Annotated in this window: 42 protein-coding genes and 1 pseudogene; 22 read left to right on the plus strand and 21 right to left on the minus strand. The window is 60.2% G+C overall.

The window, feature by feature from the left end; translation table 11 throughout:
- The 8 genes from ccsA to Q0M35_RS02895 all read right to left on the minus strand — a co-directional run.
- Positions 1-600: cytochrome c biogenesis protein CcsA (gene ccsA, locus Q0M35_RS02860; protein WP_295311985.1), on the minus strand; the 600-nt coding region annotated here is incomplete at its 3' end.
- Between the two features lie 59 nt (positions 601-659).
- Positions 660-1,250, minus strand: coding sequence for a holin family protein (locus Q0M35_RS02865; RefSeq protein ID WP_295311987.1), 591 nt, complete (start codon positions 1,248-1,250; stop codon positions 660-662).
- Complete coding sequence (locus tag Q0M35_RS02870; RefSeq protein ID WP_295311989.1) at positions 1,241-1,852, minus strand: holin-associated N-acetylmuramidase; 612 nt, start codon at positions 1,850-1,852, stop codon at positions 1,241-1,243. Before Q0M35_RS02870 ends, Q0M35_RS02865 begins: the two co-directional genes overlap by 10 nt.
- An 80-nt stretch (positions 1,853-1,932) precedes the next feature.
- Positions 1,933-2,388, minus strand: a complete 456-nt coding sequence (ccmE, locus tag Q0M35_RS02875; protein WP_295311991.1) for a cytochrome c maturation protein CcmE — start codon at positions 2,386-2,388, stop codon at positions 1,933-1,935.
- A 6-nt stretch (positions 2,389-2,394) separates the two neighbouring features.
- Positions 2,395-3,423 (minus strand): N-acetyl-gamma-glutamyl-phosphate reductase, encoded by a 1,029-nt coding sequence (gene argC / locus Q0M35_RS02880; protein ID WP_295311993.1) that lies wholly within the window; start codon positions 3,421-3,423, stop codon positions 2,395-2,397.
- Between the two features lie 34 nt (positions 3,424-3,457).
- The gene (locus Q0M35_RS02885; protein WP_295311995.1) at positions 3,458-4,267 is read right to left on the minus strand and encodes an aspartate/glutamate racemase family protein; all 810 of its coding nucleotides are present in this window, start codon (positions 4,265-4,267) and stop codon (positions 3,458-3,460) included.
- A 24-nt stretch (positions 4,268-4,291) separates the two neighbouring features.
- A complete protein-coding gene (locus Q0M35_RS02890; RefSeq protein WP_295311996.1) occupies positions 4,292-5,164 on the minus strand; it encodes a lysophospholipid acyltransferase family protein in 873 nt (290 codons plus the stop codon).
- Between the two features lie 85 nt (positions 5,165-5,249).
- Positions 5,250-8,648 carry an indolepyruvate ferredoxin oxidoreductase family protein gene (locus tag Q0M35_RS02895; protein WP_295311998.1) on the minus strand — a complete coding sequence of 1,133 codons (3,399 nt, stop codon included), beginning with the start codon at positions 8,646-8,648 and terminating at the stop codon, positions 5,250-5,252.
- Between the two features lie 175 nt (positions 8,649-8,823).
- Between Q0M35_RS02895 and Q0M35_RS02900 the strand changes: the two genes are divergently transcribed.
- The 3 genes from Q0M35_RS02900 (at position 8,824) to purL (ending at position 13,155) form a co-directional block, all read left to right on the plus strand.
- Positions 8,824-9,732, plus strand: a complete 909-nt coding sequence (locus Q0M35_RS02900; RefSeq protein ID WP_295312000.1) for a LysR family transcriptional regulator — start codon at positions 8,824-8,826, stop codon at positions 9,730-9,732.
- A 472-nt stretch (positions 9,733-10,204) separates the two neighbouring features.
- Positions 10,205-10,753, plus strand: coding sequence for a hypothetical protein (locus tag Q0M35_RS02905; RefSeq protein WP_295312002.1), 549 nt, complete (start codon positions 10,205-10,207; stop codon positions 10,751-10,753).
- A gap of 242 nt (positions 10,754-10,995) precedes the next feature.
- Entirely contained in the window at positions 10,996-13,155 is a 2,160-nt protein-coding gene (gene purL / locus Q0M35_RS02910) for a phosphoribosylformylglycinamidine synthase subunit PurL (protein WP_295312004.1), read from the plus strand.
- Positions 13,156-13,204: 49 nt separating this feature from the next.
- On the opposite strand, the gene Q0M35_RS02915 is transcribed toward purL, so the two are convergent.
- Both Q0M35_RS02915 and Q0M35_RS02920 read right to left on the minus strand, forming a co-directional pair.
- The gene (locus Q0M35_RS02915) at positions 13,205-14,470 is read right to left on the minus strand and encodes a VWA domain-containing protein (RefSeq protein WP_295312006.1); all 1,266 of its coding nucleotides are present in this window, start codon (positions 14,468-14,470) and stop codon (positions 13,205-13,207) included.
- Positions 14,471-14,533: 63 nt separating this feature from the next.
- Positions 14,534-15,442, minus strand: a complete 909-nt coding sequence (locus tag Q0M35_RS02920) for a MoxR family ATPase (protein WP_295312008.1) — start codon at positions 15,440-15,442, stop codon at positions 14,534-14,536.
- A 282-nt stretch (positions 15,443-15,724) separates the two neighbouring features.
- Between Q0M35_RS02920 and Q0M35_RS02925 the strand changes: the two genes are divergently transcribed.
- From Q0M35_RS02925 to Q0M35_RS02940, 4 genes are all read left to right on the plus strand, one after another.
- Positions 15,725-16,654 carry a phosphoadenosine phosphosulfate reductase gene (locus Q0M35_RS02925; protein ID WP_295312009.1) on the plus strand — a complete coding sequence of 310 codons (930 nt, stop codon included), beginning with the start codon at positions 15,725-15,727 and terminating at the stop codon, positions 16,652-16,654.
- 38 nt (positions 16,655-16,692) lie between these two features.
- Positions 16,693-17,727 carry a dihydroorotase gene (pyrC, locus tag Q0M35_RS02930; protein ID WP_295312011.1) on the plus strand — a complete coding sequence of 345 codons (1,035 nt, stop codon included), beginning with the start codon at positions 16,693-16,695 and terminating at the stop codon, positions 17,725-17,727.
- 68 nt (positions 17,728-17,795) lie between these two features.
- Entirely contained in the window at positions 17,796-18,473 is a 678-nt protein-coding gene (locus Q0M35_RS02935; RefSeq protein ID WP_295312013.1) for an orotate phosphoribosyltransferase, read from the plus strand.
- Positions 18,474-18,724: 251 nt separating this feature from the next.
- Positions 18,725-20,218, plus strand: coding sequence for a replicative DNA helicase (locus tag Q0M35_RS02940; protein WP_295312015.1), 1,494 nt, complete (start codon positions 18,725-18,727; stop codon positions 20,216-20,218).
- A gap of 317 nt (positions 20,219-20,535) precedes the next feature.
- Here the strand turns inward: Q0M35_RS02940 and Q0M35_RS02945 are convergent, their stop codons facing one another.
- Entirely contained in the window at positions 20,536-21,207 is a 672-nt protein-coding gene (locus Q0M35_RS02945) for a hypothetical protein (protein WP_295312017.1), read from the minus strand.
- A 125-nt stretch (positions 21,208-21,332) separates the two neighbouring features.
- On the opposite strand from Q0M35_RS02945, the gene Q0M35_RS02950 reads away from it, so the two are divergent.
- The 13 genes from Q0M35_RS02950 to Q0M35_RS03010 all read left to right on the plus strand — a co-directional run bounded on the left by Q0M35_RS02950 (position 21,333) and on the right by Q0M35_RS03010 (position 34,445).
- Positions 21,333-22,124: a DUF1194 domain-containing protein gene (locus tag Q0M35_RS02950; RefSeq protein ID WP_295312019.1), complete on the plus strand. Its 792-nt coding sequence runs from the start codon at positions 21,333-21,335 to the stop codon at positions 22,122-22,124.
- 90 nt (positions 22,125-22,214) lie between these two features.
- Complete coding sequence (alr, locus tag Q0M35_RS02955) at positions 22,215-23,249, plus strand: alanine racemase (RefSeq protein ID WP_295312021.1); 1,035 nt, start codon at positions 22,215-22,217, stop codon at positions 23,247-23,249.
- Complete coding sequence (locus Q0M35_RS02960; RefSeq protein ID WP_295312023.1) at positions 23,246-24,019, plus strand: ABC transporter permease; 774 nt, start codon at positions 23,246-23,248, stop codon at positions 24,017-24,019. Before alr ends, Q0M35_RS02960 begins: the two co-directional genes overlap by 4 nt.
- Entirely contained in the window at positions 24,016-24,765 is a 750-nt protein-coding gene (locus Q0M35_RS02965) for an ATP-binding cassette domain-containing protein (RefSeq protein ID WP_295312025.1), read from the plus strand. Before Q0M35_RS02960 ends, Q0M35_RS02965 begins: the two co-directional genes overlap by 4 nt.
- Positions 24,766-24,908: 143 nt before the next feature.
- The gene (locus tag Q0M35_RS02970; RefSeq protein ID WP_295312027.1) at positions 24,909-25,703 is read left to right on the plus strand and encodes a response regulator; all 795 of its coding nucleotides are present in this window, start codon (positions 24,909-24,911) and stop codon (positions 25,701-25,703) included.
- 255 nt (positions 25,704-25,958) lie between these two features.
- Positions 25,959-27,320: a DNA repair protein RadA gene (gene radA, locus Q0M35_RS02975; RefSeq protein WP_295312029.1), complete on the plus strand. Its 1,362-nt coding sequence runs from the start codon at positions 25,959-25,961 to the stop codon at positions 27,318-27,320.
- A gap of 27 nt (positions 27,321-27,347) precedes the next feature.
- Positions 27,348-27,902, plus strand: coding sequence for a CvpA family protein (locus Q0M35_RS02980; RefSeq protein ID WP_295312031.1), 555 nt, complete (start codon positions 27,348-27,350; stop codon positions 27,900-27,902).
- A 246-nt stretch (positions 27,903-28,148) separates the two neighbouring features.
- Positions 28,149-29,633, plus strand: a complete 1,485-nt coding sequence (gene purF, locus Q0M35_RS02985) for an amidophosphoribosyltransferase (protein WP_169640110.1) — start codon at positions 28,149-28,151, stop codon at positions 29,631-29,633.
- A gap of 100 nt (positions 29,634-29,733) precedes the next feature.
- A complete protein-coding gene (locus Q0M35_RS02990; protein ID WP_295312033.1) occupies positions 29,734-30,411 on the plus strand; it encodes an SDR family NAD(P)-dependent oxidoreductase in 678 nt (225 codons plus the stop codon).
- A gap of 140 nt (positions 30,412-30,551) precedes the next feature.
- The gene (surE, locus tag Q0M35_RS02995; RefSeq protein ID WP_295312035.1) at positions 30,552-31,337 is read left to right on the plus strand and encodes a 5'/3'-nucleotidase SurE; all 786 of its coding nucleotides are present in this window, start codon (positions 30,552-30,554) and stop codon (positions 31,335-31,337) included.
- Between the two features lie 11 nt (positions 31,338-31,348).
- The gene (locus Q0M35_RS03000; protein WP_295312059.1) at positions 31,349-31,978 is read left to right on the plus strand and encodes a protein-L-isoaspartate(D-aspartate) O-methyltransferase; all 630 of its coding nucleotides are present in this window, start codon (positions 31,349-31,351) and stop codon (positions 31,976-31,978) included.
- A 71-nt stretch (positions 31,979-32,049) separates the two neighbouring features.
- Positions 32,050-33,255: a LysM peptidoglycan-binding domain-containing protein gene (locus tag Q0M35_RS03005; protein WP_295312037.1), complete on the plus strand. Its 1,206-nt coding sequence runs from the start codon at positions 32,050-32,052 to the stop codon at positions 33,253-33,255.
- Positions 33,256-33,404: 149 nt separating this feature from the next.
- Positions 33,405-34,445, plus strand: coding sequence for a Hint domain-containing protein (locus tag Q0M35_RS03010; protein WP_295312039.1), 1,041 nt, complete (start codon positions 33,405-33,407; stop codon positions 34,443-34,445).
- Positions 34,446-34,598: 153 nt separating this feature from the next.
- Here the strand turns inward: Q0M35_RS03010 and Q0M35_RS03015 are convergent, their stop codons facing one another.
- Genes Q0M35_RS03015 through tatA form a run of 4 tightly spaced genes read right to left on the minus strand, consistent with a single transcriptional unit; the run spans position 34,599 to position 36,991 of the window.
- Positions 34,599-35,444, minus strand: a complete 846-nt coding sequence (locus Q0M35_RS03015; RefSeq protein ID WP_295312041.1) for an ATP-binding protein — start codon at positions 35,442-35,444, stop codon at positions 34,599-34,601.
- A complete protein-coding gene (tatC, locus tag Q0M35_RS03020; RefSeq protein WP_295312042.1) occupies positions 35,441-36,289 on the minus strand; it encodes a twin-arginine translocase subunit TatC in 849 nt (282 codons plus the stop codon). The genes Q0M35_RS03015 and tatC overlap by 4 nt, the downstream gene beginning before the upstream one ends.
- The gene (gene tatB, locus Q0M35_RS03025; RefSeq protein WP_295312044.1) at positions 36,286-36,732 is read right to left on the minus strand and encodes a Sec-independent protein translocase protein TatB; all 447 of its coding nucleotides are present in this window, start codon (positions 36,730-36,732) and stop codon (positions 36,286-36,288) included. The genes tatC and tatB overlap by 4 nt, the downstream gene beginning before the upstream one ends.
- Positions 36,733-36,736: 4 nt before the next feature.
- A complete protein-coding gene (tatA, locus tag Q0M35_RS03030; protein WP_295312045.1) occupies positions 36,737-36,991 on the minus strand; it encodes a twin-arginine translocase TatA/TatE family subunit in 255 nt (84 codons plus the stop codon).
- A 304-nt stretch (positions 36,992-37,295) separates the two neighbouring features.
- Between tatA and Q0M35_RS03035 the strand changes: the two genes are divergently transcribed.
- Complete coding sequence (locus Q0M35_RS03035; protein ID WP_295312047.1) at positions 37,296-37,577, plus strand: hypothetical protein; 282 nt, start codon at positions 37,296-37,298, stop codon at positions 37,575-37,577.
- A gap of 1 nt (position 37,578) precedes the next feature.
- Entirely contained in the window at positions 37,579-38,244 is a 666-nt protein-coding gene (locus tag Q0M35_RS03040; RefSeq protein WP_295312049.1) for a YafY family protein, read from the plus strand.
- A 60-nt stretch (positions 38,245-38,304) separates the two neighbouring features.
- On the opposite strand, the gene Q0M35_RS03045 is transcribed toward Q0M35_RS03040, so the two are convergent.
- From Q0M35_RS03045 to Q0M35_RS03070, 6 genes and pseudogenes are all read right to left on the minus strand, one after another.
- Positions 38,305-39,249, minus strand: a complete 945-nt coding sequence (locus tag Q0M35_RS03045; protein ID WP_295312050.1) for a glutathione S-transferase family protein — start codon at positions 39,247-39,249, stop codon at positions 38,305-38,307.
- 182 nt (positions 39,250-39,431) lie between these two features.
- Positions 39,432-39,665 (minus strand): glycine zipper 2TM domain-containing protein, encoded by a 234-nt coding sequence (locus tag Q0M35_RS03050; RefSeq protein ID WP_295312052.1) that lies wholly within the window; start codon positions 39,663-39,665, stop codon positions 39,432-39,434.
- 132 nt (positions 39,666-39,797) lie between these two features.
- Entirely contained in the window at positions 39,798-40,160 is a 363-nt protein-coding gene (locus Q0M35_RS03055) for a Lin0512 family protein (protein ID WP_295312054.1), read from the minus strand.
- Positions 40,153-40,503 (minus strand): Lin0512 family protein, encoded by a 351-nt coding sequence (locus tag Q0M35_RS03060; protein WP_295312056.1) that lies wholly within the window; start codon positions 40,501-40,503, stop codon positions 40,153-40,155. Before Q0M35_RS03060 ends, Q0M35_RS03055 begins: the two co-directional genes overlap by 8 nt.
- A 13-nt stretch (positions 40,504-40,516) precedes the next feature.
- The gene (locus Q0M35_RS03065; RefSeq protein ID WP_295312058.1) at positions 40,517-41,599 is read right to left on the minus strand and encodes an ABC transporter ATP-binding protein; all 1,083 of its coding nucleotides are present in this window, start codon (positions 41,597-41,599) and stop codon (positions 40,517-40,519) included.
- Positions 41,600-41,831: 232 nt separating this feature from the next.
- A pseudogene (locus Q0M35_RS03070) lies at positions 41,832-42,281 on the minus strand (hypothetical protein); the annotation flags it as partial.

Genomic DNA, 42,281 nt, shown 5'->3' on the forward strand with positions numbered 1-42,281 from the left:
ATCGACCCGGCCCTCTATCAGGGCGGCGACGGCAAAACTGAACGCCATGCTCAGGCCGACATAGCCGAGGTAGAGAAACGGCGGGTGAAAGGCGAGGCCCGGATCCTGCAGCAGCGGGTTCAGGTCCTGCCCGTCAAAGGGCGGTACGGCCATGCGCAGAAACGGGTTGGACGTAAAAAGAATAAACGCAAAAAACGCCACGCCGATCGACGCCTGAACGCCCAGAACGCGCGCCCGCAGCGTTGGCGGCAGGTTGCCCCCGAACCACGCGGCCATGGCGCCGAACAGAGTCACGATCAGCACCCAGAGCAGCATCGAGCCTTCGTGATTGCCCCAGGTGCCGCTGATCTTGTAAAGCATCGGTTTGGCGGAATGGCTGTTCAGAACCACCAGTTGCAGACTGAAATCAGACGTCACAAAGGCCCACATCAGCGCGGCAAAAGCAGCTGCCGTCAGCAGAAACTGCACATTGGCGGCAGGTTCGGCGACAGCCATCCAGGCCGGCCACCGTTTATGCGCGCCGACAAGCGGTACGACCGTCTGGAGGATCGCCACAAGAAAGGCGAGGACAAGAGCGAAATGACCGAATTCTGTAATCATGAGCGGGACTATAAGCCCGCATCGGGCGCCGTCCAATGACAAAGCGCCCGCTTACCGGATCACTTTGTCGCGGGGGCTGTGCGGCGGCTTTGCCAGGCCTCGAGCGCAGGGTTGGTGTCAGGTTCGACCGACACCGCAGAAAGCCGTGCATCGGTGCCCGTGTCTGCAAGGCCGGGAGTGTCAGAACGCAGCGCCTGCAGTGCTGCGATGTTTTCTATCACCCGCGGAGCACGGGCCATGGTCTGCGCGACAGAACGCTGAAATTGCTGGCTTTTTACCTGATGCCGCGCACCGAAATAAAATGACACGATGACACCGAGCAACCACCAGAGCGGCTCCGGCACCAGGGCGATGCCCTGCATCCGCGCGGCAAACCAGACGGGATCCACCATCGCGGCAATGAAAAGAGCCAGCGTCCCGAGCGCCAGCGCAGGACGTGGAATGCGGTTTACACCATCCATGATCCGGTCAAACAGCCCGTCGCGTTTGGATTCAAACTCACGGGCGTATTGCTTGAGCGACTCGATGCGCAATTCCTGATCGCGGACAGCATCGCCTTCGGCATTCTCGCGAAACACCTCAGCTGTCTCGCGTAACACATTACGCCCGCCACCAAAAATTGCTGTGAGTATTCCTGTGATCAGGCCCATGACACTACCCTTTGCTGAAACTGAAGATCGCTGAGATGATACTGCGGAGAGATGAATTCCTCAGCCCGTCTGATCCAACCACCCTTGCCGCCAGCCCGTGTACGCGCGAATTTCCGGCTCGCCGGACGCTTGTCCGCGATGCGAAAATAATAGTTACGGCGTGCAATACCGTAAGCATCCACGAAGTGATCGGGCGCACTGGCCCATGCCTCCCGCGTCGCAGCGATGGTGCGGGGCCCGAGTGCGCCGTCGATGGCCAGCGGATACTCCATGTCCCTGAGCAGACGCTGCAGAATTTTCACGGCGTTGCCACCCGCATTCACATACATATCGAAAACGGAAGCCTGCAGCGGCTCCGGCAACTGTTCAATCAGGGGCTTTCGAAAGTAATGTTTCTCAAATATTTCAATGGCATCGTGACGGGTAAGCGCCCGGACGTCGGCAATTGTAATGGTACCGTCCTGATTTTTGTCGAGCCCCAGTCGGCGCAGGGTGTGGATCGTAACGCCGTGATTGGTTGCACCGCCCGGATCGTCAGGATCGTTCACAAACCCGCCCTCGCGGGCCACTATGTCGCTGGCAATATCTCTGACCGTTTGCATGGCTGTCCCCTCTGCGCTCGTATCACGGGCGGCAGAATGATCAGCAAATGGTTAAAACAGATTGAGACAAGCGTACGCTGTCAGCCTTCTGAGTCCCTGGCCGGGTCCTGATAAACACCCTGTTCCTTCAGGGCATCGACCACTTCCTTGGGCATATATGTTTCGTCGTGTTTTGCAAGTATTTCAGTAGCTTCAAAGACGCCGCTGATGTATCTTCCCGTACCCACCATCCCCTGATTTTCTTCGAACAGATCTGGCAGAACCCCGGTATAGGTGACCGGCACAACTGCGCCGCCGTCAGTCACGCTGAAACTGATCGTCTCGCCTTCACCACGGCGGATCGACCCTTCCGTCACGAGGCCGCCGATGCGGAAGACCTCATCGGGCCCCGGTGGCTCGGCGATAACCTGGCTCGGCGCACGAAAGAAATTAATGCCGTCGCGCATCGCATAGCCTATCAGTACCGTGGACAGCGCAAGGGCCACAACGGCAACGGCAATAACCTGGATACGGCGCTGTTTTTTCAGACTTTTCATGTCACCTCAAGGAAACAAAGGGGCCATCATCAACCCTTCGGTTTCATCAATACCTAACATCAGATTGGCATTTTGCAACGCCTGCCCGCTGGAGCCTTTGGTCAGATTGTCCAAAGCTGCGACGATGATTGTACGACCGGGCAAACGATCGCTGGTCACCCCGATATGACAGAAATTTGAGCCGCGTATATGCCGCGTACTGGGGGCTTCTCCAAAAGGCAGAACCTCAATAAACGTCTCTGATATATAAGCACTTTCAAGAGCACTATTAATGGCTTCCGCGTCACCCTTAACGTAGACTGTCGCAAGAATACCGCGGTTGGCCGGGACAAGATGAGGCGTGAACTGAACCTGCACCGGCCTTCCGGCAAGTTTTGAAAACTCCTGATCGAACTCACCGAGATGACGATGCGTACCGCCAATGGAGTACGCGTGATACCCTTCCGACAGTTCAGCGTGCAGCAGGTTCTCCTTCAGACTGCGTCCTGCCCCTGAGACCGCGCACTTCAGATCGAGAATGATATCGTCCAGATCGATCAGACCGCCGGTGATCAGGGGACGCAGAGCGAATTGTCCGGTGGCGGCGTTGCACCCGGTGCCCGCCACGAGCCGCGCAGAGCGGATTTCATCGCGGTAGAACTCGGTCAGCCCGTAGACCGCCTCCTCCTGTTGCGCGAGGGCCGCGTGATCATTGCCGTACCATTTCTTGTAGGCTTCAGGATCGCGCAGCCGGAAATCGGCACTCAGATCAACGATTTTCAAGTCCGCAGGCAGGCGTGCGATGACCTCCTGACTGGTTTTATGAGGCAGCGCACAAAAACAGAGGTCAATATTTGCAAAGTCAATATCATCGATTTGCAAAAGTGGCGGAAGGTCCAGATGACGCAGATGCGGGAATACCTGTGAAATGCTTTGTCCCGCTTTGGAGTTCGCCCCCAGAGCGGTGATTTTCATTGTGGGATGGCCGGCAATCAGCCGGATGAGTTCAGCGCCGGTGTAACCGGAAGCACCCAGAATCGCGATGGAATGTGTCATGTGTCATGTGTCTTGTCCGTAAAGCGGAAATAATTCAGGCGGCGGTGAAAACGATCTGTCGTCGCAGAAACTGCGTCGCCCGGTCACTCACGCGGCCCGGGTCTCCGGTCGTCAGAAAAGCACTTTCTCCGGCTCCCTGCATCTCCGGATGCCGCTCAAGATAGTCCGCCAGGCTTTCAGCCACCAGTGACGCCTGGCTGAAAACCCTGACCTCCGTTCCGAGCGCCGTCTGAAAATTGTCCTGCATCAGCGGATAATGCGTGCATCCAAGGATCGCCGCGTCCGGTTGCGGCATTTTACGCAGCAACGCATCGACGTGACTGCGCACCAGCGCTTCTGCAAGGATCATATCCCCGTCTTCGATCGCGTCTACCACGCCACCACAGGCCTGTGCTTCGACATCAACCCCGATGGCACGAAAGGCAAGCTCGCGCTGGAACGCCCGGCTCGACACAGTTGCGGGGGTTGCAAAAAGTGCCACATGTTTGATGCCCACCTCGCGCGGGGGCGAGTTGTCCCCCCACTGCCGTTCGGTCAGAGCCTCAATGAGCGGGACAAACACGCCCAGCACCCGCTTGTCCCGCGGCACCCAGGATTCCTGCATCCGCCGGAGCGCCGCCGCCGATGCCGTGTTGCAGGCAAGGATCACCAGATTGCAGCCCGCGTCGAAAAGGCGCTCGACCGAACTGCAGGTCAGCTCAAAAATATCATCCGATGTCCGCACGCCATAAGGCGCATGGGCGCTGTCCGCGAGATAGACAAAAGGCACACCCGGCAACCTTTGCGTCACCGCATCAAGAACGGTCAATCCGCCCAACCCGCTGTCAAAAATACCTACTGCCATGCTCCGGCCCCTGCAGGCCCCGGATCAGTGCCGGTGCCGTTCTTCAAACTCATACCCCAGATCAAATCGTTTTTCGGGGTCTGGTGAAAGCTCATACGTGGCTTTTCGGAGGAAATCCATCATCGCTTTACTGTCGCGCGACAGCGGATCGAGAACAGAACGTTCGATGGGCCGGCCGATCGACACCCGAACCGGGGTATCGACGCGTTTGCCGAATTCTTTGATCAGCAGCCCCATCCGCAAAGTGTTATGCGTATGGCTGGCGATCTGAAACAGCCTGCTGGTGTGCCCGTCGAAAAACATCGGCACCACTGTGGCGTTTGATTTGGCGATCGTACGGGCGGTGAAATTGCGCCACCCCGGATCCATAGGTCGCGAAAACGGCCGCATCGCCGTGCTGACCGTGCCGCCCGGGAAAATCCCGATAGCGCCGTTGTTTTTCAGATAATCCAGAGCCACTTTACGCGTAGCGATATTGAGCGCCACGGCCTCTTTCGTCTCGTCAAAACTGATGGGCAGAATGACACGGTCGAGCTCCGTGGCCTTGCGGAACACCGAATTGGCCAGCAGCCTGAAATCACCCCGCGTGCGCGTCAGGATATGGCCCATCATCAGCCCGTCGAGGATCCCGTAGGGGTGATTGGCCACCAGGATCAGCGGGCCGTCTCGCGGAATACTGGCAAGCGTGCCATGGGCGATATCAAGGCTCAGACCATAGCGTTCGACCATAACGTCAAAAAACTCACGCCCGGCAGCTACTTCGTTTTCATATCCTGCCGCGCGCCTGATCAGGCGCAGGCGTCCAGTGGAATTTTCCATCAGCCGTATAAGCGCACGACCTCCACGGGTTGCCGCTGAATAAGAATAGCTGATGTCACGTGCAATATTCTGGTGCATCGTGCTGCGCGCGTCCCCGGTCTGATGCGGTTGTCATAACAGGTCTGCGCTGGTCTTACTCTAAAATTGTAACGGTCCGGTAAATCTATTCGGCAGCCTGTGCCTGAGACGCGCCACCCGAACGGATCACAGCCAGCAACTCTTCTCGCCGTTTTGCCGCTTTTTGCTCGGCTGCCAGCTTGACCGGACCGAAACCCCGGATGTCCTGCGGCAGGGCCGCAAGCGCGATGATGGCGGGCCGCGTCGCATCCGTCAGGAGCGGCAGGACCTCCTTCATATCCCTTTCATACTGGCGAATGAGCGCACGCTCCATCCGGCGCTCAGCCGTATAACCAAACACATCAAGAGGCGTGCCGCGCAGTACTTTCAGACCCGCGAGGATCCGCAGAGGGCGATGCAGCCAGGGCCCGAATTCGCGTTTGGCAGGTCGTCCGTCAGGACCGGTTTTCGACAGCATCGGAGGCGCAAGGTTAAAGGTCATCGTGAAGTCTCCCGCAAACTCGGCCTGCGCCTTTTCACGGGAGCTCAGCAGCAGACGGGCAACCTCATATTCATCCTTATAGGCCAGCAGCTTGTGATAGCTCTTTAATGCTTCGGCGCGGATTTCCCTGTCGTCGATCTCATTGATAAACCGACGATACCGGCGGGCAAGGCGGCGGCCCTGATAGGCCATAAGATGATTTTCGCGGAAGGTGATCTTTTCCGCCTCGGTGCGCGGCAGTGCTATCACTTTGGGCTGGGAAATGTCACGGGCTTCCTGCGGGTAAAGCACGGCCCAGCGACCGATCTCAAATGCGCGCAGGTTGCGCTCAACGGCTGCACCGTTCAGCGTCACCGCCTCGCGGATTGCCTCGAGCGACAGCGGCAGATACCCGCGCTGCCAGGCTGCGCCAAAGATCATCATATTTGAAAAAATTGAGTCCCCCAGTAGAGCCTTTGCGAGATCTGAGGCATCGAAAAGATCGACCCGGTCGCGCAACCGCGCTTCAAGTGCCAGAGTAAGCCGCTCTGAGGGCAGCCGGAATTCTGTATCGCGGGTAAAATCGCCGGTGATAATCTCATGGCTGTTTACCACCGCTCCGGTGCGCCCGCTGCGCGTCAGCCCAAGCGTCGACGCCCCGGCAGACACCACCAGATCGCCTCCGATCAGCGCATCCGCTTCTCCGGTAGCTACACGTATGGCACTGATGTCATGCGGGTTTTCGGCAATTCTGCAATGGATATGTACGGCACCGCCCTTTTGCGCGAGCCCTGCCATTTCCATCATGCCCGCGCCCTTACCATCCAGGTGGGCGGCCTGTGCCATCACCGCGCCGATGGTGACGACGCCGGTGCCGCCAACCCCGGTGATGACAACATTGAACGTGCCCTTTATCGCCGGCAATTCAGGCTCCGGCAGGTCGGGAATGTCCAGTTTCGTCGTGGCCTCTTTGCGGATTTCCGCGCCCTCGAGCGTGATAAAGGACGGGCAGAATCCTTTAAGGCAGCTGAAGTCCTTGTTGCAGCTCGACTGATCAATCGCCCGCTTGCGCCCCAGCTCAGTTTCCTCTGGCACGATGGATACGCAGTTAGACTGCACACCGCAGTCGCCACAGCCCTCGCAGACATCCGTGTTAATGAAGACACGTTTGTCCGGGTCGGGGAATAGTCCGCGTTTGCGGCGGCGGCGTTTTTCAGCGGCGCAGGTCTGGATATACACGATTGCGGAAACGCCCGGTGTTTTTGCAAACTTCTTCTGAACAGTTTGCAAATGTGCGCGCTCGTGGATCTCCACGCCCTTGAGCGCATCAAAATCCACGTCTTCCTTCTCGTCGTAAACAACGGCGAGGGCCTTTACCCCCATCGCCTGCAACTCTCGTACGATGCGCGGCGCACTCAGATCACCGTCGTTGGCCTGCCCGCCGGTCATTGCGACGGCGTCATTGTAGAGGATCTTATAGGTAATGTTTGTTCCACTGCTCAGCGCTGCGCGAATGGCCTGAACCCCCGAGTGGTTGTAGGTCCCGTCACCGAGGTTCTGGAAAACATGCGCGCGTTTTGAAAACGGTGCCTCCCCGATCCAGTTTGCCCCTTCGCCGCCCATATGCGTGAACCCTGAGGTTTCGCGGTCCATCCAGAGCGCCATAAAGTGACACCCGATACCAGCATAGGCACGGCTGCCCTCGGGAACTTTCGTCGAGGTATTATGCGGGCACCCCGAACAGAAATAGGGCAGACGCGCCGCGATGTCCTCGGCATTGTCCGACCGCCGGGCCTCATCCAGGCTGGCAAGCCCCGCTTCGATGCCATCAGTCCTGCGGCCTTCTTCGATCAGCGCTTCACCGAGTTTCTGCGCGATAACAACCGGGTTCAGCGCCCATTTCGCGGTAAAGAACTCCTTGCCGTCTTTGCGCCCGCCCCAGACGCGGCGTCCGTCGCGGTCATCGAAAATCGCCTCTTTGATCTGCACCTCAATAAGCTTGCGCTTTTCCTCGACAACGATAATCAGGTCGAGCCCCTCGGCCCAGTCGTGAAAGCCTTTCATGTCCAGCGGCCAGGTCTGTCCGACTTTGTATGTTGTGATGCCAAGCCGCTCTGCTTCGGCCTCGTCCACATTCAGCAGGCTCAGTGCATGCACCAGATCGAGCCAGTTCTTGCCCGCCGCCACCAGACCGATCTTCGCCCCCGGTTTACCCCAGACGCGTTTGTCCATCTTATTGGCGTTGGAAAAAGCCTCCGCCGCATAGCGCTTGTAGTCAATCAGCCGGGCTTCCTGCCCGATCCGCTCGTCGTTAAGCCGTATGTTCAGCCCGCCTTCCGGCATCTCAAATTCAGGGTCCACAAAGGACATCCGGTCCGGGCGCCCGTCCACGACGGAAGTCACTTCGACGGTATCCTTCATGGTCTTCAGACCGACCCAGACACCGGCAAACCGTGACAGCGCATAGCCGTAAAGACCGTAATCAAGGATCTCCTGCACACCTGCGGGGCTGACCACCGGCATATAGGTGTCCACCATCGCAAATTCCGACTGGTGCAGCACGGTCGAAGATTCGCCGGTGTGATCGTCGCCCATGGCCATAAGCACGCCGCCGTATTTCGATGAGCCCGCCATATTCGCATGACGCATCACGTCGCCCGACCGGTCCACACCCGGCCCCTTACCGTACCACAGACCGAAAACGCCGTCGTACTTTCCTTCGCCACGCAGTTCCGCCTGCTGGCTGCCCCAGAGCGCCGTGGCCGCAAGGTCTTCGTTCAGACCTGGCTGAAAGGTCACATCATGGGCCGCAAGCTGTTTCAGCGCCCGCTGCATCTGCAGGTCGACAGCGCCGAGTGGTGAGCCGCGATAGCCGGTGACCAGCCCCGCGGTATTGAGCCCCGCCGCCCGGTCGCGGGCCTTTTGCATGAGCACAAGCCTCACCAGTGCCTGGGTGCCGTTCAGCAGCACCGGGCTTTTGTCGAGGTCATAGCGGTCGTTCAGGGTAATCTTCTGCGTGCTCATCTGTGGCCCTCCCCGGCGCTACGTCAGTCTTGCACATTCTGTAACCGATAATAGGTCACAAAAGCTGACCTGCATAGACTGAATCGGTCAGATTTACGTGTTTGACGGTGAACGGGCTCTGTCTTTTGCTCCGGGATACCGCTAACAAACCATAACGAATGACGGGGCACGCGGGATGGACTGGGACAAGCTGAGAATATTTCATGCGGTTGCGGACGCAGGATCACTGACCCATGCGGGTGACAAGCTGAACCTGTCGCAGTCCGCTGTCAGCCGGCAGATCCGCGGGCTTGAAGAATCACTCAATGCCACGCTCTTCCACCGTCATGCGCGCGGGCTCATTCTGACCGAACAGGGCGAACTGCTGTTTGACGCGACCTCCGCCATGTCGCGACGCCTCGACACCGCATCCGCACGCATCCGCGACAGCGAGGAAGAAGTCTTTGGCGAACTGCGTGTCACGACGACCACAGGTTTTGGCACGCTCTGGCTCGCTCCGCGCCTGCCAAAGCTCTATGAACAGTACCCGGATCTCAAGGTCGATCTGATGCTGGAGGAACGCGTGCTTGACCTGCCAATGCGCGAGGCCGATGTCGCCATCCGCATGAAAGAACCCAGCCAGGCCGATCTCATCCGCAAAAAGCTGATGATGATCCGGATGTGCCTTTATGCGTCCCCGGATTACCTGGCCGATCACGCACAGCCGCGCGAGATCGAGGACATCGCCGATCACCGGCTGATCTGTCAGAGCACCAACAGCGATCAGGTGGGCGCAGGGCGCAACCTGGTTCAGCACCTGATGACTTATGATATCCGGTCACTGCTCAAAGTGAATAATTACTTCGGTGTGCTCCAGGGCGTGCTCAACAATCTCGGCATCGGTGTTTTGCCCGACTATGTTACGCAGGACTTTCCTGATCTGGTGCAGGTGCTGCCTGATCTGGAATCAGCGGATGTACCGGTCTTTCTGGCCTACCCGGAAGAGTTGCGGCATTCCAAGCGGGTCTCGGCGTTCAAAGACTTTGTCCAGGAAGAGATTATCAGTTATCGCAAGCAGCTCCGGATGAACGTCAAAGCCGGCTGACCGAAGAGCCATGCAGAAACTGCATAACGGCCATGAGGGCGCGCGTTCAGAATCTGCCTTGATTGCAGGCAAAGCGCACCCTATTTCACCACTTGAAGACGGCAGAGTTAGCGCTTTGCTCTTCAACCTCCCTGTTGGACTTGGCCGGGCCGCGCGCCCGGCCTTTTTTTGGCGATGCGGCCAGATGCGGGCGAGGACCCGGACGCCTCCTGCACTGCAACCTCAGCAACGTTCAGGCGTCCGCCAGGCAGGTTGCACAACACAACCGAACCGCGACCCCCGTCACCTGCATTATCTTTTTACGTGCGCGCGCGATCGCACTGAGGGTGCGACCGGTTCCCGTGCTGCGACGGTTTTATCCGGTTTTTGTGCTCACAATCTGGTGACGAAGAAAATGCATCTTTCCCAGGAACATGTGACCGGTTGGCGTGTTGTATTTCCGAACCCAATGAGAAACAAAAGGAGAGTTCACATGACACTCAAGACACTCATGACAACAACCGCCGCAGCCGCCATCATCAGCACATCCGCTTTCGCCGCGAGCGACAGCGTAGAGCAGGCAGCGGAGAACGAAGAAATCGTAAAAACCGAAGAGGGCACAACCTTTGACGGTGAAGTAGTTGTCGACACTGACGCTGAACTGCAGAACGCAGAGACAACCAACCGTCAGAATCCTCAGGCCATTGACCCTGTGTTTGACAAAGACGTAAGTGCTGAAACTCTGGCCACATTCCAGGCCATCAAGGGCACAAGCGGATCCGACGTGATGCTGGTAGACGGCCTGAAGCTGGGTACTCTGCTTGAAATGGACATCGACAACGCCGGTAAAGGCGAAATGACGATCGACATTTCTGACAGCGACAAAATCCTCGGTAAAGAGCTTACCGTAACCACCGGTCCGGAAAACGTAATGATCTCCGACGGCGTGATTTTCATCGACGTTGACGCTGACGAACTTGCAAATCTGGCAGGTGGCGTCCAGGGCGCTGATAACGGACGTCAGACCGTATATCTGAACTAAGCACATAGCGCGTTCAGCCTGTCGCAGGCTGACACGATCACAGCCGCCTTCCCTTGGGAGGGCGGCTTTTTTTACGGCGGTGCCGCGAACGCCTGTGGCCACCGCGCAGAACACAAAACAGCGAGTGAACTTTCATCAGCTTGTGGCACCCGGAACATTGCCCGACACTCGCCCCTTCCCTGCAGGCGGTCACACCTGTAAGAGGTGCGCATCATCTGCCAGCCCGGGGGACATTTCGGCACATGCAAGAGCCAGCCATCACACCTGACCTGATCGCCAGCCACGGGCTCAGCCCGGACGAATACCAGCGCATTCTGGAGATCACAGGGCGCGAACCCACCTTTACGGAGCTCGGTATTTTCTCGGCCATGTGGAACGAGCACTGCTCCTATAAGTCGTCTAAAAAGTGGCTGCGCACCCTGCCGACTTCAGGCCCCCAGGTGATATGCGGTCCCGGCGAGAACGCGGGCGTCGTGGACATCGGTGACGGTCAGGCCGTGGTTTTCAAGATGGAGAGCCACAATCATCCTAGTTATATCGAGCCCTATCAGGGTGCAGCCACCGGCGTTGGTGGCATTCTTCGCGACGTTTTCACAATGGGCGCACGCCCGGTTGCCGCGATGAATTCGCTCAGTTTCGGCGCCCCCTCGCATCCCAAAACCAGATCACTCGTGAACGGCGTGGTCGAAGGCATCGGCGGCTATGGCAACTGTTTCGGCGTTCCCACGGTGGGCGGTGAGGTTCGGTTCGACCCGGCCTACAATGGCAACTGCCTGGTTAATGCTTTCGCCGCAGGTCTCGCGGATGCGGATAAGATCTTTTATTCTGCCGCCTCGGGCGTTGGCATGCCGGTGGTTTATCTCGGCGCCAAAACAGGGCGCGACGGTGTCGGCGGCGCTACCATGGCCTCGGCCGAATTCGATGACACCATCGAAGAAAAGCGCCCTACCGTTCAGGTCGGTGATCCCTTCACCGAAAAGCGTCTGATGGAGGCCACGCTGGAGCTTATGCAGACCGGTGCGGTGATCTCCATCCAGGACATGGGCGCTGCCGGTCTGACCTGCTCTGCGGTCGAGATGGGCGACAAGGGCAATCTCGGCGTGCGGCTCGATCTTGAAAAAGTGCCGGTGCGCGAAGAGGCTATGACCGCCTATGAGATGATGCTCTCCGAAAGCCAGGAACGCATGCTGATGGTGCTGCGCCCGGAACTTGAGGAAGCCGCCCGCGCGGTGTTTGACAAATGGGATCTCGACTTTGCCATTGTCGGCGAGACCATCGCGGAGGACCGCTTTCTGATCATGCACAACGGCGAGGTCAAAGCTGATCTGCCACTGAAAACCCTCGCCGGAACAGCGCCCGAATATGACCGCCCGTGGGAAGAAACCCCTGCACCGGCCCCCCTCGGAGACGTGACTTACGGCGATCCGGTTGAGGCCCTGAAAACCCTGATCTCCAGCCCGAATTACGCGGCCAAAGAATGGGTGTATTCGCAATACGACACTATGGTCATGGCCGATACGATCCGTATCCCGGGCATCGGTGCGGGGATCATCCGCGTGCATGGCACTGACAAGGCACTGGCCTTCACTTCAGACGTAACCCCAAGATATGTAATGGCAAACCCGTTCGAGGGCGGTAAGCAGGCGGTAGCTGAAGCTTACCGCAATCTGAGCGCCACAGGGGCAAAACCGCTGGCCACAACAGATAACATGAACTTCGGAAATCCCGAGAAGCCACAGATCATGGGCCAGTTCGTTGGCGCGATCAAAGGCATCGGCGCCGCGGTAGAAGCGCTCGATATGCCGATCGTTTCGGGCAACGTGTCGCTCTATAACGAAACCGATGGAAAGGGCATTCCGCCGACGCCGACTATCGGTGCCGTCGGGCTGATTGCGCATTCCGATGACATCATCGGGTTTGATGTCGCGGAGGGGCATGTGGCACTCGTTCTGGGGACGACATCAGGGCATCTTGGCCAGTCGGCCTGGCTTGCAGAAGTATGTGGTCGCGCCGAAGGCGACGCGCCACCTGTCGATCTGGCACGCGAGGCCGCGCATGGCGACTTCATCCGCGCCAACCGCGCACAGATCAGCGCCTGCACGGATTTATCGGACGGGGGGCTGGCGCTGGCCGCCTTTGAGATGGCCGAGACGGCGGGGATTGGCGTGACCCTTGACGCGGAGGACATCCCCGCACTTTTTGGCGAAGACCAGGCACGGTATTTACTGGCCTGCACACCGGCCGGGGCCGCAGCACTGAAAGAGGCAGCTGAAAACGCCGGACTGCATCTTGAGGAAGCGGGGCGGTTTGGCGGCGATGACATCCGGTTTGGCAGCACATACGCGCCGTTGAGCGGGCTGTCCGGCATCTACCGCTCCGCGTTCCGGAAAGCAGTTTCCTGAGTTTGCATAGAGCCGCGCACAGCTTTGCAAATGTGATTTGCAGTGCATGCTACGCCATCAGCATCTTCATCAGGCGGTCTTTCTCGCCGTGATCATCAGGCCGGGAGATTGCCAGCGCGAGATCTTCGAGGGACGCGATCGAATGGCCCGCGCGAAAGCTGTCCACATGTGGCAGCATGGCCGCGATACCCTTTGCCTTTGGCGCGAAACCCTCCCATCTTAACAACGGATTGACCCAGATCAGGCGACGGGAAGAGAGATGCAGCCGTTCCATCTGACGCGCCAGATGGTCCGGATCATCCCGGTCCAGTCCGTCCGTGATCACCAGCGTCACCGCCCCCTGCCCCATGACCCGTCGCGACCAGTCGCGGTTGAACTGTGCCAGACAGTCACCGATGCGTGTGCCACCTTCCCAGTCCTGCGCCTCAGCGCCCGCAGCGGCCAGGGCGGCATCCACATCCCGGTGCCTGAGATGCCGGGTAATGTTTGTCAGCCGCGTGCCAAATGTGAAGGCATGTATCTTTGCCCATCCATCACCTCGCGCATTGGAAACCGCGTGCAGAAAATGCAGTACGATGCGGCTGTACTGGCTCATGGATCCGGAGATATCGCAGAGCACCACAAGATCAGGCCATCTCGGGCGCGGACGTTGCAGCGCGATTTTGTGCATGTCGCCCCCCTGCCGCATGGCCAGACGCAGCGTGCGGGCGGCATCGACCTTTGTGCCGCGAAGGCTCGCCAGCGCGCGCCGCGACTGAACAGGTTTCACCGGAAGGTTCAGCTGCGCAATCATGCGTTTGGCCTGCGCAATCTCTGCGGTGCTCATCTGCTCGAAATCCAGACTGCGCAGCCGCTCCTGACCGGACATGGTCTGGCTTGCGTCGATCTGGATTTCGACTTCTTCCTCGTCAGGGTCAGCGTCGGGCAGATCACGCTCCGGCGCCTCGGCCCCGTCGAGCAATGCCTCTGCCGCACGCTTTTCGGCAGATTGCGCGGATCGGTCCTCCTGCACCCCCCGCACCGCCGGGATCATCATCGACATCATATGTTCCAGATAGCGCGGGTCACGCCAGTAGAGCCGGAATATCTGCGCAAATACGATCCGGTGCTCAGGCCGGTTCACAAAACAGGCGTGCAGGGTCCAGTAAAAGTCACGCTTGTCCGTAAATCCGGCGGCCTCAACCGCGCGGATGGCATCAATGACCCGTCCCGGCCCGATAGCAATGCCGGCGCGACGCAACGCACGTGCGAAATGGGTGATGTTACCGGCAAGTTTCGGATCATCCGGCAGCTCAAGCGGCAGGTATTCAGGCATCTGCCCCACCAGAGCGCCAGGCCTTCCCGCGCCACCCCGATGTATAGTCCGAAGGAAACCGCATCAGACAGGCTCAAGCGTCGCTTTGACATTATCGAGGATACGTTTGGCCTCCGAACCCTGCAGCTTCTGGATATCGTCCTGGTATTTCAGGATGGCGCCCAGCGTGTCGGCGATCACCTCCGGGCTCAGGTTGATCACATCAAGGGCGAGCAGGCATTTGGCCCAGTCGATGGTTTCGGCCACCCCGGGCTTTTTGAAAAGATCCTCGGTGCGCAGTTGCTGAACAAAGGCCACCACCTCACGGCTGAGGTTTTCGGACGCTTCGGGTGCCCGGGCACGCAGGATCTCCATCTCGCGCTCAAAACCGGGGTAATCCACCCAATGATAAAGGCAGCGGCGTTTGAGCGCATCGTGCACCTCGCGGGTACGGTTAGACGTCAGGATGACGATCGGCGGCTCGGGGGCAACGATGGTCCCAAGCTCCGGGATCGTGACCTGGAAATCGCTGAGCGCTTCGAGAAGAAAGGCCTCAAAGGGTTCATCCGTCCGGTCAAGCTCATCGATGAGAAGCACAGGCGCGCCTGCTGCATCAGGCCGCATCGCCTGCAACAGCGGACGTTCAATCAGATATTCATCGCTGAAGAGTTCCTCCTGCAGCCCGGTGCGGGTGCTGCCGCCGGCGGCTTCGGCGGTACGGATCGCCACCATCTGGGCAGCAAAATTCCACTCGTAAACGGCACTGGAAGCATCGAGCCCCTCATAGCACTGCAACCGGATCAGGCGGCGGCCCAGACCGGTCGCAAGGGCACGCGCGATCTCGGTTTTGCCGACCCCCGCCTCGCCCTCCAGAAACAGCGGCCGGCCAAGGCTGAGCGACAAAAACACCACCGTACCCAGCGCACGGTCGCAGATATATCCCTGCTCAGACAGCATTTGCTGTACGGCGTCGATAGATGCGGGTCGGGTCATGCCGGCTCCTCCTGAGGTCACGCGATTAACTGCACTGCTGTGCCGGCGCGTCAAGTTCTGATCCGCAACGGCGGCCTGCTTGGGTCCCCGACCAGCACCCTCTGGGCATACGCCGCACAAAGATGTAATGTACCTGCTGCGAATGGCGCAGGCACAGGTACCGGCGTGGAGACAATAGGCGCACAACTGCGTTTTTGTTTCCGCAATTTTGCCTTAAAAGGCCTTTATCGATGCGCCAGACGGTTTGAAGGCCGGAAATTCCGGTCCTGAAAGGATTCGGTGATGCCGGATGCGGCGACAGATTTCGGACCCTCTCTGAGGGATCTCAGTAAACCGGAATGGATTGCTGAGGTTGGCGATATTGTCGATACCCGTGGCTGGATCAGGCCCCTGGGGGCGCGGCATCTGGCAACCTTTATCGAAGACAACAGCACACTTCTGGTGACCTTTGAGACGCTTCAGGGCATTCAGGCGCTCTCACCGCTGGGCCATCCGCTGGGCTGGGATCTGGTGCGCGATCAGCGCTGGTCGCATCTTGCCGTGATCAGCGACGGGGACACATGGTTTCGCGACACAAAGGTATATGAGCTCTTCGACAGGCTTGTAGATGAGGGCTTTTTCGACGGCTTCGACCGCGTGCTCTTCTTCGGCGCGGGCCCCGGCGGTTATGCCGCGGCAGCCTTTTCGGTGGCCGCCCCGGGTGCGCGGGTTCTCGCCATTCAGCCCCAGGCGACACTCGATCCTGCGATGACCGAATGGGACAACCGGTTCACTCATATGCGCCGCACCAGTTTCACAGACCGCTACGGCTATGCGCCCGATATGATCGACGCCTGCGAGCGGGCTTTCATCATCTTTGATCCGCGCGTGGCTGAGGACGCCATGCATGCCGCACTTTTCTCAGGACCATCGGTAACCAAACTCCGCTTGCCCAATATGGGGACTGCCCTGCAAACCGATCTGCTGCACATGGGGCTGCTGACCGATCTTATCGAGCTTGCCGGCAAGGGCATGCTGACCCCGCGGGTCTTTTACGCGATGGCGCGTGCGCGGCGCAGCCACCTGCCCTATCTGCGTCGTCTGCTCAGCCGGCTTGACGCTGACGACCGGGAACCGCTCGCCCGCCGGCTCTGTGCCAATGTGGCGGCCCGCCTGCATGCGCCGCGTTTTGCGCGCCGCCTTGAGGCCCTGCACGACCCGGCAGCGGAGTGAAGCTGGCGCTGCCTGCGCACCTGTGCTAGCGGAAGGCCATGACACGTACACTGACGATCCGCCGCCCCGACGACTGGCACCTTCATCTGCGCGACGGCGCTATGCTGCGCGCCGTCCTGCCGGAAACCGCCCGCCATTTCGCCCGCGCCATCATCATGCCCAATCTGGTGCCTCCGGTGGTCACTGGCGCCCAGGCCAAAGCCTACCGCGACAGGATTATGGCAGCATTGCCGGAGGGCTCGGACTTCACGCCCCTGATGACGCTTTATCTGACAGAAAACACCGACCCCGATGACGTGGCCGCGGCGCACCAGGCAGGTCTCGTGCATGCGGTCAAGCTTTACCCGGCCGGCGCCACGACAAATTCAGCCAGCGGTGTGAGCAATTTCGACAATGTCCGCCCGGTACTCGAACGCATGGCGGAAACCGGGCTGCCACTCTGCGTGCACGGCGAGGTCACCGATCCCGATATCGATATCTTCGACCGGGAGGCCGTTTTCATCGAACGTGTCCTCGACCCGATCCGACGGGCAACCCCCGGCCTGCGCGTCGTGATGGAGCATATCACCACCTCTGACGCCGTGGCCTATGCGCGCGCCCAGGGCGCGGATCTCGCCGCGACGATCACCACCCATCACCTGGTAATTAACCGCAACCACATTCTTGCGGGCGGTATCCGGCCACATTACTACTGCCTGCCCGTGGCCAAACGCGAAACCCACAGGCTTGCCCTGCGCGAAGCTGCCACTTCCGGTGAGACGCGCTTCTTTCTGGGCACCGACAGCGCCCCGCACACGGACGCCAACAAGCTGCTGCCCTGTGGCTGCGCGGGCTGTTTTACCGCCACCAACACAATGTCCGTCCTGGCCCAGGTCTTTGAGGAAGACGGCACCCTCAGCAACCTTGAGGCTTTTACCTCACTCAACGGCCCCGCCTTTTACCGCTTGCCAGTGAATGATAAAACACTGACGCTGGAGAAATCCGCGCCCGACTACCCCGGCCATATCGATACCGACGACGGCCCGGTAACTGTCTTTGATCCCGGCACACCGCTCACCTGGTCTGTGACCTGACCTTCTCTGGCTCTTAAATATCCCCGCCGGAGGCATAAAACCCTTTATCCACCTGCAAGGAGCACCGCATGATCCCCTCCGGCTACCCCGATGCCTCCGAAATGGCCCGCCTCACTGCACGCATGCTGCTCGAGATCAAAGCGGTCCATTTCAACACCGCAGAACCCTTCACGCTGGCCTCCGGTCTGCCCAGCCCGACCTATATCGATTGCCGCAAGCTGATCAGCTATCCGCGTATCCGGTCCACCCTGATGGATTTCCTGACCGTGACTGTGATGCGCAACACCGGCTTTGAAGCCTTTGATAATATCGCCGGCGGTGAGACAGCCGGCATCCCCTTTGCGGCCCTCGTCGCCGAACGCATGGCCCTGCCGATGACCTATGTGCGCAAGAAACCCAAAGGATACGGCCGCAACGCCCGCATCGAAGGAGACATGCACGAAGGACAACGCGTGCTGCTTGTCGAAGACCTGACGACCGACGGTGGCTCCAAACTGTCTTTTGTAGACGCAATCCGCGACACCGGCGCGACCTGCGCGCATACTGCCGTTATTTTCTACTACGATATCTTCCCGGAAACCGAGAAAACCCTCGGCGGTCACGGCGTTCAGCTGCACGCGCTCTGCACATGGTGGGACGTGCTCGCGGAAGCGCAGACACAGGCGCTTTTCGATGACGCCACACTCGCCGAGGTAGAGAATTTCCTGCATGATCCGCGTAAGTGGCAAGAGGCAAACAAGAATTAAAAACTTTCCCACAGCCGCCCCGCGCCGGCCAACGCAGAATCGTTGCGCAAAACCAGATATTGCGGCATTTTTCTGCTGTGCTACACTATATCGACGGCACATTGGGCGAAATTGGTTATACACAGATTTGTCCCGCGTCTTTTCCCCGGATATTTCCAGATAGGGGCGCGCGCCGGTTTTCTGTATGACTAACCGGACCGGCGACGCAGACGCGCCGGATCAGAGCAGCAGTTGCGCAGGCAGGGACAGACATGAACGAAATAACGGCCTTCAATCCGACCGGGACAGATGTGCAGTCTCCGGACACCATGCCCCATTCGATTGAGGCAGAGCAGCAGTTGCTCGGCGCGATCCTGACCAATAACGATATTTATGACCGGGTCGCAGCCCTGATCGGTCCTCAGCACTTTTACGAACCTGTACATGCGCGCATTTTCGAGATCGCCGCCGCGCGTATCGCCAAAAACAACCTCGCCTCCCCGGTGACGCTCAAGGCGTTTATGGAAGACGACGAGGGCCTCAGGGAGCTCGGTGGCCCCGCCTATCTCGCGCGTCTGGCCGGGGCTGCGGTCTCGGCCTTTGCGGTGCGCGATTACGCAAAGATGATCTATGATCTCTCCGTGCGCCGCGATCTCATTCAGCTCGGCCGCGAGATCTCCGACAAGGCCGCAAAAATCGACGTGGCTTCCGAGCCGCGCGAGCAGATCGTCGAGGCCGAACAGGCTCTTTACGGACTTGCCGAACAGGGCCAGACCGAGAGCGGGTTTCAAAGCTTCCTGCGCGCCGTCACCGATGCGGTTAACGTTGCCAATGCCGCCTATCAGCGTGACGGCGGGCTCGCAGGCCTATCCACCGGCCTGATTGACATGGACAAAAAACTGGGGGGGTTGCACCGTTCAGACCTTCTTATTCTCGCGGGTCGGCCTTCGATGGGCAAGACCTCGCTGGCCACCAACATCGCGTTTAACATCGCCAAAGCCTACAAACGCGGGGCCCTGCCCGACGGCAGCGAAGGCGCTGTCGACGGCGGTGTCGTAGGGTTTTATTCTCTTGAGATGAGTGCCGAGCAGCTCGCCGCGCGGATTCTGTCAGAAGCATCAGAAGTGCCATCAGAACAGATCCGTCGCGGCGATATGACCGAGGCCGAATTCCGCCGTTTCGTGGATGCGGCCAAGGCGCTCGAGGCCTGTCCGCTCTATATTGACGACACCCCCGCGCTGCCCATAGCACAGCTTGCCGCCCGCGCGCGCCGGCTGAAACGGACCCACGGGCTTGATGTGCTGATGGTTGACTACCTGCAGCTGGTCCGCGGCACCGGGCGGTCGGAAAACCGGGTCAACGAAATCTCCGAGATTACCATGGGGCTGAAAGCCATCGCCAAAGAGCTCGACATCCCGGTGGTTGCCCTCAGCCAGCTCTCCCGTCAGGTCGAAAACCGGGAGGACAAACGTCCGCAGCTCAGCGATCTGCGCGAATCCGGCTCGATTGAGCAGGACGCCGATGTGGTGATGTTTGTGTTCCGCGAAGAATACTACAAAGAGCGTGAGAAACCCGGCGACCATGATCTTGAAGCCATGGCTAAATGGCAGGAAGAGATGGAGCGTCTGCACGGCCGCGCCGAAGTTGTCATCGGCAAACAGCGTCACGGTCCCATCGGCACCGTCGACCTCAGCTTTGAGGGCCGCTTTACCCGTTTCGGTAATCTGGTGCAGCCCTGGCAGCAGGGGTCTGACACCGAATTCTGACTGCGGCCATCTGCGATCCCCAACGCTCTCCCGCCCCGGCCTTCACTTGATTTTAAGGGCTCAGACCGCTATATATCGTGCAGGCAGAACCCTTTCGGATAAGACGGGGCTGTCTGAAGAGCAGCAGACCCGTGAAACAGACTGTTTGCAGAACGTGCGGTGATTTGAGATTGCCGCCTGCGCTGGACAGCCTATAATCTGAGCATCGGCATTGCCGGGCAATGAGAGGTGAATATGACAGGACCCGATCCGATCATCATCTGATGAATGATATCTGACACTCCGAAAACCTGAAGCGCCCACCCTCCCGGTGGGCGTCAGTTTTTAGTACCGGACACAGCGGCACTTTCCCCGGACACCGCCTCCGGGTCCGCGAACTTACCCGCCCGGATTTCAATCCGGCTGGGCTGGCTGCCATCGTCGCCGCGGTCGAACCGGCTGAGCGACAGCGCCGGAAAATCCTGCTCCATCTGGCTCAGGAGCTCCGAGCCATAGCGATGCGCCATGCGCGATGTACGCACGATGACCATCACACCGTTCAGCCTGCCTTCGACGCTCAGCGTCTGATAACTGGGGTAATTAACGCCGTCGATCTGCACTTTGATCTTTTCCAGCATGCCATAGAAATGCACCATCCGGCTGAGAATGGGATCGGTGACGCCATGCAGTTCCGCGAGGCGCGTGCGGTAAATTTCTGTGTGCCGGGCATCGGTGATATGCGGCACCAGCGACGGATTGGCTGTCATCTTATCGCGCAGTTGCGGCTCACCGGGAGATTTCGACAGAAACCATTCCATGTCACGGGTGTTGAAGTCTATTTCAGCATAGAGTGCACGCACGAGGTTGTTACGTTTTGCCCTGGCATCGCGCGTGGCCTTCCATCCCAGATAAATTTCCCGGATCACCCAGACGGCCACAGCTGCCGCAAAGGCCAGGATAGCGCGCATCAGAATAACCTGTTCGGGCGCCAGTGCGGCTTCTGCTTCCATAGCGCGGATCCCTTTTGCTCACATTTCAGCCAGACAACGCGCTGAAACCAAAGTCAATGCCGCTCGCCCGCCCTCTGCACCTGAATGTGACTGGACAGAACCGCACCCCTCTGGCGCTATAGGGCATGCGCACGCTCCTTTTACTACTGATCATGTGCCTGACCGGCCCGCTGGCCGCGCAGGATACCGAGGTGGATGTCGAGCTCTTTCTGGCCGTCGATGTCTCGCGCTCCATGTCGCCCGAAGAACTGGAAATCCAGCGTCGGGGCTATGCTGCGGCCCTTACCAGTCCCGAGGTGCAGGCTGCCATCAACGGCGGTCTGCTGGGTCGTATCGCGGTTACCTATGTGGAATGGGCAGGTGAATACAATCAGCGTGTACTGGTGCCCTGGACGCTGATCGCCACGCCACAGGATGCGCGCGCCATTGCCAATGCGATCCTCGCCACCGAATTTGAGGGACTGCGGCGCACCTCCATCTCGGGTGCTCTGCTCTATGCCACCGGCGATTTCGCCGGGAACGGGTTCGCAGGTTTGCGCAGGGTCATCGATATCTCGGGCGACGGGCCCAACAATCAGGGACGCCCTGTTCACCTGGCGCGCGACAAGGCCCTCGCGGAGGGCTTTATCATCAATGGTCTGCCGCTGATGACCCAGGACGCGCTGAGTGCGATGTGGGGCATTCCCGATCTCGACATCTACTACCAGAACTGCGTCATCGGCGGCCCGGGCGCTTTTGTCATTCCCGTCCTGAGCTGGGATCAGTTCGCCGATGCGATACGCCGCAAGCTTGTGCTGGAAATCGCCGGCATCACGGCACAGATTATGCCGGCCCGGCTCTCCGCGCTGTCGCCCTATGACTGCCTCGTTGGCGAGAAAATGTGGGAAGAGAACCGCCCCTGGCTTGTCATTCCGTGAGCCGCCTCTGCCAGGGGCCGCCCTGCGCCATCCGGTCCGGCAGGCGATCCGCCTCTTGACCTCTGCGCTCAACCCGTCAAGAACACGCCCATGAGTACCGCTGTCCTTACCGTAGACCTTGGCGCGATCGTCTCCAACTGGCGCGATCTTGATGCACGCACAAATTGTGAGACCGCCGCCTGCGTCAAGGCCGACGCCTACGGGCTCGGCGTCGTCGAGGTCGCGCGCGCACTCGCAGGCGCCGGCGCGCGCCACTTCTTTGTCGCTGTGGCCGAAGAGGGCGTGCTCTTGCGCAAAGCCCTCGGTCCCGCCCCGCGCATCAGCGTCTTTTCCGGGCATATGGCCGGCGATACAGAGCTCATCCGGGGCGCAGGGCTGGTGCCGGTTCTCAACTCGGTCGATCAGATGCTGCGCCATGTGGAAAGCCTGCCCGGCCACAGCTTTGGTATTCAGCTTGATACCGGCATGAACCGCCTGGGCATGGAGGGTGCCGAATGGGCCGCGATCCGCGATATAGCCCTGCCCCAGAATCCGACGCTGGTCATGTCCCATCTGGCCTGCGCCGACGAGCCCGATCACGGGATGAACGCCCGCCAGCTTTTACGCTTTCACGAAATGACCGACGGTCTGGAAGTGCCGCGCTCGCTCAGTGCAACAGGCGGCATCCTGATGGGTGCGGATTATCATTTCGATCTCACGCGCCCCGGTATCGGCCTTTATGGCGGCATGCCGTTTGTCGATGCCCGCCCGGTCGTTCGTCTTGATGTACCGGTTATTCAGGTGCGTGATGTGAGCCCCGGCGAAACTGTGGGCTATGCAAATACATGGACAGCCCGCAGCCCGGGCCGCATCGCCACGATCTCCGCAGGCTATGCAGACGGATTGATGCGTGCGATGGGCGCAAAAGCGACCCTGCATGCGGGCAGCTCGTCGGTGCCGGTGGTCGGGCGCATCTCCATGGACCTTATCGGTGTCGATGTCACGGGGCTGGCCACTGAGCCCGACAGCCTGCAACTCATCGGGCGGCACCAGTCCATCGACACCGTCGCAGGTTTCGCCGATACCCTGGGCTACGAAATCCTGACCTCTCTGGGGGCGCGCTACCGCCGCGAATACACCCGATGAAACCCATAGCACTTCTGGGCCGCACCGTTCTGGGGCTGCTGGCCGCCATTGGCCGTATCGCGCTTTATGGCATCGACGCGATCAGCCATGTGGTCCGCCCGCCTTTTTACGGGCGGGAATTTGCCTCGGCCCTGCTGAACATCGGCTGGCTGTCGCTGCCTGTGGTCGGGCTCACGGCGGTGTTCACAGGCGGCGCGCTGGCGTTGCAGATCTATGCCGGCGGCTCGCGTTTCAATGCCGAGGCCGTGGTGCCGCAGATCGTGGCCGTCGGCATGGTGCGCGAGCTTGGCCCTGTGCTCGTGGGCCTGATGATCGCAGCGCGCGTGACCTCCTCAATTGCCGCCGAGATTGCGACGATGAAGGTGACCGAACAGATCGACGCTCTCGTGACGCTCTCCACCCACCCGATGAAATACCTCACGGTGCCGCGTGTGCTTGCCGCAACGCTCGTCGTGCCGCTGCTGGTGGGTGTGGGTGACATCATCGGTATCTTTGGCGGCTATGCCGTCGCCACCGGAACGCTCGGCTTCAACCCCGCGGCCTATATTCGCAACACGGTCAACTTCCTTGAGCCGCTTGACGTCATTTCCTCGCTGACCAAGGGCGCGGTGTTTGGTTTTGCCGCAGCTCTCATGGGCTGTTTCCACGGGATGAACTCCGGGCGCGGAGCCATGGGCGTGGGGCGCGCGACCAAGACCGCCGTGGAGGGGGCCGCGATCCTGATCCTGGCGGCCAATTTTGTGCTTACGGGGGTGTTTTTCTCGCTATGATCAAAATGGAAAACATCCACAAATCCTTTGGCTCAAACCATGTTCTGCGCGGTCTGAACCTCGACGTGCCAAAAGGCACATCCATGGTGATCATCGGCGGATCAGGCACAGGCAAATCGATCGCAATCAAATGCGTGCTTGGCCTTGTGACACAGGACGAAGGCACCATTTACGTCGATGGTAAGGATGCCGCAGACACCACTGACCGGGACGCCTTTCTCGCCCGCTTCGGCATGCTCTTTCAGGGGGCCGCGCTCTTTGACAGCCTGCCGGTCTGGCAGAACGTCGCATTCCGCCTGCTGCGCGGATCCCTCAAGCGCCCCAAAGAAGAGGCGCGCGACATTGCCATTGAAAAGCTGCGCCGCGTGGGTCTGAAACCGGATGTGGCTGACCGGCTGCCCGCTGAGCTTTCAGGCGGCATGCAGAAACGTGTGGGCCTCGCCCGCGCCATCGCAGCCGAACCCGAGATTATCTTCTTTGACGAGCCCACCACCGGGCTTGATCCGATCATGTCAGGCGTGATCAATGATCTCATCCGCGAGATTGTCGTTGAAATGGGCGCGACGGCCATGACCATCACCCATGACATGACCTCGGTGCGCGCAATCGCCGATAATATTGCCATGCTGCACGACGGGGTCATCCAGTGGACGGGGCCCGTGGCTGACATGGACAGCTCCGGCAACCCCTACCTGGAACAATTTGTACATGGCCGTGCCGAAGGACCTATCGAATCCGTGCGCTGAGCCTTCTCCCTGCCAGATCCCGGCGAATTTAATGAAATCGTTGTAAAAAACCGTTGCATGATGGTCGTAAAAACTAACACATCGTTAGGCCTGCCCGGGCTATGCCGGTATCGCACCGAAACTGAACGGCATGGAGACAACCTGTGGCACAACCTGCTCTGCAGACCAATCCCGGACTGATCAGCGCGCTGATCGTTGATGATAATGCCTTTGACCGGCGTCGTATTACGCGGCTGGCCGATCAGACGGGACTGGACTTTTTCATTCGCGAGGCAGGGACGGCCGAGGAATTCGGCCGGCTGCTTGATCAGGACAAATTCGACGTGGTTTTCGTTGATCTGGATCTGGCCGGCGCCAACGGGATGAACCTGATCTCTGGTGCCCGTACGCACCATATCAACAAGAACGCCGCGATGATCATGATCTCCGGCAATGACAAGGCCGAAGTCGCCCTTGAGGCACTGCGCAAAGGGTTTGCAGATTACATCGGCAAAGACGCCCTGACCGCTGCGGCTCTTGAACGGGCGACCGTCAATGCGCTGCAGAAATCTCACCTCAACCGCGAGGTTGAAAGTGCCAATTCCGAGACCCGTTCGGTAGAGGCGGTACTGCAATCGTTTTCCCGCGCCTGCAGCGAAGAGATGCGTCCGATGCTCGTCCGCATGGTCCGGCAGGTTCGACAGGTGAAAGAGACCGCAGACAAGATGGGCGCCGGGCACAGCATTGCAGAGATCGAAAGCACCTGCGCGCGCATGGAGGAGTTCTTTCAGGATCTGGAATCGCTTGCGCAGGACAAAAAGCTTCGTGACATAGCAGGTGGCGCAGCAAAGGATGTCGTCCGCTATTCCGAAGACCAGCCAAAAGAGCAGTCCTCAGTTCCTGTCGCACCTGTGCGCGTCAAGCGCCCTGCCCGCCCGTCGCTCTTTCCCAGAAAGTAAACGGGCCCCTGCCATCGGTTCATCGTTGTGTTCACACAGACCGGCGCGCGCTCTTTCGGCCTCGCAGCGCGAGCCCGGCCGGGGCACTCTGTTCTCTGCGTTTGGTCCGGCATAAGCGTTTATCTCCGCGCGCTGACCTTAGTTGTCGCATGTTGCTCCCGCAAACAGGCCGCCTGTGTTGCGTGGCACTCCCCGAGACGCCACGACACCGATTTGACGTTTGACCCGGTCGCAGGTTCGGGCCATGTAAAGCCCATGGCAAAATCCCCTTCCTTTTCCTGCTCCGCCTGCGGCAATGTCACGACCAAATGGGCCGGACGGTGCGAGTCCTGTGGCGAGTGGAATACGATCTCTCAGGACGCAGGCATCTCCAAGGGCCCTGCGAAATCCCTTGGCGGCAAACGCGGTGCAGCGATAGAACTCACCGACCTGTCCACCGAAGAGGCACCGCCGCCGCGTACGAACTCAGGCATCACCGAACTGGACCGGGTACTTGGTGGCGGGCTTGTCGCCGCTTCGGCCATTCTGGTCGGGGGTGACCCGGGCATCGGCAAATCAACACTGCTGCTTCAGGCCGCAGCACAGTTTGCCCGCAGCGGGCTGAAAACCATTTACGTCTCCGGCGAGGAGGCCTCGGCCCAGGTCCGTATGCGTGCAAGGCGCCTCGGTCTTGCCGACGCGCCGGTGAAACTCGCAGCTGAAACCAGCCTTCGCGATATCCTGACCACGCTGGAGAGCGAAAAACCGCAGCTTGCGATTATCGATTCCATCCAGACCATGTGGGCCGACAATGTCGAAAGCGCCCCGGGCTCTGTGAGCCAGGTCCGCGCGGCTGCCCATGAGCTCACCACTTTTGCCAAACGCCGCGGGCTCAGCGTTGTTCTGGTCGGCCATGTTACAAAAGAGGGACAGATCGCAGGCCCCCGCGTGGTCGAGCATATGGTCGATACGGTGCTCTATTTCGAAGGTGAGCGCGGGCATCAGTTCCGTATCCTGCGCGCCGTGAAAAACCGCTTTGGCCCTGCCGATGAGATCGGCGTCTTTGAGATGACCGGCACCGGTCTGGCGGAGGTCGGCAACCCCTCGGCACTCTTCCTCAGCGAGCGCGGCACGCCGAGCCCGGGATCTGTGGTATTTGCCGGCGTCGAAGGAACGCGCCCGGTTCTTGTTGAATTTCAGGCCCTTGTCGCTCCATCACCGCATTCTCAGGCCCGCCGCACGGTTGTCGGCTGGGACGGCGGGCGGCTCGCGATGATATTAGCGGTGCTTGAGGCGCGATGCGGCATCCCCTTTGCGGGCCTAGACGTTTATCTCAATGTGGCCGGAGGTCTCAAGGTCTCGGAACCGGCCGCCGACCTCGCCGTTGCCGCCGCTCTTCTCAGTGCGCGCGAGGATGCCGCTCTGCCAGCGGATACCGTGGTTTTTGGCGAAATCAGCCTCTCGGGCGCATTGCGACCCGCAACACAGACCGAATTACGCCTTAAAGAGGCCCAGAAACTGGGGTTCAGTCGCGCCATCGCTGCAACAGGTGGCAAATCAGTTGGTGTGAATGGCATTGCCTTGAACACCATGTCTGATCTAACAGGTTTTGTAGGCGAGATATTCGGCGCAGGCTGAACGGGCAAATGAAAGGCTGTTAAGGCTATGGAAGGTTTCACGATTATTGATGGCGCTGTGGCGCTGGTCATCGTCGTTTCGGCGCTGCTGGCCTATGGGCGCGGTCTCGTGCGCGAACTGATGGCAATCGTCGGCTGGATCGCGGCGGCAATTCTCGGCTTCATGTTTGCGCCACAGGTCGAACCGCTGGTCCGCGAACTGCCTGTCGTGGGTGAGTTTCTCGCCGACAGCTGCGAATTATCGGTCATTGGCGCGTTCGCTGCGGTATTTGCCGTCGCCCTGATCGTCGTATCGCTTTTTACACCGCTGTTTTCATCCGTCATACAACGCTCTGCAATCGGCGGCGTGGATCAGGGACTTGGTTTTCTTTTCGGCGTGATCCGGGGCGTGCTGCTGGTTGCAGTGGCGTTCTTTGTTTATGAAACCGTGGTCACGGGCGAGACATATTCGGTCGTGGACGAAAGCCGCTCTGCGGTGGTCTTTGCCCAGATGGCCGATCAGATCGAGAACTCCGAGCCGGAACAGGCGCTTGGCTGGATCACGCAGCAATACGAAAGCCTGGTTGGCGCCTGCGGCTCCTGACAGGCAACAACCGCCGCTCCGGCGCCCGCAACACATCTCTCTGCCCGTCCCTGCTGCGCCGTCATGCGGCCATTGCCCGTAACGGCGCGCCGGTCTGCACTGAACCGGCGTGTCATATCTGCTGAAAACAGGTGCGACGCGACGACATTCGGGCACCGCTTTGCGATACTTTCGTGACACCCCTGCCCGGACGACCTACATAGGGGCGAAGCGCAACGGATTCGGAGCTGCCCCTTGTCCAGGATCATGCCCCCCGCCCATCCTTTCGACACGTCTTATCTGCGGGATATGGACGACGGCGACAAACTTAAAGAGGAGTGCGGTATCTTCGGCGTCATCGGCGTTGACGAGGCTGCAAATTTTGTGGCGCTCGGCCTGCATGCTCTCCAGCATCGCGGTCAGGAAGCCGGCGGTATCGTCAGCCACCACCCCGAACACGGGTTTCAGTCTGCCCGGCGTTTTGGCTATGTGCGCGACAATTTCACCAGTCAGTCGGTCATGGAAACGCTTCAGGGACCGCTGGCCATCGGCCACGTGCGCTATTCCACGACCGGCTCAAAAGGCCAGACGGCGATCCGTGATGTGCAGCCGTTTTTCGGCGAGTTTGCCATGGGCGGCGCCGCAATCGCGCATAACGGCAATATCACAAATGCCAACGCGTTGCGCCGCGAACTCATCGAACGCGGCTCGATTTTCCAGAGCTCGTCGGACAGCGAATGCATCATACATCTGATGGCGCGTTCGCTGCAGCGTACCATCCCCGAACGTATGGAAGACGCGCTGCGCCGGGTCGAAGGAGCCTTTTCCATCGTCGCCATGACACGCACTAAACTCATCGGCGTGCGCGACCCGCTGGGCGTGCGCCCGCTGGTTCTGGGCCAGGTCGGCGACGGCTGGGTACTGAGCTCCGAAACCTGTGCGCTGGATATCATCGGCGCGACCTTCATTCGCGAAATCGCCCCCGGCGAGATGGTTGTAATCACTGACAAAGGGGTGGAGTCTCACTTCCCGTTCCGCCCGCGTAAACCCCGTTTCTGTATTTTTGAACACGTCTATTTCTCGCGCCCCGACAGCATTCTTGGCGGGCGTTCAGTTTATGAAACCCGCGAAGCCATCGGGCGTGAACTTGCCGCCGAGGCGCCGGTAGATGCAGATCTGGTCTGCCCCGTGCCGGATTCAGGCACGCCGGCAGCCATCGGCTACAGCCTCGCATCCGGCATCCCATATGCGATGGGCATCATCCGCAACCAGTACATGGGCCGCACCTTCATCGAGCCCACCGAACAGATCCGGAATATGGGCGTGCGCCTCAAACTCAACGTCAATCGCGCGCTGATCGAAGGTAAACGAGTGATCCTCGTGGACGACTCGGTGGTACGCGGCACCACCAGCCGCAAGATCAAAGAGATGATTCTTGATGCGGGGGCGGCCGAGGTGCATTTCCGGATTGCCTCCCCGCCCACGGCCTGGCCCTGTTTTTACGGCGTCGACACGCCACAGCGCGAAAAACTGCTGGCCGCAACCATGTCCGAAGAAGAAATGCGCGATCATCTGCAGGTGGACAGCCTGCGGTTTATCTCGCTCGACGGCCTTTACCGGGCGGTCGGCGAAGCGCAGGGCCGCAATGACAAACAACCGCAGTATTGCGACGCCTGTTTCTCCGGCGAATATCCCGTGGAACCCTCCGACCAGATCGAGAGTGGTTTTGAAATGAAACCTGCCGCCGAATAACATACGATGCGGTGCAATGTTCAGCACCGACGCATTGCGCCCGACCCTGCTGATCTGCAACCCGCACTTCCGGCCCATCTTCTGCCCCGAAAGACCCCACGTGACAAAAACCGCTCTCATCACCGGCGCCTCCCGCGGGCTTGGCGCCGCCCTTGCCGAAGCACTGGCCGGCACCCACCACATCATCGCCGTGGCCAGAACCACCGGCGCGCTGGAAGAGCTGGACGACCGCATTCAGTCAAAAGGCGGTAGCGCCACGCTGGCGCCGATGGATATCACGAACGCCGACGCAATGGCCACGCTCTGCCGTGGGATCTTTGACCGCTGGGGCAGTCTCGATCTGTGGCTTCATACGGCCGTGCATGCCGCCCCGCTGGCACCCGCAGATCATGTGGACAGCAAGGATCTTGCAAAGTCGGTCAACGGCAACATCACCGCAACTGCCATGCTGATTACCTGCGTGGCCCCCCTGCTCGGACAGGCCGGCACGGCCGTTTTCTTTGATGACCCGCGCGGCGGCGAGAAGTTTTTCGGAAGCTATGGCGCCAGCAAGGCGGCGCAGATCGCTCTTGCGCGCAGCTGGCAGGCCGAAACCGCGAGGATCGGGCCGCATGTGCAAATCCTGACACCCGCACCGATGCCTACGGCCACCCGCGCACGTTTTCACCCGGGAGAGGACCGCAGCGCCCTGAGCGACCCGAAGACTGAAGCCACCCGCCTGCTCGCCCTTATGGGCGAGGCTGCAGGCCAAGCGCAGGGCGGGGTTCCTTCCGGCTGAAAATCAGCACCTGCGCGCCCTCCGGGCCTGGTCCGTTAATCGGGCGATGCCGCAACAGGTGTGATAAATACCGCGCTCACCTGGCGGCCCTGCTTGCCGCCCCCGGCACCCTCGCCTATCAAGTGCCAAAAGGGAGCCTCATGCGCATTCTCATTACCAATGACGACGGGATAAACGCCCCGGGTCTGAAGATCCTGTCACAGATCGCGGCAGAGATTGCAGGCCCGGACGGCGAGGTCTGGACTGTGGCACCGGCGTTCGAGCAATCCGGTGTCGCCCACTGCATCAGTTATACCCATCCGATGATGATCGCGGAGATGGGCCCGCTCAGCTTTGCCGCCGAAGGCTCACCCGCCGATTGCGTACTGGCCGGTCTGCACGATGTGATGAAAGATACCCCCCCCGATCTGGTGCTCTCAGGCGTGAACCGGGGCAACAATTCTGCGGAAAACACGCTTTATTCCGGGACAATCGGCGGTGCGATGGAAGCGGCGCTCCAGGGGCTGCCGGCGATCGCCCTGTCGCAGTATTACGGACCCGCCAACAATAAGACAGACAACCCTTTCGAGGCGGCCGCGAGCCATGGTGCCGAAGTCGTCCGCCGGATCCTCGCGCAGACCCCGGATGAAACCGGCGGCTACCGGCTTTTTTATAACGTGAACTTCCCACCCGTGCCCGCCGCCGATGTTAAAGGTATCCGCCTCTCCGTTCAGGGCATGCGCGAGGGCACCGTGTTTTCAACCGAGCCGCACCTGTCGCCTTCTGGCCGGCGGTTTCTGTGGATCCGCGGCGGCAATCAGCAGATCTCGACCGCCCCCGGCTCTGATGCAGCCGATAACCTTGACGGCTACGTGTCCGTGACGCCGATGCGGGCAGATCTTACAGCGCATGACGTCATGGAGGATCTGAAAGGCATCGCCACGTGACCGATGAAGCCATGCGCAAAATGCAGTTTCTTTATGCACTGCGCTCCAAGGGTGTGACCGACAAACGCGTGCTTCAGGCGATGGAAACGATCGACCGGGGTCCGTTTATCCGCGGTATATTTTCAGCCCGTGCCTATGAAGATATGCCGCTGCCCATCGCATGCGGCCAGACCATCAGCCAGCCTTCAGTCGTGGGTCTGATGACCCAGGCGCTTAAGGTCAGTCCGCGCGATAAGGTGCTTGAGGTCGGTACCGGCTCCGGCTACCAGGCCGCAGTCCTCAGCCGGCTGGCACGCCGCGTCTATACCGTGGATCGCCACAGCCGTCTGGTGCGCGAAGCACGTGTGCTTTTCGATGAAATGAACCTGACCAATATCACTGCCATCACTGCAGACGGCAGCTTTGGCCTGCCCGACCAGGCGCCCTTTGACCGTATTCTCGTTACCGCCGCCGCCGAAGACCCCCCCGGTACCCTGATGGATCAGCTTAAACCGGGCGGTATCATGGTTGTGCCAGTGGGTCAGTCGGACGCCGTGCAGCACCTGATTGTGGTGAAAAAGACGGAAACCGGCGTTGAGTATGACGAGTTGCGCGAGGTTCGCTTTGTTCCGCTGCTCGAAGGCTTGGGCAAGGACACATAAGCTGCTATAAGGGCACCAGAACAGCCGGGCTAACCGGCAGGTGCCTGAACGGCCACTTTGAGGACAAGCAGATGACCCGACCGATACCGCGCCGCCGGGCGCGCCTTGCGATCACAGCCACCACCGCTCTTGTGCTGCTCACAGCCTGCGACCAGATCGATTATGACATGCGGGGCGGGCTCGGCCAGACCAGCACCGCAGAAGCCGCCGCCGACGTGCAGACTGCTTCACGCCCGGCCCCCGATGCGCGTGGTGTGATCTCCTACCCCAACTATCAGGTTGCCGTGGCGTCCCGCGATGACACGATCAACGATATCGCCAGCCGGTTGGGCGTCGATGCCTCGCAACTTGCGAGCTATAACGGCATCTCACGCGATGTGCCCCTGCGACAGGGTGAGGTGATCGCCCTGCCGACCCGTGTGGCTGTGCTGTCCTCTTCTCCGGGCACCGCGGGTGCAACTCAGGCCGGTGCCGTGGATATCGGCACACTTGCGGGTGACGCGATCAACCGTGCACCGGCGGGCAATGCTGGTTCGGGTGGCGTGCAGACGGCCGCACTGCCTCCTGCTTCGGGGACGGCCGCAACACCCGTCCCATCCGGCAAAGAGCCTGTCCGCCACAAAGTCGAGCGCGGAGAGACCGCTTTCACAATCTCGCGCCTTTACCAGGTGCCGGTAAAATCGCTGGCCGAGTGGAACGGGCTCGGGCCTGATTTCGCAATCCGCGAAGGTCAGTACCTGCTGATCCCGGTCGCGCGCCAGGCACCACCGGCAAGTGCTGCCGCCGCCGTCACCCGCCCCGGCGAGGGCTCCCCCACACCAACACCGCCGAGTGCCGCCAAACCATTGCCGCCTGCAGCTTCAGCGGCACCTGTAGCCGCCGCCCCCAAAGTGGACGTGGGCGAGCAGACAATCAGCACGGATGAAGCGCGTATGCTCTTTCCCGTCAAAGGCACGATCATTCGCGGATTCTCCAAAGACAAAAACCCCGGCATCAATATCCAGGCCGCCCCCGGCACCGCCGTGAAAGCCGCAGAAGGCGGGGTCGTCGGCTCCATTCTCGTGGACACCGACGGCGTGCCGATCATCGTGCTGCGCCACGAACCACAGCTGCTGACCGCCTATGTCAACGTCGTTGATTACACGGTGAAAAAAGGCGACCGCGTCACCCGGGGACAGACCATCGGCAAACTGAGTGATGACGAAAATGCCTATCTGCATTTCGAAGTCATTGAAGGTGGTCTGGAGCGCGTGGATCCGATGCTCTATCTGAAATAGACCGGCTCCCGGCAACAGGGTTTCAACCTGTGGTCGCGAAAGCTCCCGGAATTCCCTGAAATTGCCCTGGACAGGTCACTTTTCTCCTGTCCGCCGCCATCGCCCTGCCCTGTTTCCGCTTCAGAAACAGTCACAGAGAACTTCTGCGATTGGGCGGTGCCATGCCGGCGTTTTACAAATACAACTTTGCCATACTGGGGACGCAGTCCACCGATGGCAGCGGCGCGCCCATTGACTACGACAGTGTGCCCACGGGCTCCTGGTCTTATGGCGGCACGACCACGATGTTCGTTGTGGAAGAGCGCAATCAGTCCAATGCCGAATTCGAGGGCGACAAGCGCGACGAAGAGATCGCCCAGAATAACCGGCTCGGAAAAGGTCAGTCTCAGAGCGTCGAAATCAACGGATCAGATCAGCAGCTGATCTGGGATTACACCTTCACGGTCAGTGACGGAACAAACACATGGCGCATCGGTGTCATCGATGTGGATCTCAACAACGACAATGATCTCCAGGATGCAGGCGAAGACGGGTATTTCCTGGTTTTCCCTGACGGGATGCCCCCGGCCAACACGAGCCTGAGCGTCGGTGGTGTGGTCGAGGATGATGTCTCCACCCCGCATCTTGATCTTGGGGCCACACTCGTATGTTTTGCCGCCGGCACCCTCGTTGACACATACAGCGGACCGCGCCCGGTTGAGAGCCTTGCCGCCGGCGATCTGGTCATGACGCGTGATGCCGGTCTTCAGCCGCTGGTCTGGACAGGTGCGACGACTGTGCCCGCACTTGCTGACGCGGCCCCCGTCGTCATCTCCGCCGGCGTTCTCGACAATGAAACCGACCTTGTGGTCTCTGCGCAGCACGCGCTTCTCGTCGAAGACTGGCGTGCAGAGCTGCTCTATGGCGAGACCGGCGTGCTGGTACGTGCCATTGATCTGCTTGGCCATGACGGCGTTTACCGCCGCCCCGGAGGGATCGTTACCTATTGCCACATCCTTTTTGACGCCCATCAGCTGGTGCGCACCGCAGGCCAGTGGTCCGAAAGTCTTTATCCCGGCGATATGACCCGCCAGATGGTCAACCCGGTGGCACGCGCCGAGATCGAAACCCTGTTCCCCGACCTGAAAGGATACGGTCCCAAAGCCGCGCGCTGTCTGCGCCGGTTCGAGGCCGGATGTCTGCCCCTATGAAACCTCAAAGCTCCATCCCCCGGACCTCAGTTTCTGCTTATTTTTCGCTGGGAAGTGAAGAAAACGGTGTGTGCACGAAATTGCTTCTGCTGCTGCAGACCCGCAACTTTCCCGAAGATCACAGCGCACAGATCATCCCGTTCCCGGGTCGCGTCAGCTGCTGATTTTCACGCCCTGACGTCCGGCAAGATCGGTGAAGTACTGCCAGGCCACGCGTCCCGATCGTGCGCCGCGGGTCGCCTGCCACTCAATGGCTTCGGCATGCAGGGTCGCGTCATCGATATCGACATCCCAGGCGTCGCAATAGCCCCGGATCATCGCCAGATACTGTTCCTGATCACAAGAGTGGAAGCCGAGCCAGAGGCCAAACCTGTCTGACAAAGAAACTTTTTCTTCCACAGCCTCTGACGGGTTAATCGCACTGCCCCGTTCATTCTCAATCATATCCCGCGGCATAAGATGGCGGCGGTTAGACGTGGCATAGAGAACCACGTTATCGGGGCGCCCCTCGATACCCCCGTCCAGAACAGCCTTGAGGCTTTTGTAATGCGCATCATCATGGCCGAAACTCAGGTCGTCGCAGAACAGCACAAACCGGTAGGGCGCATTACGCAGCAGGCTCAGCAAGCGCCCCACAGAGGGCAGGTCCTCGCGGTGCAGTTCCACAATGCGCAGATCTTTATGTTCCGCATGAACCGTGCCGTGTATTGCTTTAACAAGACTTGATTTTCCCATCCCACGCGCACCCCACAAGAGGGCGTTGTTTGCCGGCAATCCACGGGCAAAGCGGCGTGTGTTACCGAGCAGCGTATCGCGCGACCGGTCGACACCAACGAGCAGGTCAATATCGATGCGGGACACCTGCGCCACCGGCTCAAGCCGGTCAGGACCAACATGCCAGACAAAAGCGGACGCTGATGAGAAGTCAGGGGCTGCAAGAGGTGCCGGCGCCATCCGCTCCAGCGCGGCGGCGATCCGGTCCATCGGATCATCAATCACGTCAGATCATCCTCGTCGTCGTAATACCCTTCTGCGCGAAGTTTGGCCTCGCGCTTGGTTTCCACCCGGCGCACGAGGAAAATCGATACCTCATAAAGCCCGTAAACCACCACAAACAGGATCACCTGAGTAATAACGTCTGGCGGGGTCACAAGAGCGGCAAGCACCAGAATGGCAACCACGGCATATTTGCGCACGTTTCCAAGACCTTCGGCACTCACAAGTCCCGCCTTGCCCATCAGTGTCAGCAGAACCGGAAGCTGAAAGCACATGCCGAATGCGACGATGAATTTGATCGTGAGGTTCAGGTATTCCTGAGCGGAGCCCTGAAAGACAACGCTCAGACCCGGATTGGTGGCAGGGTCTCCCGGCAGCGCCTCGCCTTCGGCTCCGAACTGCTGGAACCCCAGAAAGAAGTCATAGGCCAGCGGTGTCACAACATAAAACGCAAAGGATGCGCCAAGCAGGAACATTACCGGCGAGGAGATCAGAAAGGGCAGAAAGGCGCCCTTTTCGTTGCGGTAGAGCCCTGGCGCCACGAAACGCCACATCTGATGCGCGATCACCGGAAAAGAGAGCATCAGCCCGCCCAGAAGTGATACTTTAATTGCAACGAAGAAGCCCTCCTGAGGACTGATAAAAATCAGATCGCAGTCCTGCCCGCGCTGAGCCAGCACCGTGCAAAGCGGATCGGTCAGAAAGTTGAAGATCGGCGTGGCGACAGTAAAGCAGATGATCATGCCCACCAGAAAAGCAATAACCGACCGGATCAGCCGCGTGCGTAGTTCCGCCAGGTGTTCGATCAGCGGGGCGGCGCTGTCTTCAAGGTCATCCGATGCGCTCATGTTTCGCTCTTCTGCTCCGGTGCCGCAGCGGCTTCAAGTTCGGCGGCTTTAGCCTGCGCCTCTTCGGCTTCGCGCACTTTGCGGTCTGCGGCGGCGCGCGCGGTGGCCGCCTGTATCTTTTTGGTCTGCTCTGCGCGTTCCGCTGCCAGTTTGCCGGTCTCGCTGTCCGGGTCAAAACTGCCCAGATCGCTTGCGGCCTTTTTGACCCCGTCCATCGCAGAATTTACGGGGTTGGTCGCCGCGCGCAGTCCTTTGGAGATGTCCTTCACGCCCGCATCATCTGCGGCGTCATTCATTGCCCGGCTGAATTCGCGCGCCATTCCCTTGGCCTTGCCGACAAACTGTCCGAGGGTGCGGAACATGACCGGCAGGTCCTTGGGACCGATAACGATAAGCGCGACGATGCCGATAACCAGCATCTCCGTCCAGCCAAGATCGAACATGACGTCAGACCTTGTCTTTTTCGGTCTTCAGATCGGTGGCCGGGTGGGTGCCTGCATCTGTGCGCTGGGGCGTAATGTCTTTGGCGTCTTCCTCAGAGGCGTTTCTGATCTCGTCCTGGCCCTCGTTGATGCCTTTTTTAAAGGATGTGATGCCTTTGCCCACTTCCCCCATCAGGCTCGAGATTTTGCCGCGTCCGAAAAGGACCAGCACGACAACAGCGATCAGCAGCAGGCCGGGAAGGCCGATATTGTTCAACATGAGTAATCTCCAGAATGGTCTGTGTCCGCGCGCCGCGGACCTGTCGGGGATGTGTGTACGCAATGGTGCGCGGCGGATGAAGCCTCAAAACCTCGCCGCGGGCCGAAAACCGGGTGACAAGGTGCAGATTTTAGGGCTCGCAAAACTCAACTGACAGGTTTATGTCAGTTGTACTTCGTCTGAAGCGCGTCAGACGCAACCGAAAGGACTGAAGTTGCGCGGTTTAAAACCAAGGCACATCGTTTTTCCATGCGCAGGCGCTGACACCGCGCGGGGAGCAAGCGACACCCCTGTCGCGGAAAGCATGACCGTCCCGCACAACTCAGATGCCGGCACCGAGGCTTTCGTCGCAGCGGCAAACAAACTGGCCCCGCTGATGCAGAAAAAAGGCGACGCTCCGGTACGAACTCTGAGTGTCTGGGAGACCGGCCTCCGGACCGGTCCTGTAATCCGGACCTCAGTGCAGATTACCGGCGCCGCAAGGATCACGCAGGGGCCGGCAGCCGCCCCCTTTGCCCAGCAGATCGACGGCGATACAGTGGTGATGCGCCACGCGCCCGCGCGGCGCACCCTGAGAATGGCGTAACATGTCCCGCACGGACCGCCTCTTCGACATCATCGGGATCCTGCGCGACGGTAAACTGCACCGCGCGCAGGACATCGCCGGTCGTCTCGGAGTTTCCGTCCGGACCATCTACCGCGATATGGACACGCTGACGGCCTCCGGCGTGCCGGTCGAGGGCGAACGTGGTGTGGGCTATATGATCACCGCCGCCATCACTCTTCCGCCCCTGAACCTGACGGCAGCCGAACTTGAAGCGCTGAACCTCGGTATGGCGATTGTCGGCGAAGCGGCTGATCCTGATCTGAAGGCCGCTGCGCTGAGCCTTGCCGATAAAGTGGATGCCGTGCTGCCCGCACAGGTAATCTCTCAGGCGGATGCCTGGAAGTTCGCGGTTTATCCCTTTGCAGACGCGGCGCGTGGCTTTGCCCATATGCCGACGCTGCGGGCGGCCATCCGGGCCCGGCAAAAGCTGCGCCTGACGTATACGTCCAGAGACAGCGTGGTGAGCACGCGTGTCGTGCGCCCGTTGCATATGGAATACTGGGGCCGGGTCTGGACCCTGACCGCCTGGTGCGAACTGCGCCAGGGTCACCGGGTGTTTCGTGTCGATCTCATTCAGACAGCCGAAGCGCTGCCCGAGCTGTTTGTGGATGAGCCGGGCAAAACGCTGGACGATTATGTGCCCTGAGACGGCTGGTGCCGGGAAAAATCCGTGCCTGCAGACCCGGACGCTGGCAGAAACACCGGGTCAGGCAATATCGATGCGATAACCGATGCGCGGGAAGTGCACACAGACGCGCCCGACATCCGGCTCCTCGCGAAGCACTGTAATCGTATCTGCGTTCGCCGTAACAACGGTGCCGGCCACCCCCTGCTCACCCCCGTCCACATCCGGGTGCACCACGACCTGCATGCCCTCGCGAAGCCCCTGCGGATCGTGTGGTGCAACGCCGGTGCCTTCGAGAGGGTCGGCGGCGGCGGCGATGTCGATGGCTTCCTGTGGTGTCATTGGGCTGACGGTCCCGTGCCCGATCGCCGCGACATTACGCTCCCAGCGCTCAAGATGCGGAAACTCCGACAGGAACGCCGCCCCCTGATCCCATCGGCCGCGGATAAACCAGATCACGTGATAGATCTGCGCATCCACAGCGCCGACGGCCTCACCGAGCATATATGCGCGTCCGTCGCTGAGTTGTTCGTTAAACCAGCCGAGCGGCCCGCGCATCTGAGAGGCAAGATGCGGTAATGCTGCATTCGCGGCTTTGAGACCCGCCGCCCAGTCCGGCCCGAGATAGAGCCGGCCCCGGTCAGCCGCAAAATCCTGCGGCAGGTTATCCCCGGCAGATCCGAGAACGATTTTCACCGCGAGGTCAAAAAACGCGCCATCGGTCCAGCGGCTGAGCCCCCACATCAGACCGGCCTGCGCGGTCGGGAAAAATGAGGGTTCCGGAAAGCGGCGGTCAAGTTCGCGGATAATGCACTGGCTGTCACAGTAGATGTCGGCACCAATCTGCATAACCGGCGTGCGGCGGTATCCCCCCGAGAGCTTGGTGAGATCAGGCTTGGGCGCGAGACGCGGAATTTCCACATCGCGCCAACTGCACCCTTTGATCCCGAGCGCAATCCGCGCCTTTTCGGCCACGGGCGACTGCGGGTAATTATGCAGAATAATCTCAGGGGCGCTTGCGCTCATTGTCCGGGGTCCTTTTTCAACGGGGCACGGTATGAGCGCGATCCTGCACTCATAAAGGATCAGGCATGAAACGGGCGCGGCGATCTCTCAGCCACGCCCGTTTCCGGTTCTGTCAGAACAGCAGCATTGTAACGTAAGGTCGACGCATCCGCGCCCGCGTTCCTGTCACTGCCGCGTCCGGCTCAGCAGCCTGCGACGTTCTGGCCTGCTGCGGCACCTGCGGCAGCACCTGCGGCAGTTGCGATCGTCTGGCCTGTGCCACCACCAATCTGGTTGCCGATCACGCCGCCCGCGATTGCACCGCCGATAGCACCCGTAGCACAGTTCCGTGAGCGTTGCTGCTCAGCGGTCACGGGTGCACAGGCCTGAAGCACACCGATCAGAGCGACCAGGGAAGCTGTTGTCACAATTTTCATAGTTAAGTCCTCATTTCATAGTGGCGGGCCAGAGCGGCGCCGATCCTGCCTGCAGGTTATTTCATCCGCAGAGCCAAGCACAAGACCCACTTCACAGCCCCGTGACACTGCGAGGAATTACGCCGGTGCGCTTCAGGACTTCAGCGTCCAGCCGGTCTGTCGCGGCAGGAATGCCTCAACGCTGGCCTGGGCCACCACAATCGGGTCATTCCGGTCGGCAGTCTGCACGTTCAGCCCGCCTTTCACGACCCGCACCTCTGCACGTCCGCGCGGCAGCACCGGCAACAGATCATCCGGATTGACCGCATCAGGCTCCTGCACGCCGACAGTCACCTGCACCCGCATTTCAGAATGCGGCAGGTCCAGCACTCCGAAAAGCGGCAGCGATGAGTGGCGAAAAGCATCCTCGATCGCGCGTTTTGCCGCTTTGGTGTAATTCTGGCCGTGCAGATCATTGCCCATGCCCATTTCGATGATCAGACGCTGCTCACTCACCTGCCTTCTCCATATTAAAACCGACGGTCAGGGCGACGTTTGCCATGATCGTGGGATTGCCGTCGCCGTCCGGCCGCGGCGCATCAAGCCCGCCGTGATGCACGCGCACCTGGGCATCGCCATAGGGAAAGGCTGCCATGACCTCGCTCACATCTACCGCTTCGGGCTGCTGCACACCGACATCAACGATGATCTTCATATCGGTTTTTTCAAAGCCGAAGAGTTCAGCCAGATTGATCGAATTGTGCCAGAGCGCGTCTTTGACACCCCGCACCGCGGCCTGGGTATAGTCACCGCGCCGCAGCGAGGTCCCCATACCGAATTCCACAAGTAACCTTTGCATGCGCATCGCTCCTTCAGGCCGCAAAAACAAAACACCGGTCGCGCCGGATCGTCAGCCACATAACCGTGCCCGGTTGCGGCAAAAACACATTCGGCACCGTCGCCCGGAGCACAGAACCGTCGTAGTCCATCACGAATTCCACGAGGCTTTCATTGCCCATAAACCGCGCCCGTTGCACGATGGCGCGCGCGGCCGTGCCGTCACTGGCGGTGGGCTTCGGTCCCTGCCCGCCCCGATCGAAATCGATCCGTACGTGCTGCGGGCGAAACACAATGTTGACCGCCGTGCCATCCGGCACACCCGGGGCCAGAAACCGGCCAAAGGGGGTATGCGCCAGTGCGCCCGACACCTCGGCACGCAGCACGTTGGCATCCGAGAAAAATGCCACCGCGGCACGGTCCACCGGGCGGGTATAAACATTGTAGGGCGCGCCCTGCTGCACGATTTTGCCGTCGCGCATCAGTGCGATTTCGTCGGCCATGCGCATCGCTTCCTCAGGCTCATGCGTGACCAGAAGAACCGCCGTGTCCTGCTCTTTGAGAATCGTCAGCGTTTCGTCCCGGATGCCGTCACGCAACCGGTTGTCCAGCCCTGAGAACGGCTCGTCCATAAGCATGATTCGCGGACGCGGTGCCAGAGCACGCGCCAGCGCCACGCGCTGCTGTTCACCGCCCGAAAGCTGGTGGGGATAGCCGTCGATAAACCGCAGAAGATCAACCCGCTGCAGCAGTTCTTCGACGCGCGCGCGTTTTTCCGCACGGGTACCCTTTTTAAGTCCGAAAGACACATTGTCCGCGACACTGAGGTGCGGAAAGAGTGCAAAGTCCTGAAACATCAAACCGATCTCGCGCCGCTCGGGCGGCACCCGGAAGACCGTGTCACAGATCAGATTGCCATCGACCCAGATCTCGCCGCTGTCCTGCATTTCGACACCGGCAATCATGCGCAGCGTCGTGGATTTGCCACAGCCCGACGGGCCCAGCAGGCAGGTGACCTGCCCCGGCATTATCTTCAGGCTCACGTCATCGACCACGGCCCGCCCGTTAAAGGCGCGGCGCAGGTTCCTGATCTCTAGCCTCGGGTTCGGCTGGGACACGTGGGGGCAGGCTCCGGAAATTCCGACAGAAAGGGTCGGGTTGGAGCTATCAGCCCTGCCCGCCGCCCGCAAGTATTGCAAAGATATCCGCCTGACAGGTGCCCGGATGTGGCGCCCGCACCGGTGTCCGGCCCGGTCCTGGGCCCGCCTTGCGCAAAGATGCGCCGCTGTCCCGCGGTTGGGCACGCTGGCGCCCGGGGTCCCACAACGCCGCCAGCAGCTCGCGCAAAAGCTATTCCGTCAGGTCAAAGAACGCCTCAGCACGGTCCACCCCGTTCACCTGCAGCACGATCGCATGTCGCCCGGGATACAGCGTAAAGGTCGTCGCATTCCCCTTCATTGCATGGGATTTTGATGCAGTGAAAGGTTGCCCGGGACGCGCAGTTCCCTGTCTGAGCTTGAACACCTTCTGCGACGCTCTGCCCGAGGGCCGATGAAAGCTGATCCGGTAATCCACCAGAACCGGCATTTCATCCGTTACCGCGATCTCGCAGGAAAACGCCAGAGCGTCGCCGATGGGGACGGTGGCCGCGTCGAGGGAAAGTGTCACAGCCGCCGGGGCCTCCTGCCGGTACCCAAGCGCCAGCAACGCACCGGGATGGCCTGACTTCACTGCGGTGCGCAGCGCATGGCGGGTCATCCAGGCCAGCTCTCGGGGGTCCTGATCTGCGGCTTCTGCCCA

This window comes from Roseobacter sp. (assembly GCF_024639605.1).
Taxonomy (GTDB): domain Bacteria; phylum Pseudomonadota; class Alphaproteobacteria; order Rhodobacterales; family Rhodobacteraceae; genus Roseobacter.

What these genes read in the sequence shown, in the direction of transcription:
- Q0M35_RS02865 (WP_295311987.1), bottom strand. Translation starts at nt 1,250, where the DNA reads ATGGGCCTGATCACAGGAATACTCACAGCAATTTTTGGTGGCGGGCGT.
- Q0M35_RS02870 (WP_295311989.1), bottom strand. Translation starts at nt 1,852, where the DNA reads ATGCAAACGGTCAGAGATATTGCCAGCGACATAGTGGCCCGCGAGGGC.
- ccmE (WP_295311991.1), bottom strand. Translation starts at nt 2,388, where the DNA reads ATGAAAAGTCTGAAAAAACAGCGCCGTATCCAGGTTATTGCCGTTGCC.
- argC (WP_295311993.1), bottom strand. Translation starts at nt 3,423, where the DNA reads ATGACACATTCCATCGCGATTCTGGGTGCTTCCGGTTACACCGGCGCT.
- Q0M35_RS02885 (WP_295311995.1), bottom strand. Translation starts at nt 4,267, where the DNA reads ATGGCAGTAGGTATTTTTGACAGCGGGTTGGGCGGATTGACCGTTCTT.
- Q0M35_RS02890 (WP_295311996.1), bottom strand. Translation starts at nt 5,164, where the DNA reads ATGCACCAGAATATTGCACGTGACATCAGCTATTCTTATTCAGCGGCA.
- Q0M35_RS02895 (WP_295311998.1), bottom strand. Translation starts at nt 8,648, where the DNA reads ATGAGCACGCAGAAGATTACCCTGAACGACCGCTATGACCTCGACAAA.
- Q0M35_RS02900 (WP_295312000.1), top strand. Translation starts at nt 8,824, where the DNA reads ATGGACTGGGACAAGCTGAGAATATTTCATGCGGTTGCGGACGCAGGA.
- Q0M35_RS02905 (WP_295312002.1), top strand. Translation starts at nt 10,205, where the DNA reads ATGACACTCAAGACACTCATGACAACAACCGCCGCAGCCGCCATCATC.
- purL (WP_295312004.1), top strand. Translation starts at nt 10,996, where the DNA reads ATGCAAGAGCCAGCCATCACACCTGACCTGATCGCCAGCCACGGGCTC.
- Q0M35_RS02915 (WP_295312006.1), bottom strand. Translation starts at nt 14,470, where the DNA reads ATGCCTGAATACCTGCCGCTTGAGCTGCCGGATGATCCGAAACTTGCC.
- Q0M35_RS02920 (WP_295312008.1), bottom strand. Translation starts at nt 15,442, where the DNA reads ATGACCCGACCCGCATCTATCGACGCCGTACAGCAAATGCTGTCTGAG.
- Q0M35_RS02925 (WP_295312009.1), top strand. Translation starts at nt 15,725, where the DNA reads ATGCCGGATGCGGCGACAGATTTCGGACCCTCTCTGAGGGATCTCAGT.
- pyrC (WP_295312011.1), top strand. Translation starts at nt 16,693, where the DNA reads ATGACACGTACACTGACGATCCGCCGCCCCGACGACTGGCACCTTCAT.
- Q0M35_RS02935 (WP_295312013.1), top strand. Translation starts at nt 17,796, where the DNA reads ATGATCCCCTCCGGCTACCCCGATGCCTCCGAAATGGCCCGCCTCACT.
- Q0M35_RS02940 (WP_295312015.1), top strand. Translation starts at nt 18,725, where the DNA reads ATGAACGAAATAACGGCCTTCAATCCGACCGGGACAGATGTGCAGTCT.
- Q0M35_RS02945 (WP_295312017.1), bottom strand. Translation starts at nt 21,207, where the DNA reads ATGGAAGCAGAAGCCGCACTGGCGCCCGAACAGGTTATTCTGATGCGC.
- Q0M35_RS02950 (WP_295312019.1), top strand. Translation starts at nt 21,333, where the DNA reads ATGCGCACGCTCCTTTTACTACTGATCATGTGCCTGACCGGCCCGCTG.
- alr (WP_295312021.1), top strand. Translation starts at nt 22,215, where the DNA reads ATGAGTACCGCTGTCCTTACCGTAGACCTTGGCGCGATCGTCTCCAAC.
- Q0M35_RS02960 (WP_295312023.1), top strand. Translation starts at nt 23,246, where the DNA reads ATGAAACCCATAGCACTTCTGGGCCGCACCGTTCTGGGGCTGCTGGCC.
- Q0M35_RS02965 (WP_295312025.1), top strand. Translation starts at nt 24,016, where the DNA reads ATGATCAAAATGGAAAACATCCACAAATCCTTTGGCTCAAACCATGTT.
- radA (WP_295312029.1), top strand. Translation starts at nt 25,959, where the DNA reads ATGGCAAAATCCCCTTCCTTTTCCTGCTCCGCCTGCGGCAATGTCACG.
- Q0M35_RS02980 (WP_295312031.1), top strand. Translation starts at nt 27,348, where the DNA reads ATGGAAGGTTTCACGATTATTGATGGCGCTGTGGCGCTGGTCATCGTC.
- purF (WP_169640110.1), top strand. Translation starts at nt 28,149, where the DNA reads ATGCCCCCCGCCCATCCTTTCGACACGTCTTATCTGCGGGATATGGAC.
- surE (WP_295312035.1), top strand. Translation starts at nt 30,552, where the DNA reads ATGCGCATTCTCATTACCAATGACGACGGGATAAACGCCCCGGGTCTG.
- Q0M35_RS03000 (WP_295312059.1), top strand. Translation starts at nt 31,349, where the DNA reads ATGCGCAAAATGCAGTTTCTTTATGCACTGCGCTCCAAGGGTGTGACC.
- Q0M35_RS03005 (WP_295312037.1), top strand. Translation starts at nt 32,050, where the DNA reads ATGACCCGACCGATACCGCGCCGCCGGGCGCGCCTTGCGATCACAGCC.
- tatC (WP_295312042.1), bottom strand. Translation starts at nt 36,289, where the DNA reads ATGAGCGCATCGGATGACCTTGAAGACAGCGCCGCCCCGCTGATCGAA.
- tatB (WP_295312044.1), bottom strand. Translation starts at nt 36,732, where the DNA reads ATGTTCGATCTTGGCTGGACGGAGATGCTGGTTATCGGCATCGTCGCG.
- tatA (WP_295312045.1), bottom strand. Translation starts at nt 36,991, where the DNA reads ATGTTGAACAATATCGGCCTTCCCGGCCTGCTGCTGATCGCTGTTGTC.
- Q0M35_RS03035 (WP_295312047.1), top strand. Translation starts at nt 37,296, where the DNA reads ATGACCGTCCCGCACAACTCAGATGCCGGCACCGAGGCTTTCGTCGCA.
- Q0M35_RS03040 (WP_295312049.1), top strand. Translation starts at nt 37,579, where the DNA reads ATGTCCCGCACGGACCGCCTCTTCGACATCATCGGGATCCTGCGCGAC.
- Q0M35_RS03045 (WP_295312050.1), bottom strand. Translation starts at nt 39,249, where the DNA reads ATGAGCGCAAGCGCCCCTGAGATTATTCTGCATAATTACCCGCAGTCG.
- Q0M35_RS03050 (WP_295312052.1), bottom strand. Translation starts at nt 39,665, where the DNA reads ATGAAAATTGTGACAACAGCTTCCCTGGTCGCTCTGATCGGTGTGCTT.
- Q0M35_RS03060 (WP_295312056.1), bottom strand. Translation starts at nt 40,503, where the DNA reads ATGCAAAGGTTACTTGTGGAATTCGGTATGGGGACCTCGCTGCGGCGC.